The organism is Methylophaga marina (genome assembly GCF_030296755.1).
In the GTDB taxonomy this organism is placed as follows: Bacteria; Pseudomonadota; Gammaproteobacteria; order Nitrosococcales; family Methylophagaceae; genus Methylophaga; species Methylophaga marina.
In genome coordinates, this window is the sequence record NZ_AP027741.1 from 576,714 (window position 1) to 634,384 (window position 57,671).

At 43.2% G+C, this 57,671-nt stretch carries 54 protein-coding genes, 1 pseudogene and 1 riboswitch (1 of these 56 only partly in view); of the genes and pseudogenes, 8 read left to right on the forward strand and 47 right to left on the reverse strand.

All coding sequences use genetic code 11. The features are described 5' to 3' along the window. Positions 1–250: 250 nt before the first annotated feature. The 14 genes from QUE24_RS02850 to lepA all read right to left on the reverse strand — a co-directional run bounded on the left by QUE24_RS02850 (position 251) and on the right by lepA (position 13,720). On the reverse strand, positions 251–1,360 hold the full coding sequence (locus QUE24_RS02850) for a DNA alkylation repair protein (RefSeq protein WP_286305155.1): 1,110 nt from the start codon (positions 1,358–1,360) through the stop codon (positions 251–253). A 53-nt stretch (positions 1,361–1,413) separates the two neighbouring features. Then, the gene (locus QUE24_RS02855) at positions 1,414–1,995 is read right to left on the reverse strand and encodes a VPLPA-CTERM sorting domain-containing protein (protein WP_286305156.1); all 582 of its coding nucleotides are present in this window, start codon (positions 1,993–1,995) and stop codon (positions 1,414–1,416) included. 17 nt (positions 1,996–2,012) lie between these two features. Further along, positions 2,013–2,091: riboswitch (cyclic di-GMP riboswitch) on the reverse strand. A gap of 227 nt (positions 2,092–2,318) precedes the next feature. Further along, positions 2,319–3,653: a 23S rRNA (uracil(1939)-C(5))-methyltransferase RlmD gene (rlmD, locus tag QUE24_RS02860; RefSeq protein ID WP_286305157.1), complete on the reverse strand. Its 1,335-nt coding sequence runs from the start codon at positions 3,651–3,653 to the stop codon at positions 2,319–2,321. Between the two features lie 83 nt (positions 3,654–3,736). Further along, the gene (locus QUE24_RS02865; protein WP_286305158.1) at positions 3,737–4,345 is read right to left on the reverse strand and encodes a YdbL family probable chaperone protein; all 609 of its coding nucleotides are present in this window, start codon (positions 4,343–4,345) and stop codon (positions 3,737–3,739) included. Between the two features lie 9 nt (positions 4,346–4,354). Further along, the gene (locus tag QUE24_RS02870; protein ID WP_286305159.1) at positions 4,355–6,421 is read right to left on the reverse strand and encodes a translocation/assembly module TamB domain-containing protein; all 2,067 of its coding nucleotides are present in this window, start codon (positions 6,419–6,421) and stop codon (positions 4,355–4,357) included. A 2-nt stretch (positions 6,422–6,423) separates the two neighbouring features. Continuing rightward, positions 6,424–7,308: a cysteine synthase CysM gene (cysM, locus tag QUE24_RS02875; RefSeq protein ID WP_286305160.1), complete on the reverse strand. Its 885-nt coding sequence runs from the start codon at positions 7,306–7,308 to the stop codon at positions 6,424–6,426. After that, positions 7,308–7,691: a holo-ACP synthase gene (gene acpS / locus QUE24_RS02880; RefSeq protein ID WP_286305161.1), complete on the reverse strand. Its 384-nt coding sequence runs from the start codon at positions 7,689–7,691 to the stop codon at positions 7,308–7,310. Before acpS ends, cysM begins: the two co-directional genes overlap by 1 nt. Next, on the reverse strand, positions 7,688–8,419 hold the full coding sequence (gene pdxJ, locus QUE24_RS02885) for a pyridoxine 5'-phosphate synthase (RefSeq protein ID WP_286305162.1): 732 nt from the start codon (positions 8,417–8,419) through the stop codon (positions 7,688–7,690). Before pdxJ ends, acpS begins: the two co-directional genes overlap by 4 nt. Positions 8,420–8,431: 12 nt before the next feature. Continuing rightward, the gene (gene recO, locus QUE24_RS02890; RefSeq protein ID WP_286305163.1) at positions 8,432–9,145 is read right to left on the reverse strand and encodes a DNA repair protein RecO; all 714 of its coding nucleotides are present in this window, start codon (positions 9,143–9,145) and stop codon (positions 8,432–8,434) included. 7 nt (positions 9,146–9,152) lie between these two features. Beyond that, on the reverse strand, positions 9,153–10,058 hold the full coding sequence (gene era, locus QUE24_RS02895; RefSeq protein ID WP_286305164.1) for a GTPase Era: 906 nt from the start codon (positions 10,056–10,058) through the stop codon (positions 9,153–9,155). A 30-nt stretch (positions 10,059–10,088) separates the two neighbouring features. After that, positions 10,089–10,736 carry a ribonuclease III gene (gene rnc / locus QUE24_RS02900; RefSeq protein WP_286305165.1) on the reverse strand — a complete coding sequence of 216 codons (648 nt, stop codon included), beginning with the start codon at positions 10,734–10,736 and terminating at the stop codon, positions 10,089–10,091. After that, positions 10,736–11,113, reverse strand: coding sequence for a DUF4845 domain-containing protein (locus QUE24_RS02905; protein WP_286305166.1), 378 nt, complete (start codon positions 11,111–11,113; stop codon positions 10,736–10,738). Before QUE24_RS02905 ends, rnc begins: the two co-directional genes overlap by 1 nt. Before the next feature lie 10 nt (positions 11,114–11,123). After that, positions 11,124–11,900 (reverse strand): signal peptidase I, encoded by a 777-nt coding sequence (lepB, locus tag QUE24_RS02910; protein ID WP_286305167.1) that lies wholly within the window; start codon positions 11,898–11,900, stop codon positions 11,124–11,126. 23 nt (positions 11,901–11,923) lie between these two features. Then, on the reverse strand, positions 11,924–13,720 hold the full coding sequence (lepA, locus tag QUE24_RS02915) for a translation elongation factor 4 (RefSeq protein ID WP_286305168.1): 1,797 nt from the start codon (positions 13,718–13,720) through the stop codon (positions 11,924–11,926). 293 nt (positions 13,721–14,013) lie between these two features. On the opposite strand from lepA, the gene QUE24_RS02920 reads away from it, so the two are divergent. Beyond that, positions 14,014–15,342 carry an MATE family efflux transporter gene (locus QUE24_RS02920; protein WP_286305169.1) on the forward strand — a complete coding sequence of 443 codons (1,329 nt, stop codon included), beginning with the start codon at positions 14,014–14,016 and terminating at the stop codon, positions 15,340–15,342. A 140-nt stretch (positions 15,343–15,482) separates the two neighbouring features. On the opposite strand, the gene QUE24_RS02925 is transcribed toward QUE24_RS02920, so the two are convergent. From QUE24_RS02925 to rpoE, 8 genes are all read right to left on the reverse strand, one after another. Further along, positions 15,483–17,465, reverse strand: coding sequence for a TonB-dependent receptor domain-containing protein (locus QUE24_RS02925; protein ID WP_286305170.1), 1,983 nt, complete (start codon positions 17,463–17,465; stop codon positions 15,483–15,485). Between the two features lie 102 nt (positions 17,466–17,567). Further along, positions 17,568–18,806: a sensor histidine kinase gene (locus QUE24_RS02930; protein ID WP_286305171.1), complete on the reverse strand. Its 1,239-nt coding sequence runs from the start codon at positions 18,804–18,806 to the stop codon at positions 17,568–17,570. 98 nt (positions 18,807–18,904) lie between these two features. Beyond that, a complete protein-coding gene (locus tag QUE24_RS02935) occupies positions 18,905–19,588 on the reverse strand; it encodes a response regulator transcription factor (protein WP_286305172.1) in 684 nt (227 codons plus the stop codon). A gap of 142 nt (positions 19,589–19,730) precedes the next feature. Then, on the reverse strand, positions 19,731–21,146 hold the full coding sequence (locus QUE24_RS02940; RefSeq protein ID WP_286305173.1) for a DegQ family serine endoprotease: 1,416 nt from the start codon (positions 21,144–21,146) through the stop codon (positions 19,731–19,733). Beyond that, positions 21,143–21,565 (reverse strand): SoxR reducing system RseC family protein, encoded by a 423-nt coding sequence (locus tag QUE24_RS02945; protein ID WP_286305174.1) that lies wholly within the window; start codon positions 21,563–21,565, stop codon positions 21,143–21,145. Before QUE24_RS02945 ends, QUE24_RS02940 begins: the two co-directional genes overlap by 4 nt. Then, positions 21,562–22,548, reverse strand: a complete 987-nt coding sequence (locus QUE24_RS02950) for a MucB/RseB C-terminal domain-containing protein (protein WP_286305175.1) — start codon at positions 22,546–22,548, stop codon at positions 21,562–21,564. The genes QUE24_RS02945 and QUE24_RS02950 overlap by 4 nt, the downstream gene beginning before the upstream one ends. Before the next feature lie 6 nt (positions 22,549–22,554). After that, a complete protein-coding gene (locus tag QUE24_RS02955; protein WP_286305176.1) occupies positions 22,555–23,115 on the reverse strand; it encodes a sigma-E factor negative regulatory protein in 561 nt (186 codons plus the stop codon). Then, on the reverse strand, positions 23,112–23,690 hold the full coding sequence (rpoE, locus tag QUE24_RS02960) for an RNA polymerase sigma factor RpoE (RefSeq protein ID WP_007145701.1): 579 nt from the start codon (positions 23,688–23,690) through the stop codon (positions 23,112–23,114). Before rpoE ends, QUE24_RS02955 begins: the two co-directional genes overlap by 4 nt. Positions 23,691–23,817: 127 nt before the next feature. Here rpoE and nadB point away from each other — a divergent pair, with 127 nt between their 5' ends. Further along, positions 23,818–25,437: an L-aspartate oxidase gene (gene nadB / locus QUE24_RS02965; protein WP_286305177.1), complete on the forward strand. Its 1,620-nt coding sequence runs from the start codon at positions 23,818–23,820 to the stop codon at positions 25,435–25,437. Here nadB and QUE24_RS02970 read toward each other — a convergent pair. Further along, on the reverse strand, positions 25,397–25,828 hold the full coding sequence (locus QUE24_RS02970; protein ID WP_286305178.1) for a protein YgfX: 432 nt from the start codon (positions 25,826–25,828) through the stop codon (positions 25,397–25,399). The genes nadB and QUE24_RS02970 overlap by 41 nt on opposite strands. An 87-nt stretch (positions 25,829–25,915) precedes the next feature. On the opposite strand from QUE24_RS02970, the gene ygfZ reads away from it, so the two are divergent. Further along, entirely contained in the window at positions 25,916–26,857 is a 942-nt protein-coding gene (ygfZ, locus tag QUE24_RS02975) for a CAF17-like 4Fe-4S cluster assembly/insertion protein YgfZ (protein WP_286305179.1), read from the forward strand. On the opposite strand, the gene QUE24_RS02980 is transcribed toward ygfZ, so the two are convergent. From QUE24_RS02980 to suhB, 5 genes are all read right to left on the reverse strand, one after another. Further along, positions 26,858–28,213, reverse strand: coding sequence for a sigma-54-dependent transcriptional regulator (locus QUE24_RS02980; protein ID WP_286305180.1), 1,356 nt, complete (start codon positions 28,211–28,213; stop codon positions 26,858–26,860). A gap of 14 nt (positions 28,214–28,227) precedes the next feature. Further along, a complete protein-coding gene (locus QUE24_RS02985; protein WP_286305181.1) occupies positions 28,228–29,814 on the reverse strand; it encodes a sensor histidine kinase in 1,587 nt (528 codons plus the stop codon). Next, positions 29,811–30,029 carry a PP0621 family protein gene (locus QUE24_RS02990; RefSeq protein WP_286305182.1) on the reverse strand — a complete coding sequence of 73 codons (219 nt, stop codon included), beginning with the start codon at positions 30,027–30,029 and terminating at the stop codon, positions 29,811–29,813. The genes QUE24_RS02985 and QUE24_RS02990 overlap by 4 nt, the downstream gene beginning before the upstream one ends. Before the next feature lie 62 nt (positions 30,030–30,091). Next, positions 30,092–31,921 (reverse strand): translational GTPase TypA, encoded by a 1,830-nt coding sequence (typA, locus tag QUE24_RS02995; RefSeq protein ID WP_286305183.1) that lies wholly within the window; start codon positions 31,919–31,921, stop codon positions 30,092–30,094. A gap of 57 nt (positions 31,922–31,978) precedes the next feature. Next, complete coding sequence (gene suhB, locus QUE24_RS03000) at positions 31,979–32,770, reverse strand: inositol-1-monophosphatase (protein WP_286305184.1); 792 nt, start codon at positions 32,768–32,770, stop codon at positions 31,979–31,981. Positions 32,771–33,004: 234 nt separating this feature from the next. Between suhB and QUE24_RS03005 the strand changes: the two genes are divergently transcribed. Next, positions 33,005–33,304, forward strand: a complete 300-nt coding sequence (locus tag QUE24_RS03005; RefSeq protein WP_007145710.1) for an Lpp/OprI family alanine-zipper lipoprotein — start codon at positions 33,005–33,007, stop codon at positions 33,302–33,304. A 74-nt stretch (positions 33,305–33,378) separates the two neighbouring features. Here QUE24_RS03005 and QUE24_RS03010 read toward each other — a convergent pair whose 3' ends face one another. Beyond that, positions 33,379–34,542 (reverse strand): L,D-transpeptidase family protein, encoded by a 1,164-nt coding sequence (locus tag QUE24_RS03010; protein WP_286305185.1) that lies wholly within the window; start codon positions 34,540–34,542, stop codon positions 33,379–33,381. 202 nt (positions 34,543–34,744) lie between these two features. On the opposite strand from QUE24_RS03010, the gene QUE24_RS03015 reads away from it, so the two are divergent. Then, a complete protein-coding gene (locus QUE24_RS03015; protein ID WP_286305186.1) occupies positions 34,745–35,473 on the forward strand; it encodes an outer membrane protein assembly factor BamD in 729 nt (242 codons plus the stop codon). Positions 35,474–35,538: 65 nt separating this feature from the next. Here the strand turns inward: QUE24_RS03015 and QUE24_RS03020 are convergent, their stop codons facing one another. From QUE24_RS03020 to sucC, 4 genes and pseudogenes are all read right to left on the reverse strand, one after another. Next, positions 35,539–35,877, reverse strand: a complete 339-nt coding sequence (locus tag QUE24_RS03020; RefSeq protein WP_286305187.1) for a P-II family nitrogen regulator — start codon at positions 35,875–35,877, stop codon at positions 35,539–35,541. Between the two features lie 9 nt (positions 35,878–35,886). Next, on the reverse strand, positions 35,887–37,527 hold the full coding sequence (locus tag QUE24_RS03025; RefSeq protein ID WP_286305188.1) for an NAD+ synthase: 1,641 nt from the start codon (positions 37,525–37,527) through the stop codon (positions 35,887–35,889). After that, positions 37,528–38,403: a succinate--CoA ligase subunit alpha gene (sucD, locus tag QUE24_RS03030; protein ID WP_286305189.1), complete on the reverse strand. Its 876-nt coding sequence runs from the start codon at positions 38,401–38,403 to the stop codon at positions 37,528–37,530. Beyond that, positions 38,400–39,571, reverse strand: a pseudogene (sucC, locus tag QUE24_RS03035) (ADP-forming succinate--CoA ligase subunit beta). The gene sucD and the pseudogene sucC overlap by 4 nt, the downstream one beginning before the upstream one ends. Positions 39,572–39,761: 190 nt before the next feature. Between sucC and pip the strand changes: the two are divergent. Genes pip through QUE24_RS03050 form a run of 3 tightly spaced genes read left to right on the forward strand, consistent with a single transcriptional unit; the run spans position 39,762 to position 41,814 of the window. Further along, on the forward strand, positions 39,762–40,724 hold the full coding sequence (gene pip, locus QUE24_RS03040) for a prolyl aminopeptidase (protein ID WP_286305190.1): 963 nt from the start codon (positions 39,762–39,764) through the stop codon (positions 40,722–40,724). Then, entirely contained in the window at positions 40,724–41,161 is a 438-nt protein-coding gene (dtd, locus tag QUE24_RS03045; protein ID WP_286305191.1) for a D-aminoacyl-tRNA deacylase, read from the forward strand. The genes pip and dtd overlap by 1 nt, the downstream gene beginning before the upstream one ends. A 23-nt stretch (positions 41,162–41,184) precedes the next feature. Beyond that, positions 41,185–41,814, forward strand: coding sequence for a lytic murein transglycosylase (locus QUE24_RS03050; protein WP_286305192.1), 630 nt, complete (start codon positions 41,185–41,187; stop codon positions 41,812–41,814). On the opposite strand, the gene QUE24_RS03055 is transcribed toward QUE24_RS03050, so the two are convergent. The 14 genes from QUE24_RS03055 to aroA form a co-directional block, all read right to left on the reverse strand. Beyond that, positions 41,807–45,037, reverse strand: a complete 3,231-nt coding sequence (locus QUE24_RS03055; RefSeq protein ID WP_286305193.1) for an EAL domain-containing protein — start codon at positions 45,035–45,037, stop codon at positions 41,807–41,809. The two genes, QUE24_RS03050 and QUE24_RS03055, sit on opposite strands and share 8 nt — an antisense overlap. A gap of 71 nt (positions 45,038–45,108) precedes the next feature. Continuing rightward, on the reverse strand, positions 45,109–45,324 hold the full coding sequence (gene ccoS / locus QUE24_RS03060) for a cbb3-type cytochrome oxidase assembly protein CcoS (protein ID WP_286305194.1): 216 nt from the start codon (positions 45,322–45,324) through the stop codon (positions 45,109–45,111). Between the two features lie 95 nt (positions 45,325–45,419). Next, entirely contained in the window at positions 45,420–47,852 is a 2,433-nt protein-coding gene (locus QUE24_RS03065; protein ID WP_286305195.1) for a heavy metal translocating P-type ATPase, read from the reverse strand. Between the two features lie 36 nt (positions 47,853–47,888). After that, on the reverse strand, positions 47,889–48,392 hold the full coding sequence (locus QUE24_RS03070; RefSeq protein WP_286305196.1) for a FixH family protein: 504 nt from the start codon (positions 48,390–48,392) through the stop codon (positions 47,889–47,891). 12 nt (positions 48,393–48,404) lie between these two features. Continuing rightward, entirely contained in the window at positions 48,405–49,829 is a 1,425-nt protein-coding gene (gene ccoG, locus QUE24_RS03075; RefSeq protein ID WP_286305197.1) for a cytochrome c oxidase accessory protein CcoG, read from the reverse strand. A 310-nt stretch (positions 49,830–50,139) separates the two neighbouring features. Further along, positions 50,140–51,069 (reverse strand): cytochrome-c oxidase, cbb3-type subunit III, encoded by a 930-nt coding sequence (ccoP, locus tag QUE24_RS03080; protein WP_286305198.1) that lies wholly within the window; start codon positions 51,067–51,069, stop codon positions 50,140–50,142. Beyond that, positions 51,069–51,269, reverse strand: a complete 201-nt coding sequence (locus QUE24_RS03085) for a cbb3-type cytochrome c oxidase subunit 3 (protein ID WP_040576263.1) — start codon at positions 51,267–51,269, stop codon at positions 51,069–51,071. The genes ccoP and QUE24_RS03085 overlap by 1 nt, the downstream gene beginning before the upstream one ends. Then, positions 51,262–51,942: a cytochrome-c oxidase, cbb3-type subunit II gene (gene ccoO / locus QUE24_RS03090; RefSeq protein ID WP_286305199.1), complete on the reverse strand. Its 681-nt coding sequence runs from the start codon at positions 51,940–51,942 to the stop codon at positions 51,262–51,264. The genes QUE24_RS03085 and ccoO overlap by 8 nt, the downstream gene beginning before the upstream one ends. Before the next feature lie 10 nt (positions 51,943–51,952). Next, complete coding sequence (gene ccoN / locus QUE24_RS03095; protein WP_286305200.1) at positions 51,953–53,374, reverse strand: cytochrome-c oxidase, cbb3-type subunit I; 1,422 nt, start codon at positions 53,372–53,374, stop codon at positions 51,953–51,955. 388 nt (positions 53,375–53,762) lie between these two features. Next, positions 53,763–54,149 carry an MTH938/NDUFAF3 family protein gene (locus QUE24_RS03100; RefSeq protein ID WP_286305201.1) on the reverse strand — a complete coding sequence of 129 codons (387 nt, stop codon included), beginning with the start codon at positions 54,147–54,149 and terminating at the stop codon, positions 53,763–53,765. Positions 54,150–54,154: 5 nt separating this feature from the next. Continuing rightward, positions 54,155–54,448, reverse strand: coding sequence for an integration host factor subunit beta (locus QUE24_RS03105; protein WP_286305202.1), 294 nt, complete (start codon positions 54,446–54,448; stop codon positions 54,155–54,157). A gap of 122 nt (positions 54,449–54,570) precedes the next feature. Beyond that, positions 54,571–56,244, reverse strand: a complete 1,674-nt coding sequence (rpsA, locus tag QUE24_RS03110; RefSeq protein WP_286305203.1) for a 30S ribosomal protein S1 — start codon at positions 56,242–56,244, stop codon at positions 54,571–54,573. 110 nt (positions 56,245–56,354) lie between these two features. Beyond that, complete coding sequence (gene cmk, locus QUE24_RS03115) at positions 56,355–57,020, reverse strand: (d)CMP kinase (protein WP_286305204.1); 666 nt, start codon at positions 57,018–57,020, stop codon at positions 56,355–56,357. Beyond that, positions 57,013–57,671, reverse strand: partial view of a 3-phosphoshikimate 1-carboxyvinyltransferase gene (gene aroA, locus QUE24_RS03120; RefSeq protein ID WP_286305205.1) — the end only. Its footprint extends 661 nt past the window's final position; only the last 659 of its 1,320 coding nucleotides appear in the window; the start codon falls outside the window, past its right edge — the gene reads right to left on this strand; the stop codon is at positions 57,013–57,015. Before aroA ends, cmk begins: the two co-directional genes overlap by 8 nt.

Sequence of the window (57,671 nt, forward strand, 5' to 3'; positions counted from 1 at the left end):
GCTTTTTTTATGCCTATAAATTAGCATCGATTCAGCAAGTGATTGATTTTTGATCTAGGTCAATGCCCGATATCCACAGTAGATAAATAATAACCTCACGCTGTTTAGACAGCAGACTATTTTCAGAGGGGAGAACTATTATGGAAAAAATCGAACACTATATTCACGATAACTTTGCCGCATTAATCTGCGTGATGTCTGTTGCATGGCTAGCACTTGTTGCTTACGGCCTAATCATGTCCTAATCCAGTTAAGGCATCAATAACTCAAAACTTGCCCGGGCAACACACTGGCCGTTTAATAAACACTCAACCTCATGTGTGCCCGGGTAATATTGTCTTGTCGAAATCTTCTTCAAGCTATGTCGTTTTTCCAACTGAAGATATTGTCCTTCACTTAAATGAATATTTTTCCATTTAAATACTTTTTCTCTGCTTATTTTCCCTCCCGCACCAACAAAGCGAATTTTGTAATCTAATACAAGGTATTGAATCTGTTTGCTCAGCATTCCCAATTCCAGCACGAGTGTTTCTCCAAGCTGTAATACTGACTGAGAAAGCCGAAGCTGTGCTTGTTCAATGTTAACCGAGTGACTAAAACCTAAAAGCGGATAGACATCTGTTATACCTTGTTTAACGAGACTTCTCATCGCATGGCGAATCACCCAACTCGTATTATCAGAAGCATTTTTTTGCCATTGAGAACAGACATCAATAACCATTTGAGGATGATCTTTACTCATATCATTGATGTTATTAGCCACAGACCGTCTCACATATAGACTCGAATCACTTTTTAACTTCTCAAGAAGCGGCCATATAAGAGCGGGATCATGACGTAGTTCAGCGAGTTGCGGTGCCCAGGGTAAACGCGGGCGAATGCCTTCAGAAGCTAATCTTCGTACATGTTCATCATCATGTTCAGCCCATAACAGCATTTGCTGATAGGTTTCATCAAAGTGAGCCTTCAGAAAAAAACGAATAGCAAACTCAGCTGTAAATAATGAAGTGAGTTTTTCGAGTGCAGCAAAAGAAACGTTGCGATGCTCCAGACCATATAAAGCAACATAATCAATTAATGGCCAGGCTAGGTAATGTGCCCACCCAGAAAAATGTTCATCTCTAAGAGACTCAGCCGCCTCTAATAAGATATTTATTGCATCAACATAATCGTGAGGTAGATAAACATGCAAACTCTTCGCAAGATAATCTGCACGCGCCTTGAGCTCCAGCTCATCTAGTTTGAGAGATGCAGTCTCAATAAAATCCGTTACAGCAAAATCAGGCCACACTGAATGAATCAGAGAGCCGATTTCCTTCACTGCAGGAATATGAAGTTTATTTTTGAGTTGTTCAGCCATAAAAAAAGCCGCGATGGAATCGCGGCTTTTATCATACGGTATTCTGTCTTAGCTTAGGCAGTTTTTTTACGTCTGCGCATTGCTGTCATACCCATCAAACCAGAACCTAGTAACCATACAGCAGCAGGAACAGGTACTTCGCTAACAGGTGGGCAATATTCGCCATTCACTGTTAACTCAGCCCAGAAAACGTCTTCGCTCCATTTTGAAAACCAAGCCTTGAATGAGATGCCAGCAAGGATTTCGTCAAATAAGTCTGAGCTTAGGCTGAACATTTCAACACCGCCATCCAGAGAACCTAAGTAGCTCAAACCAGTACCATACCAGTTATCAGTATAAGCATATAAATCATCCCACCAACCATTTGCATTTGTCGAAATTTTTAGTGTGGCAGATGTAATGTCTAAATCTGCAGGGTCAGTGATAGCATCGAAATCCATATAACCAAACTCATAATAGTTCGATACTGAGGCAGTAAATGTTTCTGAGTATGTTTCAGGGTTATCACATAAAGATGAATCGTCCCCACAACCACCATGATGGTGGTGGTGACCATGGAAAAATGTTGCTGAAGCAACACTTGAAAAACCTAGCAACATAGCAGCTACTAAAATAGCCGATTTGTAAAATTTCATAGAATTATCCTTGTTTACTATGCAGCCCGGCCATCTTTAAAAAAAGACCCGTGGCTTTCCGTCACATGGCTCACACCAAGGTTGGCTTATCTGTTTATTATGCAATCACTATCTGCAAGATAGATATTAGTGAGTTGTAATGTGCCAAACAATTGTACTTTGGTACTAAAAAGTAAAATAAATCAGCTTATTACGACTCTACTTGTCCGATAACTTCACTGTTAACGGATAAATAAGTCCGACTCAACTTATTCCGGACGATTGCATAATATGAGGATATCTATGTCGGAACAATTGTACTTTGGTACAGTTTTTAATCTTTTTTAACGTTTTTTTACAAATACAGCAATAGACTCGACATGGGTGGTATGTGGGAACATATCCATAATGCCTGCCGATTCCATAATGTAGCCATGCTGGTTCACCAGTTCGCCAGCATCACGTGCTAGCGTTGCAGGATTACATGAGACATATACCAATCGCTCAGCACCTAACGCAGCTAATTGATGCAACACTTCAAATGCCCCACTTCTGGGAGGATCCAGTAAAATCTTATTAAACCCTTTTTGTGCCCAAGGATAATCTTTCAATTCTGTTTGGGTGAGATCCGCTTGCTCAAACTCGGCATTAGATAAGGCATTAAGTGCGGCATTATTTTTTGCGTGTTGTACCAGTGCAGCATCACCTTCAACGCCAACGACCTCTGTCACCCGTTTAGCTAAAGGCAAAGTAAAGTTGCCGAGCCCGCAGAACAAATCAAGAATACGATCTCCATCCTGAACATCCAGCAGCGTCATGGCCCTTTGAATCATTTTTTCGTTAATACCCGCATTCACCTGCGTAAAGTCACTCGGGTCAAACTGTAAGTTCAACCCCGGCTCTGGTGCGTAACTAAGCTGAGCAGACTCAGGCCATAATAAAGACACGGTATCCGGCCCACCTGGTTGCTGATAAATCCATAAATTATTGTTTTGTCCAAAGCTAATCAATGCATTTTTATCAGTCTCGGATAATTCATCCAGATTACGAAACACCAATGCGACATGTTCATCATCCATTGCCACTTCAATCTGAGCGATGCGGTTATAGGCTTCCAATCCACCAATTAATGAAGCTAAATCCGTTAAACGATGACCCACACGTGGATCTAACACTTCACATTGTTCAAGCATGGCAATGTACGGCGATGACTTTTCCCTAAAGCCCACTAAAACTTGTTCTTTTTTAGCGACGTATTTAACGCCGAGGCGTGCTTTACGACGATATCCCCATAATGGACCGGTTAAAGGTTCCAACCACTGTTCAGGGCTTAAGTTACCAAAATGAGTAAAGTGTTCAGCCAATGTGGCCTGTTTATGAGCCAACTGTGCTTCAGGTGACATATGCATCAAACTACAGCCGCCACAAATACTAAAATGCTGACATTTTGCCTCTACCCGATCATCAGCAGCAGACAAGACTTCTACCGTGCGCGCTTCATCATATTTTTTATGAACCCGACTATATTGAAAGTTCACTTTTTCTCCGGCTAATGCGCCATCTACAAAAACAGTTTTGCCTTCGATGCGAGCAATTCCCCTGCCATCATGTGATAATGACTCAATCTCTGCTGTCACAAGCTCTTGCGGTATTCTTTGTCTGCGGCTACGTCTTGCCATTGTTATCTCTTATCTCTGAAAAATAAAAATCCAGTGGTGTTTTCACACCACTGGATATCGTTATTATAATCAATCTGATGTAATTATTTTTGTTTCCAGCTGCCGCCTTGTTGATACCACCAGCCATTAGCAGCATTACTAATCCAACGTTGTGCAAATGTTTGCTGGATATCATTCTGCCATTCTGGATGACCATTGGCTCTGGCGATTTCAGCATATAACGCTTTACGATCATTATTTTCAGCGGCAATCAAGCTGTTTAACTGATTACGGTCTTTTAACGGTACCGACTTAGCATCACGCAATGTAATAAAACCATCATCAGTTAAACCTATTGCGCCACTATTATAGAAAAGCTTCAGGCTTTCATGGCGTGATTTCATATTCGACTGTAATGCATTGATAGCGGGTGAATTGATATTAATATCCGCGCCCGCCGCTTCAGCTTTCGGTACCATCCAGTTCAATATCGACATTGCCAGTGGCAACTTGGCATCTGATACTGAAGACTGCTTATCCTGATCATCAGATTTAATCGTATCAGCGGGGTTTGTATCTGGTCCCCATACATCTTCAATAATTCTATCTGCCGCTTTTTCAGCTGCCGCTGCTGGGAAGTAGATATTTATAGTCACGCACGAGACCAACATTAATCCCGACACCGTCCCCGTTAACCATTTCATGATTTGCATAACCTCTCCTTACTCAATTATCGGTCCAGAACTATTTTGTACCGCTTTGATACGCTCTAATAAATCTGCCCAGTCCACTCTTCGTGTATAACCAATCACATCAATCCATGGTGGTAAACCGCCACCACCTTTCACAATATAGTACCCCTGATCAGCATCTTCGATGCCAGCCATTTCACAGACATCATTTCGTAAATAACAAGACAGTCCTAAACGTTTGTAAGAAAAGTCATCAAAAAAACGTAAAAAACTTCTGGATATCATGCCTGTTGCACCACCGCCAACCTGCGTTAAATTATCTACGGCACGCTGACTGATAACACGTTTTCCCGGATTATCTTCAGACGTTTCTAATGTGGCATCAAACTGGACCGGTTTCCAATCAGACAATCGTAAGTTATGAACAGCTCCGGACACACGACCTGTAATTTTTCCCACATCAAACGTTTTGGTTAACAGTGCTAAATCTAACTCTGTGATATCAATATTGGCATACAGTTGTGGTAATACGCCAAGAGGATCCGTCAAACGCAAGTCGCGAATGACTGTCGTACCATCGAAGACTTTAACTTGTAATGCCCCATCGATAGTTAATTGCTGAGATTGGTATCGCACATGAGGAATAACGCCCGATAACTTACCATGCATTGTCGGCCAGTCCAGTGCCTGCGTTAAACTCTCCATGGATATCGGTAACAACAAGCCGTCAAATGACCAGGTTATCTGTTTATCTTCTTGTTGCTGCAAACTCAGCTGATTTATTTGTAGCTCTCCATCCAATACGGGAATCGTCGTTTCTTCTACTAACTTAAAGCCATTTTTCACAGTTTGCGTATGCAGACTGCCGGCACCAATATCGACAGCATACAGTTTGGCTTGCTGCCAGGATAAATAACCATTTAAAGGCTTATCACTATTGGTCCAAACCAGTTCACCATTCAGCTTATCCGCCTTGTAACGCTGCTCACTATCCACCACACTGACGTTATTCAACGTGGCACTCAGCTGATGCTGCTTGTCAGACCAACTTATTGAGGATGAAACCTGACCTGACAATTGTAAATCAGCTGCGGCAGTGCCCACCATAAAAGGCTTTAGCCATGTGGAATAAAACGGTGATAGCGTTTTTACAGTCACATTCGCTTCAACCTTAGTCGGCATATTATCTGTTATTTCAGCAGTGGCCTCTAAAGTAAATTGTTCTGGTTGCGTTAACTTGATATCCGCTAAGGTCCAGTGATTTAAGCCTGATTCATACTTGCCTTCAATGCTTAACTCAATGGCAGAAGTAGATAAATCGACAAAGACAGGATCACTATAAACCTGGCCTGCAGTGAATGAAGATGCAGCAACAATATCCCAGGTATTGTCCGTATTATTTAAGGCGACATCTCCTTGCATTGTCACATTTTCCGCCACCTGACTTGCCGTCGTATTACTAAAACCCAAATCAGTGAATTGCCACTTTGCGGTGGCTGACGATACTCCCAGCAAGTTTCCATCAAAACGTGCTTGAACAGATATCTGACCTTGAGGCTGCCAGTTGTTGACCACATCAATGTATTGTTTATCCAAAAATTGAGGTAGCCATTTCTGTAGTGCTGATAAGGGAATATTCTGAGCATCAATATTCACGTCCCAACGCTGTTCATCAAGACTAATATCAAGGCTTACCGTACCACCATCCAGTCTCAGATTTTTTAGCTGGATATGATATTGTTCACCTTCGGTACTGACATCGAGACTAAATTGGATTTGTTGCTGCCCCAGCTCAGGATGAGAAAACTGTAAACTACCTGACTGACAATGAAAGGCATCCGTTAACCAAGCTGCTTTTGTACACTCAAATGTCACATTGCGTAATTGATTCAGTGGTTCAGCTAAGGTGATTTGAGCAGCGGTCCCTGATAGCTTCAGACCATCAGAAGTAAGTTGGACATAGGTCTTCAGCTCTTTCGCATCAAATTTTTCTGCCCAGCTATGTTCACTACTAATTTGAATCGTATTAATAGCGAATACCGGGAATGACCATAAACATAGCCATAAGAAAACTGACTTTGGCGTCAGATAGCTCATTATCAGGCAGGGAAAACGCCTGTTGAGATGTAACGATCGCCACGATCACAGACGATACTGACAATCACCGCATTTTCTACCTGCTCAGAGACCTTCATAGCTGCAGCTAATGCACCACCCGATGACACTCCGGCAAAAATACCTTCTTCAGCGGCCAGTCGTCGCATCATGCTTTCAGCTTCATCTTGAGTGACATCTATTGTTATATCAATGCGCTCTGGCTCGAAAATCTCAGGTAAATAAGCCTGCGGCCAACGGCGAATACCCGGAATACTGGCGCCCTCTGCCGGCTGCACACCCACCACTTGAATCGCTGGTTTTTGTTCTTTTAAATAACGCGATGTCCCCATAATTGTGCCGGTCGTGCCCATTGAACTCACGAAGTGGGTAACTTCGCCCTCGGTATCAGCCCATATTTCAGGCCCCGTAGATTCATAATGGGCCAGAGGATTATCAAAGTTTCCAAATTGATTTAGCACCTTGCCTTTGCCCTCTTTCTGCATTTGTAAGGCCAGATCCCTTGCGGACTCCATACCATCTGTCAGAACAAGTTCGGCACCATACGCTTTCATTGAAGCACGACGTTCAGCACTACTGTTTTCCGGCATAATCAGAATCATTCGATACCCTAATATCGCCGTGACCATCGCCAAAGCAATACCCGTATTGCCACTGGTCGCTTCGATCAAGGTGTCGCCGGGCATGATATCACCCCGTAACTGCGCTTGTTGAATCATACTCACCACAGGTCGGTCTTTAACCGAGCCAGCAGGATTATTGCCTTCCAGCTTCACCAGAATGGTATTACTCGACTCGCCGGGAATACGCTGTAATCTGACAAGCGGCGTGCGGCCAATAAAGGCTTCAATCGTCGGGTAAGATTTCATCAATTTGCTTCCATTAACACAACATAAGCAATCGCATATTCATGATCGTCACTCAGGCTTAACATCGCCTTATCAATATGCATTTTTTCTTTCAGTTCCAGTCCCACTTTTTCGAACTGTAACTCAGGTTTACCCAGTGAATTATTTCTGACGCTGATATGACGCAAACTTAAACCATCCCGAAATCCTGTTCCCATGGCTTTAGCGGCGGCTTCTTTTGCTGCAAATCGTTTCGCTAAAAAATTAGCCGGTTTAAGTTGCAATTTAAACTCGCTGAACTCATGGGCACTGAGTATTCTTTCAGCAAACTTATCACCATGTTTATCGAGTAAGTCTTGCATTCTGGGAATGTGAACCAGGTCTGTGCCAATGCCAATGATCATCCCCGGCGCGCGTCCTGCATCAATTGTTTCATCTCGCGAACCGCTGCCTGAAAGCCAGTAAACACCGAACGCGCCACAATCGCGTGGCCAATATTTAACTCCACCAGTTCTGGTATCGCCGCAATTTTCTGAGTATTGTGGTAATGCAGACCATGGCCAGCATTCACCTGTAATCCCCTTTCATGAGCCTGTTTTGCTGCATCAGCAATCACGGCAAGCTCTCTTTCGGCCTCTGTATCGGTTTCGGCATCAGCATAACGGCCAGTATGAAGTTCTACCACTGGTACACCGCAAGCCACTGCCGCTTCTATTTGAGCCAAATCAGGATCGATAAATAAAGAGACACGTACATTGGCCGCCGCAAGGCGCTGACACGCTTGCTGCATTCGAGACAACTGCCCCGCCACATCCAGACCACCTTCTGTTGTCAATTCCTCACGTTTCTCAGGTACTAAACAACAGTCTGCAGGACGATATTTTTCAGCCATCGCCAACATTTCTTCAGTGACCGCCATCTCAAGATTCATTTTTGTCTGCAAGATATCGCTCAACATCGCCACATCACGTTCCTGAATATGTCGACGATCTTCGCGTAAATGTAATGTGATACTGTCCGCTCCTGCTTGCTCTGCTTCAATCGCTGCCTGAATGGGGTCAGGATAACGTGTTCCACGAGCTTGACGCAGTGTGGCGATGTGATCGATGTTGACACCTAGATAAATAGACATGAATCTCCAAACTCAGTTTGTTTTTGTTGTAAATTGATTAAGCCCAGCAAATAACTGACGACTATGTAAAGGACGGCCGCCCAAGTAATAATTTATCACTGACCGCATCATATGTTTGATTTCTTTCAGGCTCACATCATCAAATTCCGCTTCCTGATCAAGATGACGTAAGCTGCGTCCAGATACCGTATTCTCAAGCTGTTGACCAAATACACGGCGTGGACCACTATCTGGATGGTAAATATACATGCCTTCATCTTCAATATTCTGACCAGAATCGACATCCACCGTTAATGCCAGACCATAGCCTAGATGGCTGAGCAGCGCTTTTTCAAATAATCGCAGGGTAATCTGTTCATTGCTTTTTTGTTGGAGTGAAGACAGCGCCTGACGGTAAGCCAGATAAATCTCTGGTTCCGCTTCATGAAGAGGTAATAACTTGACGAGCAACTCATTCATATAAAGGCCACAGAGGCTGGCATTACCAACAAGACGATAACTGGGTTCATCCACTTCGATGTGACTCAATGTCACTAAATCACCTTGGCCATACCAGCTGAGCCAGAGCGGTTGAAATATTTGTATCGATGAGCTGCGTTTCTTTTTTTGCCGTAAACCTCGAGCGACCAGACTCACTCGCCCATAATCCTGCGTTAACACATCGACCAGTGAACTGGTTTCACGATAGGGTCTATGGTGCAGAACAAAAGCAGACGTCAGCTCCACAAGCTACCTATAGGTCGTCGTTATAACCCAGGTTCTTTAACATGCGCTCATTATCTGACCAGCCTTCACGCACTTTGACCCATATCTGTAAAAACACTTTACAACCGAATAGCTGTTCCATTTCCAGCCGAGCATCCTGACCGATAAGCTTGAGCTGTTCGCCTCTTTTACCAATCACAATCGACTTCTGACCGCTTCGCTCAACATAAACAACAGCACCAATTCGATACATGCCTTCTTCTTCCTCGAACTGTTCAATTTCTACAGTGAGTGAATAAGGTAATTCCTGACCGAGATAACGGAATAATTTTTCACGTACGATTTCACCCGCCAAAAAGCGTGAACTGCGATCGGTTAATTGATCTTCATCAAAGATCATCTCGCCTTCAGGCATTAACTTGGCAATTTCCTGCTCCAGTACATCTGTATTCATACCTTTCCGTGCAGAAATAGGCACAACAGCCGCAAAATCATATTGTGGTGCAAGTGATTGTATCTGTGGTAATAAATCTGATTTGTCTGAGAGTTTATCGGCTTTATTTAACACTAAAATGACTGGAGAGCGTGCATCTTGTTGAATACGTTTCAAGACGCGCTGATCATCTTCCGTCCATTTCAGTCCTTCCACAACAAACAGCACCACATCCACATCGTCAATTGAAGCGGCAGCAGCGCGGTTCATATAACGATTCATCGCTTTTTTACCGTCGCTGTGCATACCCGGTGTATCAACGTAGATAAACTGGCCCTGGTCTGTGGTTTTAATACCTAGAATACGGTGGCGGGTCGTTTGTGGGCGACGTGAAGTAATACATAATTTCTGACCAAGAATACGGTTGATTAATGTGGACTTACCCACATTTGGACGCCCAATAATGGCAACGTAACCGGAACGAAATGGTGTGGTATTCATTATTTACCCTCTATTAGAGTTAAGGCACGTTCAGCGGCTTTTTTCAGCTTTTCGGTGACTACTGCCTTGAGCAACGACCACTTTGTCCAGCAAGGTAACCTGGCAGGATGCTTCAAAGACAGGCTGTTTCTTGTCTGTTTTTAATTCTTTAACACTATATAGCGGTAAAGGCTGTTTACGACTTTGTAATAATTCCTGCAAACGCGTTTTAGGATCCTTGACCGTTTCTGTCACATCAATAGACGCTATTCGCTCGGCAAATAGTCTTAAGATGAGCTCTTTGACAGGTGTCAGACCGCTATCAAGATAAAGTGCACCTAAAATAGCTTCTACCGCATCAGCCAGAATTGATTCCCGACGAAAACCACCACTTTTTAGTTCACCTGGCCCGAGGATTAATACATCCCCTAACTTTAACTCGCGCCCCAGCTCAGCTAAGGTTTCACCTTTGACCAGAGAAGCCCGTAGACGGCTTAATTTTCCTTCCTTAACTTGAGGGAAACGGTTGAATAACTCTTCCGCAATCACAAAACTCAAAATAGCATCACCGAGATATTCAAGACGCTCATTATTTTTGGGATCCGCACTGCGGTGCGTTAAGGCTTGTTGTAAAAATGCGGTATCTTTAAATTCTACTTTTAACTGTTTGCACAGGGCTTTTTGCCGCTGGGTTATCATTATAGCTGTGGCTCTACATCAATTTCTTTATGAAAATGCCCGACCAGATCGATCTGAGCAAAAAACGGTTTTCGCACTTCATAGTCGATAACGATTTTCGTTACGTAGGCGGTGTTTTTACCGCGGAAAACTTCGACATCATCGCGTTCGACACTACTGATATAGCCGATATTAAAGCGCTTAGAAAGCAGTGTCTGTACTTCATTTTTCGAGAGATTGTTATTACGTAGTTCTGTCTTCATATCTTCCATGATCTGGACGACACCGTAATACTCCTGATACATCGGCACCAAACGAATCGCTAATGTCACAAAAAAAGCAATCAAGGCCAACACAATGACCCAGCCAATTAATGTCATACCTCGCTGGTGTTTCATCACAATCTCCTTATTCAATAGACTGACCTAAACGATTCCAGACAATGCCGCCCTCATTCCAGTCCCAACTCATCCAAACTAAAAAGGCCTTACCGACCAAATTTTCTTCAGGGACGGTTCCCCAGTAACGACTATCATTACTGTTATCACGGTTATCCCCCATAACAAAATAGTGTCCTTCAGGCACCACGGTTTCACCTTCCACACGTTTAACACCCGGTTCAACCACGATTAGATGATTATGTTCACCGAGCTGTTCAGAACGTAACTCAGAGCCTGGAGCTGAAATATTAATCATGCTTTCAGGTTTTTCTTGTGGCTCTTGTGCAACCGGTTCGCCGTTAATATAAATCGTTTTATTGAAATAACCGACTTTATCTCCGGGAAGGCCTACCACACGTTTGATATAGTCAATATCAGGGTCACTTTTATTCTTCTTCACCGGGTAACGAAAAACTACCACATCACCTCGTTCAGGCTCGCCTGTCTCTAATATTTTTGTGTTGAGGACCGGTAAACGGATGCCATATGAGAATTTATTCACCAGAATAAAATCACCAATGTGCAGCGTAGGTACCATTGATGACGATGGGATACGGAAAGGTTCAGCGATAAAGGAGCGAATCACTAACACCAAAAGAATGATAGGAAAAAATGAGCGTGCATATTCAACCACGACAGGTTCTTTTGCATCGTTATCACGACCTGGTGCCCAAAACAGCTTGTCGATTAACCAAATCAAGCCGGTGACGGCTACCAGTAACACCATGATTGCGGGAAAACTCACTGTATAACGCTCCTTCCTACCTTTTATGAATTCTTTGACAGTTGTAATACGGCGAGGAAGGCTTCTTGTGGCACATCCACCTTACCAACAGACTTCATCCGTTTTTTACCTGCTTTTTGTTTTTCCAGCAATTTACGTTTACGAGAAACGTCACCGCCGTAACATTTAGCTAATACATTTTTACGCATCGCTTTGACGGTAGAACGAGCAATAATATGTCCGCCAATAGCCGCTTGAATAGCAATATCAAACATTTGACGCGGTATCAGCTCTTTCATTTTTTCGACTAGCAGTCTCCCGCGACTCACACTGCTATCCTTGTGCACGATGAGCGATAAGGCATCGACTCGTTCACCATTAATCATAATATCTAATTTCACCAGATTGGCTGGCTCGAACCGAACAAAGTGATAGTCAAGCGAGGCATAGCCACGGCTGACAGACTTCACACGGTCGAAGAAATCAATGACCACTTCATTCATAGGAAGTTCATAGGTTAACGCAACCTGTTTTCCCATATACTGCATATTCTTCTGCACACCACGTTTTTCAACGCATAAGGTAATCACAGCGCCTAAATGGTCTTGTGGCACCAGAATATCCGCTCTGACGATAGGTTCACGTATTTCTTCAATGGTGCCAACATCAGGTAGCGATGATGGATTTTCAACCCGTTCGACTTCGCCATTTTTCTTGAGAACTTCAAACACAACGGTCGGCGCTGTTGTGATCAGATCAAGATCGTATTCACGTTCCAATCGTTCCTGAATGATTTCCATATGCAACAGCCCCAGGAAACCACAACGGAAACCAAATCCTAAGGCTTGTGAGCTTTCAGGTTCATAAAATAATGAAGCATCATTTAGGCGTAATTTCGACAAGGCTTCACGGAAGTTTTCGTAATCATCACTGCTGACAGGGAAAATACCGGCATAGACTTGTGGGGTTACTTCTTTGAAACCGGGCAGCATTTTATCTGCACCATGGTGTGCGTGCGTTAAGGTGTCACCTACCGGTGCCCCATCAATTTCCTTGACCCCTGAAATGACGTAACCCACGTCACCACAATCCAGCACGTTACATGGTGTGCGTTTAGGTGTGAAAGTACCTACTTGATCGACTTGATATTCCTGCCCTGTCGACATGACTTTTATTTTATCTTTGTGCTTAAGTGAGCCATCGACAATACGTACCAATGAAATAACACCCACGTAGCTGTCAAACCAGGAATCAATAATGAGGGCTTTAAGAGGTGCGTCTGGATTACCTCTTGGCGCAGGGACTTTTGCCACCAGCTCTTCCAGTACGTCTTCAATACCAATACCAGTTTTGGCACTACAACGTACAGCATCCATAGCATCGACGCCGATAATGTCTTCAATTTCTTGGGCAACACGTTCCGGTTCTGCCGAAGGTAAATCAATTTTATTCAGAACTGGCAATACTTCTAAGCCTAAATCAATGGCGGTGTAGCAGTTCGCCACACTTTGTGCTTCCACACCCTGCGCCGCATCAACGACTAATAATGCCCCTTCACAAGCAGCAAGAGAGCGGGATACTTCATAAGAAAAGTCGACGTGTCCGGGTGTATCGATGAAATTCAGCTGATAAGTTTCCCCATCGCGTGCTTTGTATTCCAGTGATACGCTTTGCGCTTTGATGGTAATACCACGTTCGCGCTCAATATCCATAGAATCTAGCACTTGCTGGGACATTTCCCGGTCAGTCAGACCACCACAAATTTGAATAAACCGATCAGCAATGGTGGATTTACCATGATCGATATGTGCGATGATAGAAAAGTTACGTATATTGTTCATTTAGTTACATTTTCATTAGTGACGTCGGTGGCCATTCCGAACAGTTAACATAGATTTTGCATGACATGCATTGTTCCCGCTGGCAGATGATATAGGCCTTTGAGTCACGCGCTCAGCAAATGATCCCACATTATACGCATTTCACTATGACAAAACGATAATCTCGACACGCCTTAGATAAAAACGTGACTTCTGAATACCAGTCTGACACTCTGTCTTCGCTCATGGCTGAGAAGACTTCTGAGTCAGATCATCTCAATAGCAATACAGTACTTTTGTGGACAATAATTACCATGGATAAATCGGTCCTGACGGGTCCCATCATAAAAACCTTCTTAAGCTATGCCATCCCCTCCATTTTGGGCTTATTAGCCATCACTACGGCCAGTATCGTAGATGGTATTTTTGTCGGCCAATTTGTCAGTGCTCAGGGGCTCGCAGCCATCAATTTACTGATTCCCTATCTGTCATTGATATTTGGACTGGCTTTAATGTTTTCCATTGGAGGAGCCGTTCGAGCGGGCTATTATATTGGTCAGAAACGTTTTCAATCAGCATCCGATGTCTTTAGCCAGTGCCTGCTTATTATTGTCGTTATTGGACTTGGTTTTCTGCTTTTTTCCTGGTTATTCACTGACGCTATATTGCTTTTTCTCGGCACGCCCACCTCCATACTAACGTTAATCAGGCCTTATTTTCTGATCATCAGTGCTGTATTGCTTATTCAGATTTCTACGATGGTGATGTATTACTTTATTCGTCAGGATAATGCTCAAACACTCGCTTCAGTTGCATTAATCAGCGGCGCCATCATTAATATTATTCTGGATGCTGTGTTTATTATCGTATTCGAATGGGGACTAAAAGGCGCTGCCGCTGCAACAGCCATTGCACAAACCATACAACTGATTATGTTAAGTCGTTATTTTTTACGATCTCAGAAAAAGTTAACTTTTTCATTCATCCAACATAATAAATCAGAAATAAAACCCGTAATGTTTAATGGCAGATCAGAGTTTATCAATGAAATCTCTGGGGGATTGGTCATCCTGGTATTGAACTGGATTTTAGTCAGTCGGCTTGATGTTGAGGGTATCGCGGCTTTTGCCGTCATTAATTACCTGATCTTTATCAGTCTGATGCTGTATTACGGCATATCTGATGCATTACATTTGGTGGTCAGTCAAAATCATGGGGCCCGAAATACCCAGCGAATCAGTCAGTTTATGCTAACAGCCATCATCGGTATTCTTTGCATCAGTATCAGTGTGACACTGTGTTTGCTCTATTTCCCAGAACACATCAGCAGCCTGTTTCTGGATAAAACAGCCGAACACACGATGCAATTATCCAAACACTTTATTTCTCTATTGTGGCCGTTATTTTTGATAAATGGTGTTAATGTGATTCTTTCTATTTATTTAACGGCCATCCAGCAACCGATTCCCTCTATGGCCATCGCGTTATCGAGAGGGTTATTCTTGCCTATTGCATTGTTACTCGTTTTGTCTTGGTTACTTCCAGAGCCTGAATTTCTTATTGCTTTACCACTCTCAGAATGGCTGACATTTTTACTCGCTATCCTCTTATTTATCCGATATCGCCCAAAAAAAATGAATTAAACATCGCTAAAGTATCTTTTTTAAAAACAGAAGAATGGCAACAAAATTCATATGTCATGAATCATCAGGCAAAAAAAGCCAGATAACATACATTATCTGGCTCATAGCAAAGTCTGAGAGTATTCAGACGGTTGGGGAAATTAGAACTGCCAAGCAACGCTCAGGCGAACATCACGACCAGGTTCTGCGAAACCACTGACGCCATCATTCACATCTGCAATATCAGCTACGCTGGCATGATCTAGATAATATTTATCAAAGACATTTCGAACAGTCAGTGTGATTGCGACATCTTCTGTACTAGAAGGACGCCACTGTGCATAAAAATCGTGTATGGCATAGCCTGGCTTATCTATTTTAGTGCCCTCTGGTAACCAGACAGGTGCATACAAATCAACATTGTCTTCTCTTTTCACAAACTGTGCATTCCAGCCGAATGTCCAGGTAGAATTCATCTGATAATCTAGGGTAGCAACCAAACTGTCACCAATGGTGTTAGCTTGTCCATTTGTTGAGTAGCCTCCCGCATCCTGGCCAGCAATTTCGATATCATTATGGTGATAACTCAAGCGACCCATCAATTTTTCCCAACGACGACCAATCTCCAGTACATAACCATCTGATTCCAGATCGCCCACATTTTCGAAGATTGTTCCAGCCGCCGCTCCTCCACCAACGCGATCAGCGATGATGTCATCAATGTTTGAACGATAAACTTTGGCAGATCCAAACCAAGTTCTTGATTCATAGGCGACACCAAATTCAGTATTGTCGGCATCTTCTGGTTTTAGGTCTGCATCATAGCTACCGAATAGCTTATAAGCATCCTGAGATGTAGGTCCTTTGAAAGCTTCCGAATAAGAGGCGAAAGCACTCCAGTTATCAGTAAAGTGATAGTTAATACCAATGTTATGACTGACTTCATCTTCCTCAAACTTTTGATTATCAGCATCATTCAGTTCATAGTCATCGTATCTCAGACCCGCACTTAAAAGTAGCGCATCGGTGATTTGAATATCATCCTGAATATAAACACCTTTAACTTTTACATTTTCCTTCAGTGCACGCTCGTCACTCGGAGGCCCTGCGTAAGTTTCATCCTCACGGTAATCAATACCGTAAGTCACTTTGTGCATCCCGAAGATCGAAGTATTTCTCAAATCGAGACCTTTGCTTTCACCTGTCCCGATGTAAGGATCTCGTTCACCAGTTCGCTTCAGTTCTGACTCGATGTTATACACAGTAAGGCCCAAATCAAGATATGGGTTATCAATAGGGTTCAATTCATAATTGAACGTGACGGTTTCGCGTTCCAGCTCTAGAGGAGCTAGTGGATTCCAGGAAAGAACAGGCCATTGCGGTCTGAATGGTCTTTCACCATCATCGGTACGTTTCTGATAACTCAGACGAACTGTCTGACTATCAGTCAGGTGACCAACAACTTTGGCAAAAAGAAAGTCCTGGTCGAATTTGCTGCCTTCAACTTCATCGCCATTACCATCCTCATAGGCATCAGCGTTGTAGTTGGTCGCAGAAACCATAGCACTCCAGTCATCAGTCAGACGACCAAACAGTGTGGTATTTGTTTTAAACGAATCTGTATTGCTGGAGAACATGCCTTTGACCAAGCCACCAAATTGCTCGCCCGGCTTCAGCATATCTTCAGGATCTTTAGTAACAAATTTGACTGAACCACCAAGTGCTCCAGCACCTGATAGCGCATTACCTGAGCCGGCATTCACTTCAACACGTTTAAGAAGTTCTGGCTCAATACTGATGCGCCCAGCATGGTGAAATAAACGTGTTGCCTGAACAGCGCCATCAATACTGATGCTCAGCAATTGGTCTTCAATACCTCGCACATAGAGTTTCTGAGCGATATCGACACCACCACCGACAGATATTTCTGGTGATTGACTGAATAAATCTTCCAAATCATTCGCCTGAACTTTTTCAATTTGTTCAGCGGTCACGCTGTTAAGTTCAGGAGTAATCGTGTTACCAGTCACCTCAACAGTGTCCAAGATTATTTCTTCAGCTATTGCAGCCTGTGAAAACATCGCGGCGAAAAGCGCGACAGAAAGTACAGTCCGATGACTAATTGGGTTTAAGCTTTTACTCACAACCACCTCGTTAATAATAATCATTATCAAATAAAACAAGATCGCATTCTAATGATTAAGCGAGATGATGAATATGAAATTTACAATTGTTACATTTCACCCCTAACTTGCAGGTAGGACCATGTTCATTCTTAAACCACCCGTCACTAAGTTCTCAGCGCTCAGTTGTCCTCCACACACTTCAATATGGCGTTTAGCCAGGCTCAAACCCACACCAAATCCACGATGAAGCTGACGCCCAGAATGAGCCAGCCTGAAAAAAGGTTTAAAGATATTGGTTAAATGGTGTGGTGCTATACCTGGGCCGAAGTCATCAATATAGATTTGGTATTGATCTGCCACTTTCTCAACGATGACTTTGACGGTTTGGCCATCGGGGGTATGTGCTAGTGCATTCCTGAGAATATTTTCAAAGGCGTGTCCTATAGCACGCGCACTGCTGTTTTCAATAATCGCGTGCTCTGGCATCGTCGCCTTGATTTCGCATTTGGGAAACTCAAACCTCGCATCCTCAATGATACTATCGATCAAATCAGTTAAGTCTAATGTTTCTTGACGTAAATCGGGACATTCGTTATCAAGCCACGCCAAAGTGAGTGTATCCTCAACCAATACACGCATTTGCTGACTTTCATATCGAATTCGTTCTATCAATTTCGGATCAAGATCCTGATTTTCAGCCCAGCTTAATGCTAATTCCACTCGTGCTAGCGGGGTTCTAAGTTCATGAGAGAGATCAGAAATGAGGTGACGCTGTGTTTGAATTAAGTGACCTATTCGCTCTGCCATCCCATCAAAGGTGTCACCCAAGGCGGTAATTTCGTCTTGACGTTTTGCCAAAGTTTTCCCGACACGCACATTGAAATTACCATCACTAAATTGCCTTGTTGCTTTTTCCAGTTGACTAAGTGGTGACATGACATGGCGATAGATAATCAAGCTAATTAAGGTCATCAACAATAAAGGCAAGGCGATCTGTAACAGCAAGCTAGTCTGAAACCAGTATGCTCCTGGCCGCATTCGATCCGGTAAGGTGATGAGAAAATGTGTTTTACCGTCAGAAAAAGGCAAATCCATTGTCGGGTTTTCTTTGAAATAGAGATGTATTTTCCAGCTGATGTCACGACCAAGAGCAAATCTCTCCTGGTATTGTTCTGATATATAGCTATTTCCTACTGGTGCAACATTGGAAGAAACAACAGCTACCCAGGTATTTTCTTTTTCTTGAAGATGCTTTACCCACTCATTTAGCGATTGAATATCACCGTTTTCATGATATTTCTCCGCCAATTTGGCATACGCTTTCAATTCAGACTGGTAACGCTGATCAATGAAACTCATATGTTGCTCTGTGTGCAGTAGCAAAATATGTATCAGCCAAAAAAGTAAAATAGTGCCAATGACTATGGTTGCGACTAACTTCCATAGTAAGCGACGCTTCATAATAAAATATATCCTGTCCCATGCACGGTTTGTAGGTGATCAGCGGGTAGTCCCGCCGAGACTAACTTCCGCCTAACCCGGCTCATATGCATATCAAGACTTCTGTCATAACGACTAAACTCTTTTTCCAATACGAGACGATATAGTTGTGGTTTGCTGAGCGTTTGTTTGGGATTCTGCATCAGTGTCCACAAAAGTTTGAACTGTATAGGGGTAAATGGAATGGTTTGGCCCGCAAACGAAACGGTTTGTTTGTGTTTATTTAACTCAATACCGTGTCTGCTGAGATAATGATGATCATCGTCATTGATTTGTGGTGCTAAACGCCTGAGAATCGCTTCTATCCTTAATATCAACTCGGTGAAATTAAATGGTTTTGACAAATAATCATCTGCACCACTTTTTAATCCAAGAATACGTTCTTCCTCTGCACCATGTGCAGTTAGCATAATCACTGGCGTAACACGTGTTTGCCTGATTGTTTTTAAAATTTGGTAGCCATCTTTTTCTGGCAAAGACACATCCAATAAAATTAAATCCAACGACAAACTAATAGATTTTGTCAGACCATCATTACCATCATGTGCTACCACCGTATCAAAACCAGCATTCACAAGAAGCTGCTGTAATTGTTGGTTTAATGTGATGTCATCCTCAACTATAAGCACTCTAGGTGGCATGATTTGACGTTACCTTTAAAATCTTAATAACAATTGTTCGTATTATGAATAATAGCAGATAAGTCGTTATTTAACTGACATCGAAGGTAAAAAAAGCCGTTGATATACATCAACGGCTTTTTTAGTTTGATTTAAAGAGAAGTTACTCTTTAATTTCTAACGCCAGGAATTGTGCTGAACCACCGCGTTGTACTAACACAGGAATCGGTTTATTAGCAGGCAGTTTTTTTGCCACCTCAATAAATTGATGAGGATCCTGGATATCAGTGTTGTTGATACTCAGAAGAATATCACCAGGTCTAATACCAGCTTTGATTGCGGGTCCTTGTTCAACCTTCATGACCATGACACCACCTTTTGCTACGTCAAACTGTTTACGTTGCTCTGGTGTGATATCAGCGACTTCCATTGATAGACGTGAATCAACAAATCGACCTGGTTTTGAGCTATTGTTGGTAAGGTCTTCATCTTTTGGTAGTTCTTCGATGGTGACTTTGAGTGTTTCGTGCTTATTATTACGCATCACCTCAACGTCTACTTCTTTACCTACTTTAGTTCTACCAACGATTGGTGGTAAATCAGAAGAGGTCTCTACTTCTTTACCATCAAAATCAAGAATCACGTCACCTGCTTTAAAGCCTGCTCGTGCTGCTGGGCTGTCGTCGACGACACGAGATATAAGTGCACCGCTTGGTTTAGATAAACCAAACGATTCGGCGAGTTCACGCGTTACATCTTGAATAACGACACCTAACCAGCCACGGCTGACATAGCCTTGTGATTTAATCTGATCCACCACATTCATGACGGTACCAATTGGGATAGCAAACGATACCCCCATAAAACCACCGGTACGGCTATAAATTTGTGAGTTGATACCAATCACTTCGCCGTCCAGATTAAATAGTGGGCCACCTGAGTTACCGGGATTAATAGCCACATCTGTTTGAATGAAGGGTACATAACTATCGCTAGGTAAACTACGGCCTAAGGCGCTGATAATGCCAGCGGTTGCAGAGTAGTCAAAGCCGAAAGGTGAGCCAATCGCTAACACCCACTCTCCCACTTTCAAATCATCTGAGTCACCGAGTTTGACGGCTTTTAAGTTTTTGGCATCGACTTTGATTAAGGCAACATCACTGCGTGCATCGCTACCTAATACTTTTGCCTCTAATTCAGTTCTATCACTGAAACGGACGATGATTTCATCAGCATCTTTGATAACATGATGATTAGTCAGAATGTAACCATCAGAAGACAAAACAAAACCAGAACCTAGAGATTCACTTTCTCTCGGCATTGGTGAGCCGCCCTGTTCACCAAAAAACTTTTTGAAGAACTCATCCATCCCTGAACCTTCAGGTAACTCCAAACCACGTGGTAGCATTGAAGTGGGAGTTTGCTCTGTTTTGTTATGAGTTCGGATGTTTACAACAGCATCACCATTGTCGGCAACGAGTTCGGTAAATTCTGGTAGTGACCGAGCCTGAACACTAACACTCAGCATTAGCCAAGTCATTAGCATTGCTAACGCCGTCCAATTTTTGTTTACTCTCATTTGAAGTCCTCATTTGGTTTGACATTGATACCGGCATCATGATGACTCATACGGTGCTTAACCCATACAAAGCCAGTAATCAGACCTAATAGACCAGACACAATTTGCAGCAGTTCCCCCCCCATTAAACGCACGGTAATTGCGATGGTAAATAGGAGAATAAGCGGCAACATGTACATCATGAAAGCCCCTGTTAACAAGGCTTCTTCAGGAATTGAAACGGTCACCTGTTGACCCACTCTCAACTCACCATCGTCCTTAACCGCTATACGAGAAAATTTTTTGCCGACATGCTTGGATAACAAGCCAGTACCACAGCCTTTACGTGCCTGGCATTGACCGCAAGTTGACTGGCGTTCGGCTTCTACCCAGACTTGTTCACCACTTCTACTGGCTACGGTCGCTTTTTGTTCAATCATTCCTGTTCGGCCTGACTGAAGGCGATAGCACTCCCGATCTTTTCAACAGTAACGGCAGGTACCTCACCCACTACGGTGACGAAATGTGCATTCATGATTGTGCCAAAAGCATTAATACCACCCACGTGCGAAGCACCATGCAGATGATTGTGTTTGGCACGAATTTTCTCAATAAAAACAGACACTGAGCTTAGGCCATCACTGTAAACACGTTGTTCAACATCGGCCCCATTACTGGATCTTAGGCGGTTCTGTAAAGCAACTAAAGCGAATCCGTCAGGCAACCAATTCACCTGCCATGCCAGTTCATGGTGGTGTTCTTCAATGTCGATAGGTTCTTGAGGTTCTGTCTTGTGCCAGACCATGTCATCTTCAGCTAGTAGTGACTCGAACTTATAATCTGGAATAGGTTCGCCTGTGCTAACTGATGAAAAAGAAAATGTTTCCAGCACATCACCATCTTGAGCTATAAGTTCTGACTTTAGAAGAAGGTATGTTTCAACATCAACCCACAAGCGATAGCCATAACGATAATTATCATTAGGCGTAATCAATAACTGATAGGCATCTTTACCAGCAACGCGTTTTTTTCCACCCATTTCAACTTCATAATACGGTGCTGCAGAGCTGAAACGTCGAGGTAAGTCACTTGGAAACCCTCCACTCAGTGGACGACGACTAACATTGATTTGTTTACCATCGGGACTGATGCACGTCACCATATCGTTACTACGAATAACTTCTCTGGCAGCACCATTCAGAGAAATCATTCTTTCGAGCTCACCATTGTCATCTGACCGATGGAAAATACGTATTGACTGTAAGTTTCTGCCAGACTGATAGTTAAATACCCCTTCGTAGGTCAATGTTTTTGCCGCGGAAGTCATTTTTTCAAGGATCTGCATTGCTCGCGGATCATCAGCATGCGCCAGAGCAGAAAATGATAAAAATGTGACAACTAACAGGTGGAGCATGACGCGCATTAGAGTTTACTCCTCACCGTACGACACAACTCTTGCGTATGAGAATAAGCCTGATGCACCGGCATATTCATTGTGATCGACCAAGTAGTCGTTCAACCTGTCTTCGACTTCGGTCTCTCCCACTGTCCACCGATTTGTTTCGGCAACAGTAGTTTGTTGTTGCAACGGTTCAGATTGAGCCATATTAGTGGTAGGCATCACGGTCTGAGGTTGTGACATTAACCCCACTACAGCTAGCGCACCGAGTGATGCAGCCGCAGCCAGGCCAGCTGTTTGTCGCCAAAACCAATCAGGAAGTGCAAACACTTTTGCTGTTTTCGTTTTTTCAGTTGCATTGATATGCAAATCAGGCTCATCTGATAATGCCTGATGTATTCTGTCTGTTAAATCAACGTGATTATGATCAGTGACATAGCCATGTAGAAGATCACTCGAGAACTGATATCTCATGTAATCCACTTTGGCACTGTCATCTGTTTTCATCAATGCCAACAACTCATCAAGCTCTTGCTCATTAAGTTCGCCATCAACAAACGCTGACAATAGTTCTTGTTGCTTGATTGTCATAGTTCCTCTCCACCCATTACTGCTTTGACCTGTTTATCTATTGCCTCTCTGGCGCGAAAAATACGCGACCGTACGGTCCCAATTGGACAATCCATTGCCTGTGCAATTTCCTCATAGCTCAGACCTTCAAACTCCCGCAGTTTGATTGCCGTTGCCGTATCTTCAGGCAATTCCTGAATCGCATCATGAATTGCTTGTTGTAAGTCATCACTCATCAGACTACTTTCAGGCGTCTCAAATTCCTTCAATTCGGGCGCATCGTAGTAAATAGTTGCATCCATAGCGTCAACATCACTAACTGGTGGCCTTCTGGAGGCAGCGGTCAGATAGTTTTTTGATGTATTGATTGCAATACGATATAACCATGTATAGAAGGCACTATCGCCTCTGAAGCCGGGTAAAGCACGGTATGCTTTAATAAAGGCTTCTTGCGCAACATCCATCGCTTCAACAGGATCATGAACAAACCCTGTAATGACGTGAATGATTCTTTGCTGATACTTCATTATCAGCAAGTCAAACGCCTTTTTATCACCTGCTTGTACGCGCCGTACTAGCTCTTGATCCACATTCATCCTATCATCCGGCTTGAGTCGACACGTTCACTGCTTCAATTAATCCAGCTTGATTGACCATGTCGATTTAACTTTGTTCCACATTCAGTGCAAAATAAACTTTCTTATTGTACCTGTATAGAGATTTATGACCACAACGCATCATTACGATATTTTAATCATTGGCAGTGGCACCGCCGGACTGACCCTTGCTTTACATATGGCAAACGATGTCAAAGTCGCTGTAATATCAAAGGGTCAACTTGAAGAAGGCGCCTCTTTGTATGCTCAGGGTGGCATCTCTGTGGTCCTTGATAAAACCGACTCTATCCAGTCACATATTGATGATACTTTGCGGGCAGGTGCGGGACTATGCAATGAAAAGTCAGTCCGCTTTACCGTCGAGCATGCCCGCGAAAATATTGAGTGGCTTATCAATCAGGGAGTGACATTTACTCGCGATGGCATCACCTCAGAAACTTATCACCTTACACAGGAAGGTGGACACAGTCATCGACGTATTATTCATTCAGCTGATGCCACTGGAAGAGAAGTTGAAACAACTTTGCTCGATAAGGCTAAAGCACATCCTAATATCGAAATGCTGCCTTACCATATCGGCATCGATCTCATCAGTAGTAGTAAACAACTTGGTGAAAAAGAAAACCGTATTCTCGGCTGTTATGTGCTTGATATCCAAAAAGATGAAGCCAAAACATTGTTGGCCCCTATTACCGTACTGGCCACAGGTGGCGCGGGAAAGGTCTATCTTTACACCAGCAACCCAGATGTCTCGACTGGTGATGGCATAGCCATGGGTTGGCGTGCGGGTTGCCGTATTGCCAATATGGAATTTATTCAGTTTCATCCAACATGCCTGTTCCACCCTCAAGCAAAATCATTTTTGATCAGTGAGGCATTACGTGGTGAAGGCGCCAAGTTGGTATTAGCGAATGGTGAACAGTTCATGGAGCGATTTCATCCTCAGGCTGAACTCGCGCCAAGGGATGTTGTTGCCCGAGCCATTGATCACGAAATGAAACGCACAGGACATGACTGTGTATATCTTGATATCTCCCATAAACCCGCTTCATTTATCAAAGAACACTTTCCTACCATTTATCAACGTTGTTTAGAATTTGGTATAGATATCACCAAACAACCCATTCCTGTGGTACCCGCGGCGCATTACACTTGTGGCGGTATTATGACTGACTTGAATGGCAGGACCGATGTACCCGGCTTGTATGCCATTGGGGAGACAGCCCATACTGGTTTACATGGTGCCAACCGAATGGCCAGTAATTCGTTATTAGAATGTCTGGTATTCGCAAAATCAGCCGCTGAAGATATAAAAAAACAGTTACCACTGGTTACCTCTGCCATCGTGCCTCAATGGGATGCCAGTCAAGTACATCCAGCCAAAGAGGCTGTTGCGATTAGTCATAACTGGGATGAGTTACGACGGTGTATGTGGAACTATGTCGGCATAGTTCGAAAGACCGATCGTTTACTAAGAGCAAAGCAGCGCTTGCAAGTCCTGCAAGCTGAAATTCGTGATTTTTATACTAAACACCATATCAGTGCAGATTTACTGGAACTGAGAAACCTCGCTGATGTAGCTGAACTCATCATTGAATCAGCTTTGCGTCGAAAAGAAAGCCGAGGCCTTCATTACATTCTCGATTATCCAGAGACCGATAACACGCATTCGGCTACTGAAACGATTATTGCTCCCAAGAATCAGGATGACGAAGCTCAGCTCTGAGTTTTCTCCAATTATTTTTTTCTACAGCATCTATCGGAATCATCAGTATCTGACCTCGTCCATGCATAGATGGGTTTAAATAGATGAATAAAACATAAGGTAATTGAGTGCTCGATTTCAGTGTATAAGGCCCTGACACAGAGCCGTCGTTATAGTTTAGAAACCATTGTCTATCTTTGCTCATGCTGATTCCAGTCACAGACGCTTTTCCAGACACTCTCTTGTAGCGGCGTAACCAGATGACAAATCCCACACAAGCAAAACTAATTAACACACCCGTCAGCAGAGGCCCCATGCTTGCTTTGTTAAGCAGCAGTAAACTGATGACAACGACATGCAGCAATATCATATATCTAAACTCATACTGTGATTGACTGATCTCAACCTTCATCCTTGAATGCCCTTTATTTTCATCCCTGTTTTAGCATCGCTTATACAGTTAGAATAAAGTCTGTTCACAATAAATCGCAATATATCTATGAATTTTCAGACTCTTTCTCAATCCACACCCAGCGTCAATTACTTGTCCGAAGTTAGTCATGACTCATCGCCCGTAGCAATGGCCTTGCCCTCGCTCTCTGTCATTCAAGTCTCGGGTGAAGAAGCAGACAGTTTTTTACAGAATCTACTGACGAATGATATCCGCACATTAACGAACAATACTGCTCAGCTAAGTGGTTTTTGTAACCCAAAAGGTCGCTTATTAAGCCTGTTCTACGTTGTTAAGCGTGAAAAAGATTTTCTGCTAATCACAGCCACAGATCTAGCTGATAGCATTGCTCAACGATTGACGATGTTTAAGCTGCGTAGCAAGGTAGATATTTCTGTGAGCGCTGAACTCAATACAATGGGATATATCAGTGAAGCTCCGCTTAAAGATCAAGCGAGTACATTCTGGTCAGCTAGTGAGCATGATGGACAGTTGAGTATATATCTGCCGGGCGATTTGCATCGATATTTAGTTATCACGCCAGTAGATAAAAGTATCATCGAAAACAGTCGTATCGGTTCAGAGAACCTATGGCAAAGTGCTGATATTACATCAGGCTTACCCAAGGTCAGTCTTTTAACTAAAGAACAATTTACTCCTCAGCAACTCAATTTGGATGTCATCGGTGGTGTCAGTTTCAAAAAAGGCTGTTATCCAGGTCAGGAAGTGGTGGCTCGACTGCACTATCTGGGAAAACCCAGTCGCCGCTTATTTTTAGCTGAAATAACAACATCACATCTTCCTGAGCCCAATACCGAAGTTATTGATGAAGCTGGCGATGTAGCTGGACATGTAGTTCAAGCCGCGATGAACCAGGCTGATAATGGCCTATGTCACCTCAGTATAAAATTATCAGCACAAGCAAAATCACTCTATATTGGTCAGGATAAAATCTCGACACTCACTGCCTTCGTTGATGATGCAGAGTGACTATTCCTCCAGAGCCAGTTTTTTGAGTTTGTAACGCAACGAGCGAAAACTGATACCAAGCTTTTTGGCGGCGGCAGTCTTATTCCACCGGGTTGATTCCAGTGCATCCACGATAAGCTGCCGCTCCTGATCTTCAAGATGCGATTCAAGATCCGTCTCTCCACTTAACTGTGGCAGATCAACATTGAACACGGCATTGTCGGCCACGGTTGTGGCAGGTAGCATTAAATCATCTTTTTGAATGAGATTTCCTTCAGACCAGGTCATCGCTCGCTCTAGGATATTTTCAAGCTCACGGACATTACCCGGGAAAGCATAGGCGCAAAGTGCTTCAATTGCAGCCGTCTCTATACCTGGTTTGTTCTCACCATTTTTGGTCGCAAGATGACTCAGAATATGATCAACCAACATGGGTATATCCGCCTGTCGCTGACGTAAGGGAGGGACAAACAGCTCAATGACATTGAGACGATAAAACAAATCCTCCCGGAAATGGCCTTGCTTAACACATTCCGCTAGGTTTTTATGTGTTGCAGATAAAATGCGTACATCAACACTCATTTCTTCGTTGCCACCGACTGGTCGTATGGCTTTTTCCTGAATCGCTCTAAGCAACTTCACCTGCATCATCAGTGGTAAGTCGGCTACTTCATCTAAAAACAAGGTGCCACCATTGGCAGCCTGAAACAGTCCTTGCTTATCTGAGACAGCACCCGTGAAAGCTCCCTTTTTATGCCCGAAGAATTCACTTTCTACTAATTCAGCTGGAATAGCACCACAATTAATGGGCACAAAACTTTGCGCCGAGCGACTGCCTAGTTCATGAATAAGACGTGCTACCAGTTCTTTGCCGGTTCCTGACTCACCGGTGATATACACCGGAGCCTGACTACGAGCCAATTTACTGATCTTACTTCTTAACGAACGTATGACATCGGTATCACCAAGTAATTTATCTCTGGAACGGCGCTCTTTATTTTCTGTTTTTAAAGGAGATAAATTTAATGCTGAATTGACGAGATCACGTAGCACTTTAAGTTTGAGAGGTTTTGAAACAAAATCAAAAGCACCCGACTTCAGTGCTTCAACAGCCAGGTCAACATTACCATGGGCGGTAATCACGGCCACTGGACAGTTAGGATAAGATTTCTGAATCAGACGAACAATATCCAAACCATTGCCGTCCGGCAAACGCATATCCGTAAAACACAAATCAAATGACTGTTGTTTTAATGCTTGTGTCGCTTGAGCTACGTTTTCTGCTGTGACGCAATCGATAGACATGCCAGACAATGTCATGGTTAATAACTCAAGAATATCGGGCTCATCATCAATAACTAATGCTTGTCTATTCATTCTTTAATCATTTCCTACCATTCTCCCGGAAGGCTAATACGAAAAAAACCTGTATTAGACGTATCGTGAAGATAGTTCAAACGTGCTCGGTTAGCCTGGCAGAGTTCTCTCGCTAAATACAACCCCAAGCCTGTTCCTCCCTGACGAGCAGAATGAAATGGCTCAAATAAATGGGCCTGAACAGCCTCTGGAACCCCTGGGCCATTATCAATAATATCCAGAAAAATCTGTTTAGCATTCTGTTCCAGTCGGATATGTATATAAGGCTTTTCTTCTCGCTTAGCATGAAACCAGGCATTATCCATTAAATTCCATACAACCTGATGTAGCTGTTCAGGATCCATTGCAATCTGAAGATTAGCCGCTTTCATATCCAGGGCAATATCATCGTCATCAAGCTGTTTTGTTTCGGTAAATTCGTGAATAAATTTTTCTAGCCAGTCATTAAGCATAAACACAGCGGGTTCAGCTGTTTTTTTACGACTCATCTGCAAGATAGTTTCGATAATATTATTCACACGCTGAGTGTGTTTCAAGATGATGGCAGTCAGTTTCGTCATCATGTGATCTGCCGCATATTGCTCAGCCAATAATTCACCAGCATGGCTGATTGCACCGAGAGGATTTCGAATTTCGTGAGCAATGCTTGCCGTTAGCCTTCCCAAAGAAGCCAGTTTTAATTGCTGTGCTTGTTGGGCAAGTGCTGACGTATTTTCAATATAAATCAGCGTTTCACCGCTATCCAGCTGAGTAGCGGAGACTTGAATTTCAGGCAAGTCAGCCCGAGCCTGAAATGGAAGAAAAGCATTCAGACTTTGCTGCTGCCACAGCCAGACCTGCTCGCCTAGTTCAGGAACATGCTCACGTAAGTTAAATCCGGGCTCAATATCTGCTATGCCAAGCAATTGTCTTGCTGACGTATTCAGCATCGTTACGTTGCCATACGTGTCCAGAGCCAGCACGCCAGTGTGCATTTGACTGATAATGTGCTGATTTAATACAGCTAGATTTTCAACATCTCTCGCCCGCTCTTCTGCCAGGACCTGCGAACTTTGTAATTTTTTAGATAACCATTGTGCCAACCATGCTGTGACAAAAAATGTGGCACCTAAGATACCTGCCTGACTATATTTAGTGACACCATCGCCAGCAATTTGTGAATAACTGACTTCGAGCAAAACGGCTAAGGTCGCTAATGCGGCTATAAATGCGGCCAAACGTCCCGGCATTAACGCACCACCCGCCACGACAACGACTAACATCAGTGATCCAAGCCCGGTATGTAATCCACCACTGGCATGAATAATAACGATCAGAGCAATGATATCTATGACAGCTTGAATTCGTATCTGTGTTTGTACATCTCGCCAATGATTCAGTGTTAATACCAATAAAAGAAAGGCACTTAACAGATACGACAGGCTCACGACACTGTATAAACGTGGATCTGCTTCTCCCAGAAACTCAGGCGGTAGTCTCAAGTAAAAAACTAAGAAAAGGACCGTAGCGAGAAATAAGCGATAGCTGGCAAAAACGGTCAGCGCACGCCATGTAGCTGGATCTTGATAATACGGTTTATATGAATCCAAAGATGAACTCATTTCGACTCGTTAAAAGCCTCTAAATGTTGTGTGGAACAAAAATAATGATGGTTTTGTTGTATCGCTTCGTGTTCAGAAATATGTAATCCACACTGCTCGCAACGTACCATTTTTTCCATCCGTGCTTGTTCATCTTCTGCTTTAGCTTTGCGTAACAACGTCGTGATGATGATATATAGCAGCAAGCCAATGGCAATTAAAATAAGAATTCGCATTTTTCACCTCAAAAAAAGGGTATCGACATAGGATACCCTTTTTCTTTTATTTTTAGTGACGTTTAGCCACGAGAAGCACGTTTCCGTTCATGTTCCAGTAATAATTTTTTACGAACACGAATGGCTTTAGGTGTGACCTCAAGTAACTCATCATCACCGATAAATTCTAGTGCCTGCTCTAGGCTCATACGAATAGGCGGTACTAAAGTCACCGCTTCATCAGATCCAGATGCACGCATATTGGTTAGCTGTTTACCTTTTAATGGGTTAACAACTAAATCATTATCACGTGAGTGGATGCCAATCACCATACCTTCATAGACTTCATCACCATGTCCGATAAACATGCGACCACGGTCTTGCAAGTTAAAGATAGCAAAAGCAACCGCTTTACCCACACCATTTGCAATCAGAACACCATTGATACGTTTACCAAAACTACCGGTTTTCATCGGTGCATAATGATCAAATACACTGTAAATCAAACCTGTACCTTGGGTAGCCGTCAGAAATTCTGTACGGAAACCAATCAGGCCACGAGACGGAATAATAAAGTCTAAACGAATACGACCTTTACCATCGGGTACCATATTTTTCAGGTCAGCGCCCCGCTCACCCATTTTTTCCATGACAGTGCCTTGATGCTCATCTTCGATATCAATAGTGACAGCCTCAAAAGGCTCTTCTTTTACACCATCGACTTCACGGATAATCACTTCCGGACGAGAGACACCCAGTTCAAAACCTTCACGGCGCATATTTTCGATAAGCACAGACAAGTGCAACTCACCGCGACCTGACACTTTGAACTTATCAGGATCTGTTGGCACTTGATCCACACGTAACGCCACGTTATGAATTAATTCACGATCCAGACGCTCTTTGATTTGACGTGTAGTAATAAATTTTCCGTCTTTACCTGCAAACGGAGAATTATTAACCTGGAAGGTCATTGTCACGGTGGGTTCATCTACTGACAATGGTGGTAATGCTTCAACAGCATTTGGGTCACACAAGGTATCAGAAATATTTAATGGATCTAGACCGGTAAACGCAATAATATCGCCCGCTTGTGCCTCAGCCACTTCTTCACGTTGCAGACCTAAAAAGCCCATTACTTGCTGTACTCGACCGTTACGTTTTTTACCTTCACGGTCAACGACAGTGACAGGTGTATTCGTTTTCACACGGCCACGTTCGATACGACCAACACCGATAACACCCACATAACTGTTGTAGTCAAGTGATGACACCTGCATGCGGAAAGGACCTTCTGAATCGACATCAGGATGATTGACTTTGTCGACGATAAGCTCAAATAACGGTGTCATATCACCTTCACGAACAGTGTCTTCCATGCCTGCAAAGCCATTTAATCCTGATGCGTAAATGACATCAAAATCAAGCTGTTCATCTGTCGCATCCAAATTAACGAATAGATCAAAAGTTTGATCTAATACCCAATCTGGACGAGCTGATGGTTTATCAATCTTGTTAATAACAACAATAGGTTTGAGTCCTAATGCCAGCGCTTTCTGAGTCACAAAACGGGTTTGTGGCATCGGACCTTCAGCTGAATCTACCAGCAACAATACTGAATCAACCATCGACAGAACACGCTCAACTTCACCACCGAAATCAGCATGGCCTGGTGTATCCACGATGTTGATGTGGTAGTCATTCCAGCGAATCGCTGTATTTTTTGACAGGATGGTAATACCACGTTCACGTTCAAGATCGTTGGAGTCCATCACCCGTTCTGTCAATTCTTCATGCTCACCAAAGGTGCCAGACTGACGAAGGAGTTGGTCAACTAAGGTCGTTTTGCCATGGTCGACGTGGGCAATAATCGCTATATTGCGTAGCTTAGAAATATCTCGTTTATTTGTCATTAGTTTGAATTCTGTAAAAGCATGCCATGCATGCGAAAAAAATATGCCCTTAGGCGCTTATTTGGCTTTTGATAAATGTGGTTGCAGCGTGGTTAACATCAGATTATGAACACCAAGACCTGCTGCAATGACATTACCTTTATTGAACAAATTATCGGTACCATCAAAGTCGGTGACAATGCCCCCAGCTTCTTCGACCAGAAGTAAGCCTGCCGCCATATCCCAATTCTCCAGCCCCATTTCCCAGTAACCATCAACACGGCCTGCGGCCACATAAGCAAGGTCCAACGCAGCTGAACCCGTACGACGGATATCTGCTACCTGAGGAAACAAGGCTTTAAAACTGTTGAAGTAAGCTTCATGAAAAGCGGGATATTTGAATGGGAAACCTGTTGCAAGTAGTGCACCTGCCAGCTCTCTGCGTTTGGTTACACGGAGTCGACGGTCATTCAGTTTGGCGCCTTCACCACGGCTTGCAGTGAACAATTCATCGCGCTGAGGGTCATAGATAACAGCATGTTCAACTCGTCCTTTCACTCTGACGGCGATGGATACACAGTAGTGCGGAAACCCATGAAGAAAATTTGTTGTGCCATCCAAGGGGTCAATAATCCAAACGGTTTCATTGTCACCTGAACGACCCGACTCTTCAGCCATAATGGCATGGTCAGGATAGGCTTTTTTGATGACGTTGATGACTTCTTGTTCCGCGAGTCGGTCAACGTCTGACACGTAATCATTACGACCTTTAGTCGTGACTTCAAGATGCTGAACGTGCTGCAGCGAGCGCATGATCAGAGAGCCAGCATTGCGGGCAGCCCTGATTGCTATATTGAGCATTGGATGCATAAACAAATTTTTCCAGAACGATAGGTACTTCAAGAGTGCATTGAAGAACAATGACTCAGATTAAAGCCGATTATTATACCAACTATTTCTTTATGTATCTGTTGTAATATTAAAACGGTCCTTTTTGATAATGTTAATGGACAGCAAAAATATTTCTTGCTAGCGTATGTTTTATGTTGCGAATAAGCAATATAATATCCACGCCAATTTAACTGGTACTTTAAGGAGATAAAAATGAAATCATTAGCAAAACTGAGTGCTGTAATCCTGCCTTTAGCTATGTTGACTGCTTGTGCGAACACAGCTGAAATGGAAGCGCTGAAAGCCTCTGTAGAATCAGCTCAATCAACAGCTGATTCAGCTCTGGTCGCAGCCCGCAATGCTCAAAGCACTGCTGACACAGCGCAACGTACTGCAACTGACGCAGAACTGGCTGCCATGAACGCCCAGAAAGCTGCTGATGAAGCTCAATCAACTGTCGAAGAATGCTGTGCAAAAATCGACCGTATGTTTGAAAAAGCGATGAGCAAATAATCTAAATTTTAGATTTACTCATACAAAAAAGCCGGAACAATTGTTCCGGCTTTTTTTATCTATAGTATTTATCTTTAGAGCGTGTCACTCGATACTTGCGCAACCCATACAGAAATACCTACTACTTCACTAATTTTGTCAGCCATCTCAGCGGCTTCTTGTTGTGAATTAAATGGGCCGATTAAGGTTTCCCCCACTGCGCCAGATTTCGCAGGCCAGAACAGATCATTCAATTGCAAAGTATTGATTGCCTGACGTGTTTTTTGTATCGCTTTCTGGCTTAGTCCGGCATGAACAAACCAAACATCTTCTACGATATCGAGTGGCTCTTCTCCTAGGCGTTTAACGATACTATCCTGGGCTTCCACTAATCTTTCTGTAAATGCCCACTCATCATCAGCAGGTAATTTATCTTGCGCCTCTAAAATGGCTGCTACCATCGGTGTCATGTTTAAACCTTGGCGTTTATCGATGTCACTGTGTGGTTTATTGACTTCCAAATAGAGTTTGCCATCACGAACACCCGCTTTATCTGGCTGATAAATAATTTCTACAGGCGTATTCACTGATGCGATATTAAATAAGTGCTGGATATCTTCTGGGAAAAGTCGAATACAACCATGGCTCACACGCATACCTACACCAAAAGGCTTATTTGTGCCATGCAATAAATAACCTGGCATCGATAACCGCATCGCATAAGCCCCTAATGGATTATCAGGCCCGGCCGCAACCACTCTTGGCAAAGGATCACCTTTTTCAAGATGCTCTTTTCTGATTGATTCTGGTGGTGTCCATGTTGGATCTTTTCTTTTCTGGGTGATCTTTGCTTTGCCCAATGGCGTGCCCCATCCTTCACGTCCGATACCGATTGGGTGGGTGATCACTTTCTGTGTTTCTCCCGCCTTTGTTTCTGGATAATAGTAAAGGCGTAATTCGGCAATGTTGATCACGATACCTTTTTGGCCAGCTTTAGGAAGAATGAAACGGCTTGGAATAATAACGCGTGTATTCTCACCCGGAAGCCATGGATCAACATCTGGATTGGCTTCGACAATGTCGCTGTACCCTAAATCAAATTGACGTCCAATATCGAGTAAGGTGTCTTTATCTGTGCTATAAACCACCATGTTGTGACCCACAACGGTTGAGCCAGCGGATTTAAGTTCAAAAGTAGTTGCCATAGAAGGTGCCGATATCGCAAGACCTACAGCAAGAGACAACAACCGTTTCAACATCGATGATTCCTGTTTATTAAAGAATAAAGCTGCATATTGTACTTGATTAAATATAATCTTCACATTCGCTAAAAGCGTGCTTTGAATCCGAAAAAGGGCTAAGATCAACCTTTACCTTAAACAGCAAGCTAGCGTACTCTACTTCAATGAAAAAATATTATTTGCCATTAATCATCGGTCTGACCTGTTTATCACTGTCTGGTTGTTCTTTTTTCAAAAAGAAGAAGTTAAAGCAGATGAAAGCTGGAGTGTAGAAAGAATCTACAGTGAAGCTAAAGCCGCGCTGGATATCGCAGATTACAGTAAAGCCATCACCTACTACGAGCAATTGGAAGCGCGTTTTCCTTTTGGTGAATATGCTCAACAAGCATTACTCGAATCTGCTTATGCTCATTACAAATCAGATGATCCTGAAACCGCCATTGCCACCATTGATCGATTCATGCGGGTATACCCACTGAATCCGAACATCGACTACGCGATATACCTTCGTGGCTTGGTTAACTTCCACCGTGACATTGGTTTATTAGAAAAATATATTCCCCGTGATGAATCTCAGCGTGACCCAGGCGCTGCGGAGGATGCATTACGTGACTTCAATACATTGATTCAGCGTTTTCCTACCAGCCGTTATGCAGAAGATGCCGCTCAACGCATCGTCTATTTACGTAACCGTCTCGCACAACATGAAGTGAACGTTGCCAATTATTACATGCGTAGAGGCTCATACTTAGCCGCGCTCAATCGCGGTAAATATGTGATAGAAAACTATGACAGAACACCTGCGATGCCAGAGGCGCTAGTAGTGATGGCAAAAGCCTACAAAGTGTTGGGCATGCTTGAGCTGTCAGAAGACTCACTTCGTGTTCTTAGAATTAACTATCCCGGCCATCCTGGAATTGCGGAAGTAGCCCAAACCGAAGTGCAGTAGTCAAAAACAAAAAAGCCCGTCGTTGAACATTCAGCGACGGGCTTTTTTTATGCATACAGCATCAACTAAATCGCGTCTTGATCCTGCTCACCTGTGCGAATTCGAATTGCTTGTTCTAATGGTGTAACAAAGATTTTGCCATCGCCTATACGACCAGTATTGGCGGCTTTAATGACGGCTTCAATCACGCCATCCACTTTATCGTCAGCCACCGCGATTTCTAATTTTACTTTGGGTAAAAAATCCACAACATATTCAGCGCCACGGTAGAACTCAGTATGTCCTTTCTGGCGACCAAAGCCTTTAACTTCGGTAACAGTCATCCCAGTCACACCGATATCAGACAGTGCCTGGCGAACATCATCCAGCTTAAAAGGTTTAATTATCGCTTCAATTTTTTTCATCGTAGTTCCTTACTCTATAGTTGAAGTGACGGTGTAGCCTGACGTGATAGGATATCGGCGATCTCGGCCAAAAGCCCGGCTACTGATACGAATACCTGGAGGCGCCTGCCGCCTTTTATATTCATTACGATCCACCATTTTGATGACTCTTGCAACTACATCCGCGTCATAGCCCCCTTCAACCAAGTCTTCAAAGCACTGTTGATCCGCTATATAACGCTGCAGAATCTGATCTAAGACAGCATAGTCAGGCAAGCTGTCTTGATCCAACTGTCCTTCTGCCAGTTCAGCTGACGGGGGACGTGTAATAATTCGCTCAGGAATAGCCGGGGACTGTTGATTTCGATAACGGCTTAACTGATATACCAGCGTTTTATATACATCTTTCAATGGCGAGTATCCACCAGCCATATCGCCGTATAATGTCGAGTAACCCACAGCCATTTCGCTTTTATTACCGGTCGATAGCACCATTGAGCCTGTTTTATTGGATAAGGCCATCAAAATAATGCCACGGCAACGTGCCTGTATATTTTCTTCCGTTGTATCGTTCGGCAGTCCTTTAAATTCATCGGCTAATGAGTCAATAAATGCATTGAAGGTGGGTTCTATCGAAATAATGCTGTACTTGACCCCAAGCCCTTCGGCCATTAATTTCGCATCATCCAGACTCATTTGAGAGGTATAACGCGACGGCATCATCACCGCATGCACTTTGTCTGCGCCAATGGCGTCAACAGCCAGTGCCATGGTTAAGGCAGAGTCAATACCGCCTGATAAGCCAAGCACGACACCGGGAAAATGATTTTTCTCGATATAGTCTTTCAGCCCAAGCGTTAGTGCTTTGTATATGGTAGACAACTCCTCTTCAGGCTCGCACAAGGCTCCAGATAAGGATAAAGCCCCTGATGCATCCCGCTTGATGCTGACAGGGAATAAACCAAACTCTAATGCTGGCGCCTGAGCAACTTTTGTTCCTGCAGCATTGATTGCAAAAGAATAACCATCAAATACCAGTTCGTCCTGACCACCATATTGGTTGACATAGATAACAGGCAGCCCCGTTTCAGAGACACGTTTATTAACTTCAGCTTCACGCAGCGGCCATTTACCAACGTGGTAAGGGGAAGCATTTAAGTTGACAATTAATTCCGCTCCGGCGGCTTTTGCTCTGGCAGCGGGGTCTTTGAACCAGATATCCTCGCATATGGTAATGCCAATAATGATGCCACGAAAATCAAAGACAACCGCCTCATCACCTTCAACGAAATAACGCTTCTCATCAAACACACCATAATTGGGTAACTGCTGCTTGTGATAAGTACAAACCACCTTGCCATCATCAATTAACGAGGCAGAGTTATATAAACCCGATTCAACATCACCTGCTAGATGACCAACTAACACCGTTATATTATCCAGCTTACTCGCCAATGTGCTTAACGCTTTACGAACCCGCTTCAACAAACCGGGGCGGAGTAATAAATCTTCTGGAGGATATCCGCTCAGTGTCAATTCAGGAAACACCACTAAATCGGCATTATGCTGTTGTTTTGCCTGATTTGCAGACTCAATAATCCTGTTAACATTTCCTCTGACATCACCTACTACGGGATTGATTTGTCCCATCACCAGCGTGAGTGTTTGCATTTATTTTTTATCCATCATTGCCAGCATTATGTCGCCAATTTCAGCAGGCGATCGTGCAATACCACAGCCAGCAGCTTCAAGCGCTTTTAATTTCGCTTCAGCCGTGCCACTGCCGCCACTGATAATGGCGCCAGCATGGCCCATACGTTTGCCAGCAGGAGCAGTCAAACCAGCGATATAGGTCACAACCGGTTTAGAAACATGCGCTTGAATAAACTCGGCGGCATCTTCTTCGGCATGGCCACCAATCTCACCAACCATCACAATACCTTCTGTTTGGGGGTCATTCTCAAACAACTCAAGACATTCGATAAAGTTCATACCATGAATAGGGTCACCACCAATACCGACGCACGTACTTTGCCCCAACCCATTCTGTGTTGTCTGATGAACCGCTTCATAGGTTAGCGTACCTGAACGTGAGACAATGCCAATTTTTCCTGGCTGGTGAATATTACCGGGCATGATGCCAATCTTACATTCACCTGGTGTAATCAAGCCCGGACAATTTGGACCGATCAAATGTGCATCGTAACTATCTAGAGCATGTTTCACGCGTAACATATCCAGAACGGGAATACCTTCAGTGATACAGGCAATCACTTTAATACCGGCATCAGCCGCTTCCAGAATCGCATCGGCAGCAAATGCAGCAGGCACATAAATCATGGTGGCATCTGCACCTGTTTGTTCGACTGCTTCATGTACCGTGTTGAAAACAGGTTTATCTAAATGTGTTTGTCCACCTTTTCCTGGCGTCACACCACCGACAAACTGGGTGCCATAAGCAATGGCCTGCTCGGAGTGAAATGTACCTTGTTTGCCAGTAAAGCCCTGACAAATCACTTTGGTTTCACGATTGATTAAAATACTCATGCCTGCGACTCCTGGGCTGCCGCTACAGCTTGACGTGCAGCATCGGTTAAATCATCGGCAGCATATATACTCATTTCACTGTTTTTCAATAATTCACGACCTCGTTGGGCATTTGTGCCCTCAAGTCTTACAACAACGGGTAATGACAGACCGACTTCTTTCGCTGCCTGAATAATACCTTCGGCAATCAGATCACAACGAACAATACCACCGAAGATATTGACCAAAATCGACTTCACTTTTTTATCAGAAAGAATCAACTTAAATGCTTCAGCGACGCGAGCAGCTGTCGTACCACCACCGACATCTAAGAAGTTAGCAGGCTGTCCACCTTCTTTTTGAATTAAATCCATGGTGGCCATTGCCAGACCGGCGCCGTTGACCATACAAGCCACATTGCCATCCAAAGAGATATAGTTAAGGCCAAATTCACGAGCGATAACTTCTGCATCATCTTCCTGACTGGGATCAAACATCTCTGCCAACTCGGCATGGCGGAATAAACCGTTATCATCCAGATTAATTTTGGCATCCACAGCAAGTAAATCACCCTCATCAGTAACAACGAGCGGGTTCACTTCCACCAGACTGGCATCATTTTCTGTAAACAATTGATACAGATTTTGCATCACGGACTGTAGCTGTTTGAAGCTATTGCCCGTCAAGCCAAGAAAAATGCTGCACGGCGACATTGATATCCCTGTAAGCCAACAACAGGATCCACATATAAATTCAGTATCGCCTCAGGTTGTTGTTCCGCCACGGCTTCGATATCCATACCGCCTTCTGCTGAGACCATAAAAACAATACGTTGTGAACTGCGGTCAACCAGTACGGCCAGATAAATTTCACGACTGATATTGGTCGGTTTTTCTACCAGTACCTGGTGCACGGGCAGGCCTTCAGCTGTAGTTTGATGGGTGACAATATGTGTACCTAACATGCCGGCTGCGGCGGATTCTACGTCATCCAGAGAATTCACCACTTTGACACCACCCGCTTTGCCGCGACCACCGGCATGAACTTGTGCCTTAACGACCCAACGCTCGCCTGCTAGTAACTCAGCGGCTTGTCGAGCTTGAGCGGGTTCAGCAACGGATTGACCTTGAGGTGTAGGCACACCGTATCGATTAAATAATTGTTTGGCCTGAAATTCATGCAGATTCATTGTATGTTCTTGCCTTACTTGGTTGTCTTTTCAACGCCAGCGACAGTTATCTTTTAATAATCTGCGATTTGTTGATAAAAACAAGATCTTAATTCAATGTCGAAAACGTTATATTTTCTCGCAATAGCGCAATAATTACCATCACTACACATGATATAGTTCACGCTGAATGCCTTAAACGAGTTTTTACATGTTAACGCTATACCCAGAAATAGAACCTTATCAAACCCATTTACTTGAGAGAGAGACCTTATCTTCTGGAAAGAAACACGAAATTTATGTCGAAGAATGCGGCAATCCTGATGGGATTCCAGTTGTTTTTCTGCATGGTGGCCCTGGCTCAGGGTGTCGTCCACAACATCGTCAATATTTCGATCCTGAAAAATATCGTATTGTGTTGTTTGATCAACGTGGCTGCGGACGTTCTAAGCCCAGCGGTGAGCTTGAAAACAATACCACCGCGCATTTAGTCAGTGATATGGAGTATATCCGCACCCAGCTCGGTATAAATACATGGGTGATTTTTGGCGGTTCCTGGGGAGCGACATTGGCGTTGTGTTATGCAAGAGATCACGCTGACAACGTCATACACATGATATTGCGTGGTACATTTCTGGGGCGCCAGCAAGATATTGATTGGGTTTATGCTGCAGGAGGCGCTTCAAAGCTATTTCCGGAAGCATGGCATCGCTTAACGCATATGCTAGATGACGCGGAACAACAAAGACCACTGAAGGCTTACTATACTCGGCTAACCGATCCTGATGAGTCACTGCAATTATCAGCGGCTGCCATTCTTAACAGTTGGGAGGCGACGATTGTGACCATGCGAGATCATGAGTACGAAGCCGATTTAACTGAAGCGCCCGGCCCATTGGCCCACTCACGTATTCAGTTACATTATGCATTGAACCAATGTTTTATCGAAAACCGGCCTATCTTGAGCGAAATTGACTCATTACGTCATATTCCCACCCATATTATTCATGGTCGTTATGATATTGTTTGCCCATTACAGCAATCCTGGGAACTACACCAGGCATGGCCTGAAACAAGCTTAACGGTGTTACCTCTTGCGGGACATGCTGCGGGCGAACCTGCAGTGATCGATGCCTTAGTCAAGGCTACCGATGCGTTCGCGGATGAACTGTAGTGATAGCCTTATTGCAGCGTGTGAAACAGGCTTCGGTTGAAGTCAATAATCAATGTATTGCTGAGATCGATCATGGCCTGCTGGTATTTGTGGGGTTTGAAAAAGACGACTCATCGGCGATGATTGAACGTCTGGTGGAGCGAGTGATCAATTACCGCCTGTTTGCTGATGTGGATGACAAGATGAATCTCTCCGTGAAAGATATTAATGGCGGATTACTGCTTGTCCCGCAATTTACCCTGGCAGCAAACACGCAAAAAGGCCTACGTCCCAGCTTTGCTTCTGCTGCATCGCCTGACATAGGATATCAACTGTTTAATGAGTTTGTTGATGCCGCTAATAAGCAGCATCCTAAAGTTTGTACCGGTCAGTTTGGTGCTGACATGCAGGTTAAACTCATTAACGACGGGCCAGTGACTTTCTGGCTTCAGAGCTAAACTACTGTTACAGGATTTTTTGAATGCGCATTATCAGAAACTTTATTGTCGGGCTGTTATTGGTATTGGTTGGCATTGCCGCCATCATGCTTATCCCATCGCCTCAACCGCCTGCCAGTAAACCATGGGAAGTGACTGTGATGCCTGACAATAATGTCCAAGTATTTGGCATTCATTTAGGTAAAACTGATTATAAAACGGCTCAACAAGCACTCCGTGTGTTTGGCAAAACAGCCATCTTTACAGATCCGGATAATAAAGCCACGGTTGAAGCCTATTTTGATAGTGTGAACTTAGGTGGTTTATCAGCCAAAATGGTGCTGAATCTCGTCGTAGATGAAGACAAAATCGCTGATATGTTGGAGCGAGCATCAGCAGGAAAACTACAACCTAGTGGCGCGCATCAGCATGAATTGGCAGAAGAAGATAAACAGTTTTTATTGTCATCACCTGTTGCAGCGATTACCTATATACCCAGTGTTCGTTTAGATGAAGAAATGATTCAAGAACGCTTTGGTGCGCCTGATAGCACTAATACAGGATTACCAGATGATGAAGGTAACGCAGACATAATTTGGCTTTATCAGAAGCTTAATCTCACGGTTATTTTTAGCAGCAATAATAAGACGCTATTAATTTATCAAACTAAATAAGCGTCTCTTTTTCTGCCAGTTCATAGAAGGCTTCTTCGCTAACAGGCTTACTGAATAAATAGCCTTGTGCACACTGGCAAGTATGCTGTCTGAGATAATTGAGTTGCTCGTTGGTTTCCACACCCTCCGCAACGACTATCAATCCCAGGCTTTCCGTCATTGCCAGAATTGCATTGACGATGGCGGCATCGTCCTTGTCGGTGGTGACATCTCGTATGAAACTGCTATCAATTTTAAGTACATTCAATGGAAACTGTTTCAAATATGACAAGGAAGAATAGCCCGTACCAAAGTCATCAATAGCTAAGCTAATACCCATTTCACTGAGCTCAGATAATGTTAAGGTTGCCAGCTCAGGATCTTCCATTAACATAGTTTCCGTAATTTCCAGCTCTAAATTTTTAGTCGGCATACCTGTCTCCGCAAGAATATAGCGGATACGACTGGCAAGATTGCCGCCTTTAAATTGTCGACCAGATAAGTTAACGGCTAATTTGAAGTCTTCAGCTAGCTTATGCTTAATATTTAAAAAGCACTGACACGCCTGTTTCAGCACCCACTCACCGACAGATTCAATCATGCCAGTATCTTCAAGAATGGGTATAAAATCTGCGGGTGAGACTAAGCCCCACTGTGTACTATTCCAGCGCAATAGCACTTCTGCACCGTTCATTTTTCCAGTATCGAGATCAATTTGTGGCTGTAAATGAATGAAGAATTCTTCTTGCTCGACGGCTCGTCTTAAAGCCGTTTCCATAGCGAGTCTTAATGAGGCTTGTGCGTTCATATCGGCAGAATAGAACTGGAAATTATTTCGCCCCGTTTTTTTTGCGTGATACATGGCGGCATCCGCATTTCTGATCAGCATGTCAACATCACGACCATCGGCTGGATAGAGGCTCACACCAATACTTGGGCTAATATTGATTTCAACACCATCAATAAAATAAGGTTGTGACATGGCATGAATTATTTTTTCAGCCACTTTCCCTACATATTGTGCAGATCGAATATTTTCCAAAATAACAGTAAATTCATCACCGCCTAATCTGGCGACCGTATCACCTTCACGAATCGTCTCTTTAATTCGTTTCGCTACGTCTTTTAAAAGACTGTCACCTGCTTTGTGCCCTAAAGAGTCGTTAATATGTTTAAAGTGATCCAGATCGAGGAAGCAGACAGCAAGTCGGCCAGAGTCACGGTGTGCTTTGTGGATTGCATGCTCAAGCCGATCATTAAAGACATTTCTATTGGGTAAGCCTGTGAGACTATCTATACTCGCCAGATTGGTTAACCTTTCCTCATTTTGGCGCTGTGTTGTTACATCTTCAAATAACCATATCGATCCATTTTGCGGGGCATCAGCTTCAATCGATTTGCCAGCCATAGCGCACCAGAACCTATCTCCATTTTTGCGAACTAATTCCAGCTGAGCTTCATAACTTTCTCCTACTGAGAGATATTGAGACACATGTTCGCCAAATTGTTCGTAGGCGATTTGGCTTGGATAGATAAATCGTGTTTTTTGTCCTTCAATCTCTTCACGACTGTATTGGAATAGTTCTTCAAACTTCTGATTAACTCGTATCACTCTTCTGTCACGAATAAAAGCGATCCCCACCATCGCATTTTCTAAAATGGTGTTCAATTCTGATGTCATCTGATGCAATTGCTGATTCGTTTTCTTCCATTTCGTGATATCCGCTATGACACAGACCCAGACAAAGTCATCACTACCACTGATTATCCTGCTAACGGAAATCCATAATGAGAAAGCCGTACCGTCCATGCGAAGACCTTCATACTCACCACTCGACTCATCATCCAGCTCTAAATCATCAATTGATTCAGGTTTATTTGCTTCAGCAAAAAACTGTAATAAGTGCTGACCAAGAAGATCCTCAATAGCACCACCGAACATGCTGGCACCAGCAGGGTTTATATCAATGATATAGCCTTCTTCATTAAGAGATAGAATGGCTTCTGGGACACTATTTAATACTGCTCTGAGTTGCTGCTTTTTATGCTGCATGGTGACTTTAGCTTTGCTGTAATCAGCAATAAGATTCTGGGTCACCTCAGCAAAGTGATTAAAATCTCTAGCCAGCATAGAGACTTCATTTTGAGTGGATGTCACTGATATTCTTGTCTCAAACCGCCCCTCAGAAAGCGACCGGATAGAGTCTTTGATGAGCACTAAAGGCTGGTTGATCCTATTGAATAAAATATACGCAAATATCATGACAGCACTCATGATAAAGACACTTACGACGATAATTTGCCACCATGAGTAATTGGCCGAAGTAACGTCATCACTGATCTCAGCATAATTTTGTAAATTGATATGTTTTATTAACTGATTGAGTTGCGTTGTTAAGCTCGACATCAGCTTGATAGAAATACTTTGCTCTCTGGCTAACGCTGACTGTGTGGCTGTGCTCTCTTCTTCTATCGCTACCAACCCAGTTTCACCACCCATCAATACCCTGAGTGCTTCCACTTGCCTTTCTATTGCTTGTAACGTTTCAGAGACATACATCAACTCAAAAGTCTGACTTGAGAAAGCATCAATATCCTGTTCGATCTGAGCAAAAACACGATTAAACTGTTTCTTTGATTGAGAAAAATCAGATATATCGCCTGTTCGCAGAAACAACTTATAGTTGAGTAAACGAAGCTCATTGATATGACTTTTAAGAGGATGGGCTAAGTTTAGAAGCGAGACGAGGTTATCATTGCGCAGGCGTTTTTCGAGATCATCCATCAAATTTAGCAATGAGGCAGAAACACGCTCATTGCCAGCCTGCTTGGCTTTGATGTCACTGGTTAATTCAAGATGACGTTTTTTTAACTGGAAAAGCTTGCTATCAAGCACTAGATAATCTTGATATGTTGCTGATAAAGACTCTAATAAGCGGTGAGCCTCCTGCTGCTCATCCAAAGCCTCAGATAACAGCTGCGCATTTTCCTGGAACATGAGTTCAATTGCTGTTCTATCAGCAAATTCAGGTAATGCAGACACATCAGAAACACTAAGAAACTGTTGCTGTCGTTGTGCAAACAGTAAAGCAGCTTGACTAAGCTCACGGCTGTTAGCTTCTATCGGCAGTAGATGCTCAATGAAAATAGACTGTGTCTCGGACATCAAATTATTGGCATAATTCGCCATAATGCCCATAACAATAACAGCCACTAAGGTGATGGCTGCCCACAGTTGGAGCATGTGTTTAATACTCCAGTTTTTAAACATTGAATGAATAACCGTATTGATTGAACATTTAGCCTTCCATAGCCTCAATCTTTACTCTCATCGTTATTTTCGGCTTCAGTCTGTTTTTGTTTTTCTTTGGGTGCTGAAGAAGATGACATATCATCGTCATCCATCAGTACCCGATTGGCAGCACCATCCATATCATCATATTGACCATTTCTGACTGCCCAGAAAAACACAGCAACACCGATAATACCAAGTAGTAACATACCTGGGAGCAAACCATAGATGACTTCCATCACATACTCCAAACTCTTCATTCATGACGACGAGGCGATGAAAAGAAAAAGAAAGACAAACCTGGCACAGTGAAGTTTAACTGGCTTTGTTCTATTTATTTCTTAACAAGTCTTCCGATTCTGGCAGAGTTTCCGATAACCAACAATGAACTAATCGGCATTGTGATGGCGGCAACTAACGGATTAACCCATGCACACATCGCTAATGGCACCATGATAACGTTATAGCTGATAGAAAGCATTATGTTCTGACGAATGATGCGTAAGGTTGTACTGGCCAGCAATTTTGCTTCTGCCACTTTTATCAGCTCCTGATGTGATAAAACGACATCTGCACTCTCAACTGATACATCAGTCCCTGATGCTAATGCAATACCTACATCAGCTTGAATTAATGCAGGGGCATCATTGACACCATCACCGACCATAGCCACGATGTCACCTTGAGCTTGCATTGACTTCACAACAGCAGATTTATCCTGCGGTAATACTTCTGCAAACCGTTGTATATCTGAAAATGACTGGGTTACAGCATTGACCACTTCCAGACGGTCACCACTGAGTACCGTGACCTTGGTACCCATCGACTGTAACAACTGGATCGTCGATAACGCATCCGGACGTAGCGAATCAGTCAATCCAATAATTCCCTTTATAGAGCCATCTACCGCAACGGAGACACAACTAATCCCTTGCTTCTCGTATTGAGACATTTTTTCGGTCAGATGCTCAGGGAAGTGAATATCCTGTGAGTTCAACCACTGACGTGTGCCTACAAGTATCAATTTATCGTCTATATAAGCCGTTACTCCCCGCCCGGGTATGGTTGTAAATTTTGTTATCGGAAGAAGTTTCAATGCAGATGAAGCGGCTGTTTCACATATTGCTGTTGCGATAGTGTGTTCTGAATTCTGTTCTACAGATGCGGCCAACTGAAGCAGTTCAGATTCGGTTAATTCTGCACAAGGTTCAACCATGTGAACATTTAACTGACCTGTTGTTAACGTCCCTGTTTTATCAAACACAAAATGATTGACTGAAGATAGGCGTTCGAGTGTTTCTCCTTGCTTCACCAGCACACCACGTTGTGCCCCCACTCCTGTAGCTACCGCAACAGACATTGGGGTGGCCAAGCCAAATGCACATGGACACGTCACCACTAATACTGACACCGCAGCCAGTAGTGCGACCTCAAAGTCAGACTGGAACCAATAAAGAAAGGTTAAAGAAGCCAGCGTTAATGTGATCAATACAAACCACGGCACAATTCTGTCGGCCAATGTTTGAATTGGTGCTTTGGACGCTTGGGCCTCATCCATCAGTGCAACGATTTTTGCTAAAGCGGTATTGCGTAATACCTGTTCAACACGTACCTGAAACGCACCTTCACCATTGATGCTTCCAGCAACGACCGTATCACCGACCTGCTTAACCACAGGAACAGATTCACCAGTCAGCATGGACTCGTCAACCGCACTCTCACCGTCAATGATAATTCCATCGACAGGAATACTTTCACCCGGTCTAACCAGTACCGTTTGCCCAATCTGTACTGCACGTATCGGCACAACTTCAGACGTATCATCAACTAAAACCGTTGCAAACTTAGGCTGTAACTCCAGCATTCGCCTGGTGGCCGAAAGCGCTTTCTTTTTCGAGATAGCTTCAAGGTAACGCCCCACCAGAATCACGAATAAGAAATTTACCACCGTGTCAAAGTAAACATGTCCGGTATCTAACTTATTAATGGTGGCATAGGTTGAATACAAATAAGTTGTCGTTGCACCGATCGCAATGGGTAGATCCATCGTCAGATAACGCTGTTTCAAACCACTGAGTGCACTACGGATAAAGGGATAGCCTGAATAGAGCAAGGTTGGTGTCGCTATCACAAAACCTATCCAGTGAAACCACTGACGAAACTCACCATCACTTGCGCCGCTGTATAATGCAATAGAAACCCACATCATATTCATCATTGCAAAACCAGCAAAGGCCATTCGATACAGCAAGCCTCTATGGCGCTTAGCTAGCGCTCCTTCAGCTGTTTCAGGATCAAATGGCACAGCAGAGTAGCCTATTTCAGCTAAACGATTCAATGCCGTTGATAGTGGAATAATTGAATTATCCCAGTGCAGTTTCAATCTTCGCGCGGTTAAATTCACTTCAGCATTGAGCACGCCAGGCAAAGCTGAAAGTGCATTTTCAATAAGCCAAACACACGCCGCGCAATGAATACCTTCTACCAATAGATGAATGGTTCTATCATTCTGACTGGTATCCGTAAAATCAGATTGAACTTCATCTAAATCATAGGCTGAGAGATCTCCCAGCATATCAGGTGGTGGCGAGAGTAAATCTGTTTCAGCCGCTTTTGTGTAAAAGCTTTGTAAGCCGGCACCGTATATTGTCTCGCAAACGGTTTGACAGGCATGACAACAAAAGACACGCTCCTCCCCGCCTATTTCTGTTTTGAATTCGTTCGGGTCTTTAACGGGTAGACCGCAATGATAACAAGATATTGCCAAAACTAATCCTGCGTTTCAGATACTGAATATGAATATTTAAGGATTAATTTGAATCCGACGTGTTAGCACATATTTATCGTCACCACGGTGAGCTTCGATGATAATGTCCCAGCTTCCAGGTAAAGCAAAACTGACATCAGTCACAAAACTTCCATGGCCTGATGGGTGCATCTCTGCCGAGAAGTCTTGACGCTTATCGGATGGTCTATAAGCAAAGAACTTAACTGAATCCAGCATCAGGCCAGCTGAGTTCTGTCCGGTAATCACTGCTTCATAGGTTTGGACTTGATTGACTCTAGAGGAAGTTGGCATCAATAAAACGCCTGACCAACCAAGGCTTTTTTCTTTTGCAATTTCTTCTTCAGTTTTGGCGTATGCCTGACCTTTTTCATAAAAGTCTTCAATGACAAGGTTTGGCGGAGATTTAAACGCTAAATAGATAAATACAGCGTTAGCGCTCAGAAAAACCACTAAAAATACTAACATCCCCAGTACCCATGGGTTTTTCATTGCTTGGCTATTTTCTTGGGAAATTTGCATTCTCTTCCTCATCTACTCAGGTGCCATGAACATACTTTCATATGAAGTTGATATGGCTGAATTATTGATTACTTCAGCTTTAAATTCTATAGGCATCAAGCCTTTAGTTACTTTATCATCGGGTACGCGAACCAAGGCTGTTACGGGCACCACTTTACCCGGCTCAACCGTAATTTTATCACTCATTCCATGCAAGGTCGCACCCTCAAGTCCAAGTACATCGTATCGGACTTCTATTGGAGTTTTTGTTTTGTTTAACATTTTTAATGTGTATTTATTCTGAATACCACCATCACTCAGACGAACATATAATGGCTGACGATCATGAATTACTTGGAACTCTGTTGGTGATAATGTAAAAAAGCCATAAATCACTCCAGATAACGCTGTCAGTAAAATTAAGCTATAAATAATGACACGTGGACGTTTATACATCGGTAAAACGTTCTTATCGTGATGTAATTCCTTGTATGACGCATAACGAATCAGACCTCGCGGTTGATTGGTTTTATCCATAATGCTGTCACAAGCATCTATACACATACCGCAAGTGATACAGCCTTCTTGCTGCCCTTTTCTAATATCGATCCCTGTCGGACAGACAGCAACACACACTTTACAGTCGATACAACTGCCTTTAGATTCATCTTCAAGCTGACCCTTTTTCAATTTACCTCGGGGTTCACCACGTTCAGCATCATAGGCAGGCAGAATGGTGTCTTGATCGTACATGACACCTTGAAGACGAGCATATGGACACAGCCAAAAGCAAACTTGCTCGCGCATAAAACCGGCGAAAACGTAGGTAAACACACCAAAAACGGCCATCGATATCCAGACAGGAAGAGGCGCTTGTAGGGTGAAAATATCAGGCCACAATTGATAAGCATCAGTAAACCAGGCAGCAAATGAAATACCTGTTATCAGTGCAATCGCAATCCATAAGGTATGTTTTGTCAGCACCCTAGTCACTTTATCTATAGACCAAGGGGCTTGTTTAAACTTCATGACTTTTTGAGGACTGTCTCCCTCCAGCTTCGTCTCTATGAATGTATAGATATCAGTCCAAACGGTCTGGAAGCAGAAGTAACCGCAAAATACACGGCCAGCGATACTGGTCACGGCAGCGAGTAAAATAGCAAAAAACAGTAAGGTTAACGACAACATCCAGATATCTTGTGGATAGATCGTTAACTGAAAGAAATTAAACTCACGTTCTGGAATATCAAACAAAATTGCCTGTTGACCATTCCAGCGTAAGTATGGTCCCAAGAAAAATATCAGCCAAACAGACATGCCAATCCACTTTCTTAATCTGAAACGCCCTTTAACACGCTTAGCAACGACCTTCTGGTCACCGGTATTAACGTGCCAATCAGACACTTCTTCGTAGATTTGGGTGACATCATCATTGACGTTTGATTGTGTTTGACTCATATCATCTCCGGAAAAAGATTTAGCTCGTGTATTTTAACACACGCCCAATATTATATTAGTATTTACTGATATTAATTCGTTATAAAAAAGCCGACGTTTGTCGGCTTTTTTTCGTTTAAACGAATGTCGGATAAAAATTATTTATCGTCTAAGTTTTTCATGATTCTGTAACCGATAACACCTATCACAACAATGGTCAGTACAACGGATACGATCGCTCCAATAACAACTGCGTCAATATGCATATCTCTTTTCTCCTGAAAAAGACTATCAAAACTCCCAGTCACTCCACTGGGAGTTTTAATATTAATTATTGACCACCACCTAACTGATGGACATAAACAGCTAATTTCTTAATTTCAGTCACAGATAAACGTTCTGTTTCATCACCTTCGTATTCAGGCTCTTCATCCCATTTCTCTGCTTCAATTTTCACTGCAAGCTTCTCATTCCAAGCAGGCATGATAGCAACACGGGTTAAAGGATCAGATGGGTCGTTAACACCGTGCAAAATGGTGTAACGAATTTCTTCTGGATCCCCTGAAAAACGCCAGATTTTGTCGGTTAAGTTTGCTGAGCCAAGTTCATGAATACCTTTTGCATCAGCACCATGACAACCAACACAGCCTTTCGCGTTATACAGTTTCCAGCCTGCTTCAGTCGCTTCTCCGTTAGATAAATTCACAACAAACTTAACTAAGCTATCTACTTCTTCAGGTTTTAGAGTCTTTTGATGAGACATCATCATGCCATGACGTCCTGCTGCTAGAGAAGCGACGATAGTGTTGATATCACCGCCATATAGCCAATCATCATCAGCAAGAATTGGATAACCAGAGTTTGGCGCTGGCACACCACCAGTACCATGACAAGCGGCACAATTATCACCGAATAACACTTTACTTGAACCAACTGCATAGTTACGCATTTCAGTGTCAGCAAGAATTTCTTCAGCTGTCATTGATGCCAGTTTTTCTTCAAACGGTGCTCTAACATCTTGAACCTTAGCTAAATCTTCTTTGTATTCTTTGATTTGAGTCCAGCCCAACAGTCCTTTAGTACTGTCATTAATCAACGGCAGTGATGGATAAAGGATAAAGTAAACCAATACTAACAAACCACTTAAATACAGGGCATTTGTCCACCAGCGTGGTGGTGGGTTTTCTAACTCTCTGATGCCATCCCATTCATGCCCTGTGTCAGGCACTTCATTAGGATTCTTTTTATTATCAGCCATCATTATTTCTCCGAATTTGTATCGTCATCGTCCTGCAGCATGGTGCGGTGAGACTCTATTTTATCTTTGTTTTTTGGATTCAGAACCCAAAAATAGAGCACCACCATCAGTACAAAAATAACTACTGTAAACACCAAGCCAAACCAGTCGGTTGCTGTCATTTCGCTCCAATTAGTATGAAAATACTCTTGAAGTTTACTCACGATATGACCTGCCGGGTTCAAAGTTGACCATTGTTCCCAATACTTGAAGATAAGCCACTAAGGCCTGCATTTCAGTCTTGCCTTCAACTGCTGCTGCCGCATTATTAATTTGCTCATCAGTGTAAGGAACACCCAATACCTTCATAGCACGTAAGCGTTTTTCAATCCCAGGACCATCGATAGTGGCATCATCAAGCCATGGATAGCTTGGCATGACAGATTCAGGAACGACTGAACGTGGATCACGAAGATGCTGAATCTGCCATGCATCGGAGTATTTACCACCAACACGAGCAAGATCAGGTCCAGTACGTTTTGATCCCCATTGGAATGGATGGTCGTATTTTGATTCAACAGCCAGAGAATAATGACCATAACGGTCTTTTTCATCACGGAAAGGACGAATCATTTGCGAATGACACAGATAACAACCTTCACGTTGATAAATATCACGACCCGCTAACTCAAGTGCAGAATATGGACGAACTGTTTTCAATTCTTCATAGTCAGGATGCACTTGATCTTCAAAGGTTGTTTTGAGATAGAATAAAGGCACGATTTCTACGATACCACCCACTGAGACCACAAGTGCTGTTGCTAATACAAGGGCCCAGATATTTTTTTCCAGTTTCTCTTGGAAGGTAACTGGTTTATTAGAATTATGATCAGACATTCCAGTCTCCTTAAATGTTAGCAGCAGTAGCCATTGCAGCCGAAGGCTTAGCAATTGCTCGACGAATAGTCACTGTGACATTGAATAACATGATACAGGCACCTGAGAAGAAGATAAGTCCGCCAACGGCGCGCATCGCATAGTAAGGATGCATTTGAGCCACAGACTCAACAAAGGTGTAGGCCAAGTTACCGTAGTCATCATATGCACGCCACATCAGACCTTGCATGATGCCTGATACCCACATGGCTGTGATGTAAACCGCTGTACCAATCGTAGCCATCCAGAAGTGCAGGTTGACCAAACGAATTGAGTACATAGTCGTTCCCCACATACGTTCTACCATGTGATACAGCGCACCAATAGATACCATCGCGACCCAACCTAATGCGCCCGAGTGAACGTGACCAATAGTCCAGTCAGTGTAGTGTGACAATGCGTTTACTGTTTTTGCGGCCATAACAGGGCCTTCAAATGTTGACATCGCATAGAATGCTAAAGAGACAATCAAGAAACGTAAGATATAGTCAGTACGTAGTTTGTCCCAGGCACCACTTAATGTGAACATACCGTTGATTGCACCACCCCATGAAGGAATGATCATCGCCAATGAAATAGCTGCACCCAATGATCCAGTCCAGTCAGGTAAAGCAGTATATTGAAGATGGTGAGCCCCTAACCAAACGTAACCGAAAACTAAGGCCCAGAAATGGATAACAGATAAACGGTATGAATAAACAGGACGATTCGCTTGCTTAGGTACAAAGTAATACATGATCCCCAAGAAACCAGCAGTCAGGAAGAAACCTACCGCATTGTGTCCCCACCACCATTGAATCATCGCATCTTGCACACCAGCAAACAGTGAATAAGATTTAAACAACTCAACAGGTATAGCCAAACTGTTCACAACGTGGAGATATGTGATCATGACCATCATCGCAATAAAGAACCAGTTTGCTACATAGATATGCGAAACCTTGCGAATTGAAATCGTCATGATGAAATTAAATGTGTAGGCCAGCCAGACTACAGCAATCAAAATATCAATTGGCCATTCTAATTCAGCATATTCTTTAGATTGAGTATAACCAAGAGGTAAGGTAATGACAGCGCTGAGAATAACGAGATTCCAGCCCCAGAATGTAAACCAGGCTAATTTATTGCTCCATAACGGTGTACGGCAGGTGCGTTGCACAATATAGAACGCTGTAGCCATTAATGTAGAACCACCAAAAGCAAAAATAACCGCATTAGTATGTAAAGGACGTAAACGACCAAAACTGATATATGGATTATCAAAATTCAGGACTGGCCAAGCCAGTTCTGAGGCGATATAAACACCGATACCGGTGCCAACGACCAAGTATACGCATGCCATATAGGCAAACCACTTGACCACTTGATAGTTATATTGTTGTTCCGCTTGCATAGCGACCACACCTTCTCTCTTTGGAAAACTCTCTCTCAATTTTGTTGTCAATCACTCAACAAAATTAGGACCCTTTTCTACGTGCCTCAATGAACATCGAAAGCAGTTAGAATTTTACATCAATCAGCTGATTTGCTTCACACCAAAACATTGATCTAGATCAAACGTAGTGTGATAAAGCACAGTGTGCTGTGAAATGCCTCACCCGCACGTAACATGGAATTTTCCTAAGATCAAAATCTCTGGTCAAGTTAATCAGTCTTAACGCCCATAACCAAGCATGATTTTGTATTAAAAAAACAATTAGTTATGTACTTCCATCAAAAAAAAGAAATATCGGTGACGTCAAGATGAGGGGGGATTGCGGCTTATTATTTTATGTGTGGCTTCAAGGACTAACAATGAGTATTACAGAACGTTCTTCTATCAATAGTAAATTGTATGTATGACAGGCAGAAGATCGTGACATAAACTCAGTACCAATACCTTGTTTATTAAAATATTCGGCCATTTGTAATAACGGAAAAGAGAGGCTGGCATCCGAGGTAAATATAATGACTTCCGGAGCCAGCTCTTTAAGTGCAGACAGAGTGTCTGCTGATAAGTTTTTGATATCACTGACGTCTATATTTTCTAATATTTGGTTTGGCGTCAGTACAAACGCTGCGTCGTATGACGTCAATGTCTGTGTGTTTTTATGTCGAACAGTCACTGACTGTTCTGTATATGAGTGGATTTGGTTATATTCGTGAACCGCTTCCTGACTCAGTTTCATCTGTGTTACTGATATCCTGCCGCGTCGTTAACACGGTCACGCAACTCTTTACCAGGTTTGAAATGCGGCACGTATTTCTCATCCAGCTGAACTGATTCACCGCTTTTTGGATTACGTCCGACACGTGGTGGTCGATGATGTAAGGTAAAACTACCAAACCCGCGAATTTCAATTCTATCTCCTTGTGACAAACTATCACTCATCTGTTCTAAGATGAGTTTAACTGCAAGCTCAACGTCACGATAATTCAATAGAGATTGTTTTTCAGATAAAACTTCAATCAAATCTGATTTGGTCATGTCTTTAAAATTCCTGGAATAATGCGCTAAACACCAATATGAAGTATTGGTTTTAATCTTCTGAATCTATTAGAGAAAAACCCCTGAAAAATTCAGGGGTTCATCTTTAATATGAAAAACGATTAGTTGTCTTTCTGATCCATTTGTTCTTTCAGCAAATCACCCAGTGTTGTGTTGCCTGCAGAAACATTACTGTACTCTTTCACAGCTTCAGATTCTTCTTGATCATCTTTCGCTTTGATAGACAGAGTTAAGGTGCGGTCTTTACGTGACATACCAGTAAATTTCGCTTCGACGTCATCATCTACAGCCAGAATTTTGCTTGCGTCTTCAACACGTTCACGAGCGATATCCGCAGCACGAACATAACCTTCAACGCCTTCAGCTAATTCAATAGTTGCACCACGAGCATCAACAGCAGTCACTTTACCATTAACAATACTTCCACGTGGGTTTTCAGCTAAATAAGCTGAGAACGGATCGTCTTGTAATTGTTTAATACCTAAAGAGATACGCTCACGTTCTGGATCGATTGCTAAAACAACAGCTTCAACATCATCACCTTTCTTGAAGTCACGAATTAATTCTTCGTTGTCTTCTTCCCAAGAGATATCAGACAAGTGAATCAAGCCATCGATACCACCGTCTAAACCGATGAAGATACCGAAATCAGTGATTGACTTGATAGCGCCACTGACTTTGTCACCCTTATTATGAGTCATTGCAAACTCTTCCCAAGGATTAGTCTGGCATTGTTTGATACCCAGTGAAATACGGCGACGTTCTGCATCAATATCCAGAACCATTACTTCAACTTCATCACCTAATTGAACCAGTTTAGATGGGTGAACGTTTTTGTTAGTCCAGTCCATTTCAGACATGTGAACTAAACCTTCAACGCCATCTTCGATTTCAACGAAGCAACCGTAGTCAGCAATGTTAGTGACTTTACCGTGAATACGTGTGCTGTTTGGATAACGGCGAGCGATATCTTTCCAAGGATCATCACCCATTTGTTTCAGACCCAGAGAAACACGTTCACGTTCTTTATCAAATTTCAGTACTTGAACTTCGATTTCGTCACCGATAGCAACAACTTCAGATGGATGTTTAACACGTTTCCATGCCATATCAGTGATATGTAACAGACCATCGATGCCGCCCAGATCAACGAACGCACCGTAGTCAGTCAGGTTCTTAACAATACCTTTAACCACTTTGCCTTCTTCCAGCGTTTCTAGTAACGCTTCGCGTTCTGCACTGTTTTCTTCTTCCATAATCGCACGACGTGAAACAACAATGTTGTTACGTGGACGATCAAGTTTAATCAGTTTGAATTCGAGTTCTTTATTTTCCAGGTGAGTCGTATCACGGATTGGACGAACATCAACCAAAGAACCAGGAAGGAATGCACGGATATTTTCCAGATCGACGGTGAAACCACCTTTGACCTTACCAGAAATGATACCCATAACGGTTTCACCCGCTTCAAACGCGTGTTCCAATTTAGTCCATGCTTCGGCAGCTTTCGCTTTATCACGTGACAGTTGTGTTGCACCAAAACCATCTTCTAATGATTCCAGCGATACGTCGACTAAGTCACCAACAGAAACAGTCACTTCACCATTTTCGTTCAGAAATTCTGAAACAGGGATAGCGCCTTCTGATTTAAGACCGGCATTGACCATAACAACATCAGGACCTACATTGACTACCGTACCGGTAACAATTTTGCCTGGTTGCATTGGAGTTGAATTTAGACTCTCTTCAAAGAGATCAGCAAAGCTTTCGCTCATTGTTAAATATCCTTGACCCTGTTGAGGAAACAAGATCACCTAATTAATCACTCGCTGATGCGAGATCGTTAAACATCCCATTCGACAAGAATCGAACAGGCACCAAAAATTTAAATTGCACAATAACTGCGCACTTTTTCGTATACTGCAGTAATACCTAATTCGGTAGAATCCAGTATCAAAGCATCCTTAGCAGGTAATAACGGCGCGACTTTGCGTTCACTATCGCGTTTGTCACGCTCCGAGATTTCTGCAATGAGATCGGAAAGGTTACTCTCAATTCCTTTCTCTTTCAACTGCTTATGACGTCTTAACGCCCTTTCTTCTGCACTTGCCGTTAGAAACACTTTAAATTGTGCGTCAGGGAAGACCACAGTACCCATATCACGACCATCTGTGACCAGACCTGGAGCTTGGGCAAAATCACGTTGGCATTGTAATAAAGCCGCTCTGACAGATGGGATAACGGCCACTTTCGATGCGGCATTACCCGCTTTTTCTGTTCGAATTTGTTGACTGACTTCTTGCCCTTCTAAAAGTACTTTTAGTCCATTTTCATCAAGTTCAAATTGAAGATCTAAGTGTTGCGCTAACTTCACAAGGGCGCCTTCGTGAGAAGCTGGAATCTGGTGTTTTAAACTAGCAAATGCCAATACCCGATATATCGCACCACTATCTAGATAATGCCAACCTAATTCTCTGGCCATCATTTGAGCAATGGTGCCCTTACCAGAACCACTCGGTCCATCAATGGTTAAAATAGGCATATCAGTCATCAATTTCTTCAACCTGCAGGCCGACTTTATTCGCTAACTCGACAAAGCCCGGAAATGAGGTAACCACATTGGCACAATCATTAATCTGAATAGAGCCGCCCGCTTGCAGCCCTGCAATAGCAAACGACATAGCAATTCGATGATCACTATGACTATCCACTTCACCACTACCAATGACACCACCATTGATAACAATGCCGTCAGCTGTGGGTTGTGCATCAATACCCAAAGTTGTTAGGCCATCAGCCATAACTTGTATACGATCGCTCTCTTTTACTCTTAACTCTTCAGCACCGGTGAGGACTGTCTGCCCCTCAGCACAGGCAGCTGCAATAAATAAAGCAGGAAACTCATCAATGGCTAAAGGCACTTGATCTTCAGGAATTTGAATGCCTTTTAGTGGCGCATATTGAATACGAATATCTGCTACAGGTTCACCACCAGTGACTTTTTCATTACTGAGCGTAATGTTGGCCCCCATCTCACGTAAGATATTGATAACACCGATCCGAGTAGGATTAACCCCGACATGCTCCAGGGTAATATCTGACTCTGGAGCGATGGCAGCCGCTACCATAAAAAAGGTGGCTGACGAGATATCTGCGGGTACATCTATTTTTGTTGCTTGTAACTTACCACCACCGACAACTG

What these genes read in the sequence shown, in the direction of transcription:
- QUE24_RS02850 (WP_286305155.1), bottom strand. Translation starts at nt 1,360, where the DNA reads ATGGCTGAACAACTCAAAAATAAACTTCATATTCCTGCAGTGAAGGAA.
- QUE24_RS02855 (WP_286305156.1), bottom strand. Translation starts at nt 1,995, where the DNA reads ATGAAATTTTACAAATCGGCTATTTTAGTAGCTGCTATGTTGCTAGGT.
- rlmD (WP_286305157.1), bottom strand. Translation starts at nt 3,653, where the DNA reads ATGGCAAGACGTAGCCGCAGACAAAGAATACCGCAAGAGCTTGTGACA.
- QUE24_RS02865 (WP_286305158.1), bottom strand. Translation starts at nt 4,345, where the DNA reads ATGCAAATCATGAAATGGTTAACGGGGACGGTGTCGGGATTAATGTTG.
- QUE24_RS02870 (WP_286305159.1), bottom strand. Translation starts at nt 6,421, where the DNA reads ATGAGCTATCTGACGCCAAAGTCAGTTTTCTTATGGCTATGTTTATGG.
- cysM (WP_286305160.1), bottom strand. Translation starts at nt 7,308, where the DNA reads ATGAAATCTTACCCGACGATTGAAGCCTTTATTGGCCGCACGCCGCTT.
- acpS (WP_286305161.1), bottom strand. Translation starts at nt 7,691, where the DNA reads ATGATCATTGGCATTGGCACAGACCTGGTTCACATTCCCAGAATGCAA.
- pdxJ (WP_286305162.1), bottom strand. Translation starts at nt 8,419, where the DNA reads ATGTCTATTTATCTAGGTGTCAACATCGATCACATCGCCACACTGCGT.
- era (WP_286305164.1), bottom strand. Translation starts at nt 10,058, where the DNA reads ATGAATACCACACCATTTCGTTCCGGTTACGTTGCCATTATTGGGCGT.
- rnc (WP_286305165.1), bottom strand. Translation starts at nt 10,736, where the DNA reads ATGATAACCCAGCGGCAAAAAGCCCTGTGCAAACAGTTAAAAGTAGAA.
- QUE24_RS02905 (WP_286305166.1), bottom strand. Translation starts at nt 11,113, where the DNA reads ATGAAACACCAGCGAGGTATGACATTAATTGGCTGGGTCATTGTGTTG.
- lepA (WP_286305168.1), bottom strand. Translation starts at nt 13,720, where the DNA reads ATGAACAATATACGTAACTTTTCTATCATCGCACATATCGATCATGGT.
- QUE24_RS02920 (WP_286305169.1), top strand. Translation starts at nt 14,014, where the DNA reads ATGGATAAATCGGTCCTGACGGGTCCCATCATAAAAACCTTCTTAAGC.
- QUE24_RS02930 (WP_286305171.1), bottom strand. Translation starts at nt 18,806, where the DNA reads ATGAGTTTCATTGATCAGCGTTACCAGTCTGAATTGAAAGCGTATGCC.
- QUE24_RS02935 (WP_286305172.1), bottom strand. Translation starts at nt 19,588, where the DNA reads ATGCCACCTAGAGTGCTTATAGTTGAGGATGACATCACATTAAACCAA.
- QUE24_RS02940 (WP_286305173.1), bottom strand. Translation starts at nt 21,146, where the DNA reads ATGAGAGTAAACAAAAATTGGACGGCGTTAGCAATGCTAATGACTTGG.
- QUE24_RS02945 (WP_286305174.1), bottom strand. Translation starts at nt 21,565, where the DNA reads ATGATTGAACAAAAAGCGACCGTAGCCAGTAGAAGTGGTGAACAAGTC.
- QUE24_RS02950 (WP_286305175.1), bottom strand. Translation starts at nt 22,548, where the DNA reads ATGCGCGTCATGCTCCACCTGTTAGTTGTCACATTTTTATCATTTTCT.
- QUE24_RS02955 (WP_286305176.1), bottom strand. Translation starts at nt 23,115, where the DNA reads ATGACAATCAAGCAACAAGAACTATTGTCAGCGTTTGTTGATGGCGAA.
- rpoE (WP_007145701.1), bottom strand. Translation starts at nt 23,690, where the DNA reads ATGAATGTGGATCAAGAGCTAGTACGGCGCGTACAAGCAGGTGATAAA.
- nadB (WP_286305177.1), top strand. Translation starts at nt 23,818, where the DNA reads ATGACCACAACGCATCATTACGATATTTTAATCATTGGCAGTGGCACC.
- QUE24_RS02970 (WP_286305178.1), bottom strand. Translation starts at nt 25,828, where the DNA reads ATGAAGGTTGAGATCAGTCAATCACAGTATGAGTTTAGATATATGATA.
- ygfZ (WP_286305179.1), top strand. Translation starts at nt 25,916, where the DNA reads ATGAATTTTCAGACTCTTTCTCAATCCACACCCAGCGTCAATTACTTG.
- QUE24_RS02980 (WP_286305180.1), bottom strand. Translation starts at nt 28,213, where the DNA reads ATGAATAGACAAGCATTAGTTATTGATGATGAGCCCGATATTCTTGAG.
- QUE24_RS02985 (WP_286305181.1), bottom strand. Translation starts at nt 29,814, where the DNA reads ATGAGTTCATCTTTGGATTCATATAAACCGTATTATCAAGATCCAGCT.
- QUE24_RS02990 (WP_286305182.1), bottom strand. Translation starts at nt 30,029, where the DNA reads ATGCGAATTCTTATTTTAATTGCCATTGGCTTGCTGCTATATATCATC.
- typA (WP_286305183.1), bottom strand. Translation starts at nt 31,921, where the DNA reads ATGACAAATAAACGAGATATTTCTAAGCTACGCAATATAGCGATTATT.
- suhB (WP_286305184.1), bottom strand. Translation starts at nt 32,770, where the DNA reads ATGCATCCAATGCTCAATATAGCAATCAGGGCTGCCCGCAATGCTGGC.
- QUE24_RS03005 (WP_007145710.1), top strand. Translation starts at nt 33,005, where the DNA reads ATGAAATCATTAGCAAAACTGAGTGCTGTAATCCTGCCTTTAGCTATG.
- QUE24_RS03010 (WP_286305185.1), bottom strand. Translation starts at nt 34,542, where the DNA reads ATGTTGAAACGGTTGTTGTCTCTTGCTGTAGGTCTTGCGATATCGGCA.
- QUE24_RS03020 (WP_286305187.1), bottom strand. Translation starts at nt 35,877, where the DNA reads ATGAAAAAAATTGAAGCGATAATTAAACCTTTTAAGCTGGATGATGTT.
- QUE24_RS03025 (WP_286305188.1), bottom strand. Translation starts at nt 37,527, where the DNA reads ATGCAAACACTCACGCTGGTGATGGGACAAATCAATCCCGTAGTAGGT.
- sucD (WP_286305189.1), bottom strand. Translation starts at nt 38,403, where the DNA reads ATGAGTATTTTAATCAATCGTGAAACCAAAGTGATTTGTCAGGGCTTT.
- pip (WP_286305190.1), top strand. Translation starts at nt 39,762, where the DNA reads ATGTTAACGCTATACCCAGAAATAGAACCTTATCAAACCCATTTACTT.
- QUE24_RS03050 (WP_286305192.1), top strand. Translation starts at nt 41,185, where the DNA reads ATGCGCATTATCAGAAACTTTATTGTCGGGCTGTTATTGGTATTGGTT.
- QUE24_RS03055 (WP_286305193.1), bottom strand. Translation starts at nt 45,037, where the DNA reads ATGCTCCAACTGTGGGCAGCCATCACCTTAGTGGCTGTTATTGTTATG.
- ccoS (WP_286305194.1), bottom strand. Translation starts at nt 45,324, where the DNA reads ATGGAAGTCATCTATGGTTTGCTCCCAGGTATGTTACTACTTGGTATT.
- QUE24_RS03070 (WP_286305196.1), bottom strand. Translation starts at nt 48,392, where the DNA reads ATGCAAATTTCCCAAGAAAATAGCCAAGCAATGAAAAACCCATGGGTA.
- ccoG (WP_286305197.1), bottom strand. Translation starts at nt 49,829, where the DNA reads ATGAGTCAAACACAATCAAACGTCAATGATGATGTCACCCAAATCTAC.
- ccoP (WP_286305198.1), bottom strand. Translation starts at nt 51,069, where the DNA reads ATGATGGCTGATAATAAAAAGAATCCTAATGAAGTGCCTGACACAGGG.
- ccoO (WP_286305199.1), bottom strand. Translation starts at nt 51,942, where the DNA reads ATGTCTGATCATAATTCTAATAAACCAGTTACCTTCCAAGAGAAACTG.
- ccoN (WP_286305200.1), bottom strand. Translation starts at nt 53,374, where the DNA reads ATGCAAGCGGAACAACAATATAACTATCAAGTGGTCAAGTGGTTTGCC.
- QUE24_RS03100 (WP_286305201.1), bottom strand. Translation starts at nt 54,149, where the DNA reads ATGAAACTGAGTCAGGAAGCGGTTCACGAATATAACCAAATCCACTCA.
- QUE24_RS03105 (WP_286305202.1), bottom strand. Translation starts at nt 54,448, where the DNA reads ATGACCAAATCAGATTTGATTGAAGTTTTATCTGAAAAACAATCTCTA.
- rpsA (WP_286305203.1), bottom strand. Translation starts at nt 56,244, where the DNA reads ATGAGCGAAAGCTTTGCTGATCTCTTTGAAGAGAGTCTAAATTCAACT.
- cmk (WP_286305204.1), bottom strand. Translation starts at nt 57,020, where the DNA reads ATGACTGATATGCCTATTTTAACCATTGATGGACCGAGTGGTTCTGGT.